General features: G+C 67.1%; 31 protein-coding genes. 14 read left to right on the forward strand and 17 right to left on the reverse strand.

Going from position 1 to position 55,396, the window contains the following annotated elements:
• The first annotated feature begins 173 nt into the window (after positions 1–173).
• Positions 174–1,592 (forward strand): aldehyde dehydrogenase family protein, encoded by a 1,419-nt coding sequence (locus tag ASC87_RS20475; protein ID WP_056666544.1) that lies wholly within the window; start codon positions 174–176, stop codon positions 1,590–1,592.
• Between the two features lie 12 nt (positions 1,593–1,604).
• Here ASC87_RS20475 and ASC87_RS20480 read toward each other — a convergent pair whose 3' ends face one another.
• The 5 genes from ASC87_RS20480 to ASC87_RS20500 form a co-directional block, all read right to left on the reverse strand.
• The gene (locus ASC87_RS20480; protein ID WP_056666547.1) at positions 1,605–2,885 is read right to left on the reverse strand and encodes an RNA polymerase sigma factor; all 1,281 of its coding nucleotides are present in this window, start codon (positions 2,883–2,885) and stop codon (positions 1,605–1,607) included.
• Complete coding sequence (locus ASC87_RS20485) at positions 2,882–3,538, reverse strand: YciI family protein (protein WP_056666550.1); 657 nt, start codon at positions 3,536–3,538, stop codon at positions 2,882–2,884. The genes ASC87_RS20480 and ASC87_RS20485 overlap by 4 nt, the downstream gene beginning before the upstream one ends.
• Before the next feature lie 47 nt (positions 3,539–3,585).
• Positions 3,586–3,996 (reverse strand): DoxX family protein, encoded by a 411-nt coding sequence (locus ASC87_RS20490; RefSeq protein WP_157604163.1) that lies wholly within the window; start codon positions 3,994–3,996, stop codon positions 3,586–3,588.
• Positions 3,997–4,006: 10 nt separating this feature from the next.
• Positions 4,007–4,435 carry a YciI family protein gene (locus ASC87_RS20495; RefSeq protein ID WP_056666553.1) on the reverse strand — a complete coding sequence of 143 codons (429 nt, stop codon included), beginning with the start codon at positions 4,433–4,435 and terminating at the stop codon, positions 4,007–4,009.
• A gap of 122 nt (positions 4,436–4,557) precedes the next feature.
• The gene (locus ASC87_RS20500) at positions 4,558–5,019 is read right to left on the reverse strand and encodes a hypothetical protein (RefSeq protein ID WP_056666557.1); all 462 of its coding nucleotides are present in this window, start codon (positions 5,017–5,019) and stop codon (positions 4,558–4,560) included.
• A gap of 177 nt (positions 5,020–5,196) precedes the next feature.
• On the opposite strand from ASC87_RS20500, the gene ASC87_RS20505 reads away from it, so the two are divergent.
• The 3 genes from ASC87_RS20505 to ASC87_RS20515 all read left to right on the forward strand — a co-directional run bounded on the left by ASC87_RS20505 (position 5,197) and on the right by ASC87_RS20515 (position 24,512).
• Complete coding sequence (locus ASC87_RS20505; protein WP_056666560.1) at positions 5,197–6,441, forward strand: glycosyltransferase; 1,245 nt, start codon at positions 5,197–5,199, stop codon at positions 6,439–6,441.
• Between the two features lie 478 nt (positions 6,442–6,919).
• Positions 6,920–24,178 carry a calcium-binding protein gene (locus ASC87_RS32045; protein ID WP_056666564.1) on the forward strand — a complete coding sequence of 5,753 codons (17,259 nt, stop codon included), beginning with the start codon at positions 6,920–6,922 and terminating at the stop codon, positions 24,176–24,178.
• Between the two features lie 4 nt (positions 24,179–24,182).
• Entirely contained in the window at positions 24,183–24,512 is a 330-nt protein-coding gene (locus ASC87_RS20515; RefSeq protein WP_056666567.1) for a hypothetical protein, read from the forward strand.
• 355 nt (positions 24,513–24,867) lie between these two features.
• Here ASC87_RS20515 and ASC87_RS20520 read toward each other — a convergent pair whose 3' ends face one another.
• The 5 genes from ASC87_RS20520 to ASC87_RS20540 form a co-directional block, all read right to left on the reverse strand.
• Positions 24,868–25,464: a hypothetical protein gene (locus ASC87_RS20520; protein WP_157604165.1), complete on the reverse strand. Its 597-nt coding sequence runs from the start codon at positions 25,462–25,464 to the stop codon at positions 24,868–24,870.
• 156 nt (positions 25,465–25,620) lie between these two features.
• Positions 25,621–25,827, reverse strand: a complete 207-nt coding sequence (locus ASC87_RS20525; RefSeq protein WP_157604166.1) for a hypothetical protein — start codon at positions 25,825–25,827, stop codon at positions 25,621–25,623.
• An 18-nt stretch (positions 25,828–25,845) separates the two neighbouring features.
• The gene (locus tag ASC87_RS20530) at positions 25,846–28,143 is read right to left on the reverse strand and encodes a YcaO-like family protein (protein ID WP_056666575.1); all 2,298 of its coding nucleotides are present in this window, start codon (positions 28,141–28,143) and stop codon (positions 25,846–25,848) included.
• Entirely contained in the window at positions 28,140–29,219 is a 1,080-nt protein-coding gene (locus tag ASC87_RS20535) for a hypothetical protein (RefSeq protein WP_056666577.1), read from the reverse strand. Before ASC87_RS20535 ends, ASC87_RS20530 begins: the two co-directional genes overlap by 4 nt.
• Before the next feature lie 334 nt (positions 29,220–29,553).
• A complete protein-coding gene (locus ASC87_RS20540; protein ID WP_056666580.1) occupies positions 29,554–30,423 on the reverse strand; it encodes a LysR family transcriptional regulator in 870 nt (289 codons plus the stop codon).
• 75 nt (positions 30,424–30,498) lie between these two features.
• Here ASC87_RS20540 and ASC87_RS20545 point away from each other — a divergent pair, with 75 nt between their 5' ends.
• Positions 30,499–31,398 (forward strand): DMT family transporter, encoded by a 900-nt coding sequence (locus ASC87_RS20545; protein ID WP_056666583.1) that lies wholly within the window; start codon positions 30,499–30,501, stop codon positions 31,396–31,398.
• Between the two features lie 51 nt (positions 31,399–31,449).
• Here ASC87_RS20545 and ASC87_RS20550 read toward each other — a convergent pair whose 3' ends face one another.
• From ASC87_RS20550 to ASC87_RS20580, 7 genes are all read right to left on the reverse strand, one after another.
• Positions 31,450–32,244 (reverse strand): helix-turn-helix transcriptional regulator, encoded by a 795-nt coding sequence (locus tag ASC87_RS20550; RefSeq protein ID WP_235582232.1) that lies wholly within the window; start codon positions 32,242–32,244, stop codon positions 31,450–31,452.
• Between the two features lie 21 nt (positions 32,245–32,265).
• A complete protein-coding gene (locus ASC87_RS20555; RefSeq protein ID WP_056666586.1) occupies positions 32,266–32,718 on the reverse strand; it encodes a gamma-glutamylcyclotransferase family protein in 453 nt (150 codons plus the stop codon).
• Between the two features lie 149 nt (positions 32,719–32,867).
• Positions 32,868–36,035 carry a response regulator gene (locus ASC87_RS20560; protein ID WP_056666589.1) on the reverse strand — a complete coding sequence of 1,056 codons (3,168 nt, stop codon included), beginning with the start codon at positions 36,033–36,035 and terminating at the stop codon, positions 32,868–32,870.
• 79 nt (positions 36,036–36,114) lie between these two features.
• A complete protein-coding gene (locus ASC87_RS20565; RefSeq protein WP_056666593.1) occupies positions 36,115–37,104 on the reverse strand; it encodes a substrate-binding domain-containing protein in 990 nt (329 codons plus the stop codon).
• Positions 37,105–37,374: 270 nt separating this feature from the next.
• Positions 37,375–38,130: a GntR family transcriptional regulator gene (locus ASC87_RS20570; protein ID WP_056666595.1), complete on the reverse strand. Its 756-nt coding sequence runs from the start codon at positions 38,128–38,130 to the stop codon at positions 37,375–37,377.
• Positions 38,127–39,890 carry a glycerol-3-phosphate dehydrogenase/oxidase gene (locus ASC87_RS20575; protein ID WP_056666598.1) on the reverse strand — a complete coding sequence of 588 codons (1,764 nt, stop codon included), beginning with the start codon at positions 39,888–39,890 and terminating at the stop codon, positions 38,127–38,129. The genes ASC87_RS20570 and ASC87_RS20575 overlap by 4 nt, the downstream gene beginning before the upstream one ends.
• Complete coding sequence (locus tag ASC87_RS20580; protein WP_056666600.1) at positions 39,887–41,377, reverse strand: FGGY family carbohydrate kinase; 1,491 nt, start codon at positions 41,375–41,377, stop codon at positions 39,887–39,889. Before ASC87_RS20580 ends, ASC87_RS20575 begins: the two co-directional genes overlap by 4 nt.
• A gap of 155 nt (positions 41,378–41,532) precedes the next feature.
• Between ASC87_RS20580 and ASC87_RS20585 the strand changes: the two genes are divergently transcribed.
• From ASC87_RS20585 to ASC87_RS20625, 9 genes are all read left to right on the forward strand, one after another.
• A complete protein-coding gene (locus ASC87_RS20585) occupies positions 41,533–42,564 on the forward strand; it encodes a substrate-binding domain-containing protein (RefSeq protein ID WP_056666603.1) in 1,032 nt (343 codons plus the stop codon).
• The gene (locus ASC87_RS20590) at positions 42,561–44,084 is read left to right on the forward strand and encodes a sugar ABC transporter ATP-binding protein (protein ID WP_056666606.1); all 1,524 of its coding nucleotides are present in this window, start codon (positions 42,561–42,563) and stop codon (positions 44,082–44,084) included. The genes ASC87_RS20585 and ASC87_RS20590 overlap by 4 nt, the downstream gene beginning before the upstream one ends.
• A 92-nt stretch (positions 44,085–44,176) precedes the next feature.
• On the forward strand, positions 44,177–45,106 hold the full coding sequence (locus ASC87_RS20595; protein ID WP_157604167.1) for an ABC transporter permease: 930 nt from the start codon (positions 44,177–44,179) through the stop codon (positions 45,104–45,106).
• Complete coding sequence (locus tag ASC87_RS20600) at positions 45,103–46,083, forward strand: aldo/keto reductase (protein ID WP_056666609.1); 981 nt, start codon at positions 45,103–45,105, stop codon at positions 46,081–46,083. Before ASC87_RS20595 ends, ASC87_RS20600 begins: the two co-directional genes overlap by 4 nt.
• Before the next feature lie 97 nt (positions 46,084–46,180).
• A complete protein-coding gene (locus tag ASC87_RS20605; protein ID WP_056666612.1) occupies positions 46,181–47,050 on the forward strand; it encodes a class I fructose-bisphosphate aldolase in 870 nt (289 codons plus the stop codon).
• Positions 47,051–47,137: 87 nt separating this feature from the next.
• The gene (locus tag ASC87_RS33310; protein WP_056666615.1) at positions 47,138–52,048 is read left to right on the forward strand and encodes a LamG-like jellyroll fold domain-containing protein; all 4,911 of its coding nucleotides are present in this window, start codon (positions 47,138–47,140) and stop codon (positions 52,046–52,048) included.
• 15 nt (positions 52,049–52,063) lie between these two features.
• On the forward strand, positions 52,064–53,692 hold the full coding sequence (locus ASC87_RS20615) for a GMC family oxidoreductase (RefSeq protein ID WP_056666619.1): 1,629 nt from the start codon (positions 52,064–52,066) through the stop codon (positions 53,690–53,692).
• A 243-nt stretch (positions 53,693–53,935) separates the two neighbouring features.
• A complete protein-coding gene (locus tag ASC87_RS20620; RefSeq protein ID WP_056666621.1) occupies positions 53,936–54,319 on the forward strand; it encodes a DUF4398 domain-containing protein in 384 nt (127 codons plus the stop codon).
• Positions 54,320–54,336: 17 nt separating this feature from the next.
• On the forward strand, positions 54,337–55,221 hold the full coding sequence (locus ASC87_RS20625; protein ID WP_056666624.1) for an OmpA family protein: 885 nt from the start codon (positions 54,337–54,339) through the stop codon (positions 55,219–55,221).
• Positions 55,222–55,396: the final 175 nt, after the last annotated feature.

A 55,396-nucleotide genomic window follows, 5' to 3' on the forward strand; every position in this document is an offset into this window, starting at 1 on the left:
GGCCCTATGGGTGGCACCCGAGGTGCCCAAGCGCGGCTGGTACAAGCTCTACGTCGAACACGTTCAACAGGCCCACCTGGGCGCCGACCTGGACTTCCTGGTGGGTGGCAGTGGGGCCGAAGTGCCCAGGGAATCGCACTGAACATGCCGTCAACACGCCCTGGAGACCTCTGATGTCCACGAACCTGAACTTGCAAGCGGTCGATGCGGTAGTCGCACGCGCCGTGCTGGCCTTTGACCGATGGAAGCTCGCCTCCGCGCAGTCCCGGGCCGACTTCCTGAACGAGCTGGCCCACGGTCTCGAATGGTCGAGGGACCCGCTCGTCGACATCGCGATGACCGAGACCTCGCTGGGCAAGGACCGCCTGGGCGGGGAGCTGACGCGCACGGTGTTCCAGCTGAAACACTTCGCGGACAAGGTGCTCGCGGGCCGCCTGTCGGCTGATGTGGAGAACGAGGTTGTCGCGGGGCCGCCCCCGGCCGGTCACCCGCACCTGCTGCGCACGCACGTGCCCGTCGGGGTGGTGGCCGTGTTTGCCGCCAGCAATTTTCCGTTCGCCTTTTCCGTGCTGGGTGGCGACACGGTGTCGGCCCTGGCGGTGGGGTGCCCGGTGGTGGTCAAGGTTCACCCGGGCCACCCGCGGCTGTCTCGTGCGGTGCAGGCCATTGCCCAAGGGGTGATGGACTCGCGGCCGGAATGGGAAGGCCTGGTCGGGCTCGTGGAGGGTGCGGGTTTCGAAAGTGGCGTGCACCTCGTCGAGCACCCGCAGGTCGCGGCGGTGTCGTTCACCGGGTCGCTGGCGGGCGGCCGGGCGTTGTGGAAGATCGCCAATGCACGCGAGGTGCCCATCCCGTTCTACGGCGAGTTGGGTTCCATCAATCCGGTGGTGGTGCTGCCATCTGCGCTGGAACAAGGTGGTGGCGAGCGTGCGGCGGCCCTGGCCGCGTCGATCGCCGGATCGTCCGGCCAGTTCTGCACCAGCCCCGGTGTGCTGATCGGCCTGAAAGGGCCGGCCATGGACACCTTCGTGCAGTCGCTGGCCGCCGGCCTGTCGCAGCAGGCCACCCACCGGATGCTCACGGAAGGCATCGAGCGCAGCTTCGCGGCGGGTGTCGAACGCCTCGGGCGGCTCACCGAACGCGGTGTGTCACCCGTGCCGGTGCTGGACCCGAGCGGTGTTCCCAAGCCCGGTCTGTTCGTGACGGACGCGCAGCGGTTCGTGGACTCGCACGAGTTGCGCGAGGAAGTGTTCGGCCCGTCGTGCGTGGTGGTGCTGGCCGACAGCCCCGCGCAGATCGCCGAGGTGCTGCTCAGCGTCACCGGCAGCCTGACGGTGACGCTGTGGGGGCTGCACGGCGACGACCCGGCTCACCACCGCATCCTCGACGCGGCGCTGCGCATTGGCGGCCGCATCCTGTTCGACGGGGTGCCCACCGGCGTGGCCGTCACCGAAAGCCAGCACCACGGCGGCCCGTGGCCGTCGTCGACCAACGCACTGTTCACCTCGGTGGGCGATGCCTCGTCGGCGAGGTTCCTGCGGCCGGTGGTGCTGCAGTCGTTCCCTGCGTGGGCTCGCGCCCGGGTTCGCTGATCAAGGATCGTGTCAGAGGCGGCCGCTGTCGCACAGCAGCACCCGCACCCGAAGCAACTTGCGCTCGCGCGCGTTGCGGGTGAGTTCCGCCGCCCGGTTGAACTCCTCGCGCGCCTCGGCCTTGCGGCCGAGCTTGAACAGCAGGTCGCCCCGCACGCTGGGCAGCAGGTGGTAGCCCTGCAACTGCGGATCGTCGCGCAGCCTGTCCACGCGTTGCAGGCCCACCGCCGGGCCGAAGGCCATGGCCTCGGCCACGGCACGGTTGAGCTCCACCACCGGGGACGGCGACTGGTCCGACAGCACGGCGTACAGCGCGGCGATGCCGGCCCAGTCGGTGTCCTCGGCGGTGCGCGCGCGCGCGTGGCACGCGGCGATGGCGGCCTGCAGGGTGTAGCGGCCGTGGGCGCCGCCCAGGGCCTCGGCCTTGGCCAGCGCGGCCAGGCCCCGGCGGATCAGCAAGGCATCCCACCGGGCCCGGTTCTGGTCCAGCAGCAGCACGGGGTCGCCTTGCGCATCCACCCGTGCGGCGGCACGTGAGGCCTGGATCTCCATCAGTGCCACCAGCCCGTGCACCTCGGGCTCGCCCGGCAGCAGGCCCGCGAGGATGCGGCCCAGGCGCAGGGCCTCGTCGCACAGGGCCGGGCGCATCCAGTCTTCCCCGGCGGTGGCCGAGTAGCCTTCGTTGAACACCAGGTAGATCACCTCGAGCACCGACGCGAGCCGCGGCGTGAGTTCGTGCGTGCGCGGGGCCTCGAACTGCACGTTCGCGGCCGCCAGCGTTCGCTTGGCCCGCACGATGCGCTGCGCGATGGTGGGCTCGGGCACGAGGAACGACCGGGCGATCTCGTCGGTGGCGAGGCCACCGACCAGCCGCAGCGTCAGTGCCACGCGTGCGTCGGGTGACAGCACCGGGTGGCATGCGATGAACATCAGCCGCAGCAGGTCGTCGCCCACGTCATCGTCGAGGGCGGCGTCCACGGCGTCGGCGAAATCGTCCTGCGCCATGGCGTGCTGCGCGTCGAGTTCGCGGCTGAGTTCACCCTCCTTGCCGGCGTGCACCTTGCGTCGCCGCAGGTGGTCCAGCGCGCGGTGTTTGGCCGTGGTCATCAGCCAGGCGGCGGGGTTGTCCGGGGTGCCGTCGCGCGGCCACTGTTCGAGCGCGGCCACCAGTGCGTCCTGGGCCAGTTCCTCCGCCACGCCCACGTCGCGCGTCATGCGCGCCAGTGCGCCGATGATCTTGGCCGACTCGATGCGCCAGACGGCGTTGATGGTGCGGTGCAGGTCGGCCGTCATGGGAGGACGGGATGGATCTCCACCGCGGGGCGTTGCTGCGCGTACGGGTAGCGGCGCACCCACGCGATGGCGTCGTCGAGCGAGGGCACCTGGATGAGCCAGTAGCCCGCGATCAGTTCCTTGGTTTCGGCGAACGGCCCGTCCATCACCGTGTGCCGTCCGTCGCGGAACGTCACGCGGGTGCCCTTCGCGGTGCCACGCAGGCCGTCCGCGGCGAGCAGCATGCCCGATTGAACGGCCTCGTCGTTGCGCCGGGCCATGGCCTCGAGCCGGGGGGCGGGCGGGGTGGTCTCGGCCTCGGTGTCGGCATCGGCTTTGACGAACACCACGAAACGGGGCAACGTGCTGCCAGCGGTGGGGTCCACCCCGGGCAGGCCACCGGCACAGCCCGCATCGCGGAGTTCGAACTCGCCCTCGTGGACCGGTTGCGCGCGCAACCACGCCAGGGCGGCCTCGCGCGACGGGGCCTCGATGACACTGAGCCCTTGCGGGCCCGCACCGGGAGGCCGGAGCGGGCCGGGGCCATCGGCCGTGAAGCCGATCGCGACGGCCGCGGCGCGTGGCCCCAGCTGCACGTTTTCGTGGAGGGTGATGCCGGCAGCCGGCGGTGTGGCGAGGGCGGTGCCGCCCTGGCGCAGGATCACGAATCTCATCCGTTGCGGTCCTCGGAATGGAAGTCGGACCGCAAGGATATCGCCGATCAGCGCCCCAGCAACAGTACCCGCAACCGCTGGTCACGCAGCACCAGGCCACCCCACGCGATGACCCCCACGTACACGCCGAACAGCAGGTGGCTGAAGACCGGGCTGCCGGCCCGCAGGTGCGTGGCGATGGCGCCACCGAGCAGCGCCGTCAGCAGGATGGCCCCGAGCACCGCGGTGCGCGGCACCGCATACAGCACGGCGATGGCGAGCGTGATCACACCGAGCGTGAGGGTGTGCTGGAGCGGTAGGCCCAGTTGTTCGGAGGTGGTGCGAACCACCTCCAGGTCGAGCACCTTGATGATCCCGTCGAACAGCAGGAACAGCACGACAAGACCGGTGAGCACACGGCCGGTCCAGCGGGCCGGGACGGGAAGGGGCGACGGTTGGGGCAAGGCAAGGGTTTGCATCGCCGTCTCCTCAGCCGCGGGCCTTGAGTTGCCCGAGCTCGGCGCGCTGCCGCTCCTCCTGCTCGCGCAGCTCGGGGGTCATCGCCGCGCCGAAGTCCTCCATCTCGAACACCTGCCGCAGCTCCACCTCTTCGCCGTCCACGAAGGGTGCGCGCTTCAGCCATTCGATGGCCTCTTCCTTCGAGCGCACCTGCCACATCCAGAAGCCTGCGATCAGCTCCTTGGTTTCGCTGAACGGGCCGTCGGTCACCGAACGTGCCTTGCCGTCGAAACGCACACGAACCCCCTTGGCGCTCGGGTGCAGGCCTTCCCCGTCGAGCATCACGCCGGCCTTGACCAGCGCGTCGTTGTAGGCGCCCATCTCCGTCAGCTGCGCCTCGCTCGGCATCACGCCCGCTTCGGAATCCTTGCTGGCTTTCACAATCACCATGAATCGCATGACCATCTCCTTGAGGTTGGCGGGCCAGCAGAAAGTGCTGGTCTCATGGGGACGTCGCGCGACAACACCCCGGATCGACATCGCTGCCGACCGGGGTTGAAACAAGATGTATCAGGAGGCGATCAGGAGCCGCGCACGCCGCCTTGTGCGATGCCCACGCGGACGGCTTCGTCGCGCACTTGCGGCAGTTCGTTCAGCTGCACCGTGCGGCCGATGCGAGACATGCGCTCCTTGTAGTTGGCGATCGCTTCGTCCACGTTGCGCGGAGCGCTGTCGGGTGCGACTGCTGCCGGTGCGGCTTCACCGAACTGCACGGTGCGGCCGGCACGCTCGGCGCGGTCTTCCCAGGCTTGCTGGCGGGCGGCTGCGTTGCTCGGCACAGCGTCGGGGGAGACGGTGGCGGCTTGTTCGTCGTAGCGGGCGGTGCGGCCGATCAACGCCATGCGTTCGGCATGTTCGGCGCGGGCCGTGGCGGTGGCTTGGTCAACCGGTGCGGCCGTGGCGGAGAAGGTGGTGACCAGGGCGCTCACCGAGGCGAGGGCGATGGTGGCGGCGACAAGGCGGGTGCGGAGGAGGGTGTTCATGGGGTGTCCTGTTCAGTTCGTCGTTGGTGTGAATGAACTGTAGGTTTTCAGCCCCAAAGGAAAAAGATGCGCTGAGGGAATAGGTTGTTTCACCTAGCGCAACAGCGGCGCCGTGGCTGTCGAACGGCCGCTGGAGGATCAGGCAACGTGCCGCAATGCCTGCGCTACGATGACCCGATGGCGAAGATCATGTTGGCATGGGAGGCTGGAAGTTTTCTCGGCCATGAAGCTTTGGTGACGGCCTCGGCGGTGATGTTGCATCACGCCGGACACGAGGTTGTCGTCTGCCCACCCGCCGATGTACCGCCGAACGAGGCTGCCCAGCGCGAGGGAATTGCGTGGCAGCCCGTCAGCCGCGCGCCAGGGCACTTTGCTCCGAGCGTGCCTGCGCGATGGCGGTCCCGTGCGACGGCGCTGTGGGCCTTTGGCATGCATTCTTCGGCGCACACGGCAGATCGCTTCCACGCTTGGACCGCCCTGTTGCACCGAGAGCGTCCCGATGTGGCGGTTCTCCAGGCTGCACCGTATGCGCAATTGGCGGTGCGGCATGCCGGCGTGCCGTCCCTGGAGTTCGGCATCGGGTTCGACGTGCCTCCGCGGGTGTCCCCTTTCCCGGCCTTTCGCCATGGCGGAGCCTTCGACCTCAACGTCGCTCTGGCGCTCGAGCGCACGATGGTCGAGAACGTTCGGCGGGTTTGCCCGGTTCCAGAAGGAACGCCTCTCCACGCGCTGGTGTCGGGCGACCGCCGGCTGGTGGTGTCCGCGGCCGAACTGGACCACTACGGGGGGCACGAGGATTCGACACGCCACTTCTGTGGACCGCTGCCTTTGCTCGACTGGGGGAGTTGTGAGGTCGTGTGGAAAGCAACCAGGCCGCGTGTGTTGGCCTACGTTCAGGCGAGCGCGATCGATCCGGCGGAGTTCTTGAAGGCGGCAGGTCAGTTGCAAGGTGACGTCGTGGTGATCTGCGCCGACGCAGACGGCTTGGTCCGCACGCTCGCTGAGGAATATGGTGTCCGACTCTTCGCGCCACCGATCTCGGTGCGCGAGTTGTTGCCCAGCGCCGATTTGGTGATATGCCACGGCGGCGGAATGATCGTCGAGGCCTTGGTGCGGGGCCGACGCTGCCTGGCGCTGCCAATCCACCACGAGCAGGCCATGACGGCGTCCAGGTTGGCCGGCCTTCGGCTTGCTGGGCACCTCGGCCCGAGGCAGGCGACCCATTACGCGGGTGCCATGCGCCGCCTGCTGGCGGACAGGGCACTGGTTGGCCGCCTGGGTGAATTCGAGAAGCGACATCGGCACATGGCGACCCGGTCGGTGGAGTCGTTCGTCGCGGCAGTCGCGTCGTTGGTGGCCGGTGCTCGCCCTGGGCCCGAGGGCGCCCACTGGCAGCGCGGAGGGTCATCCGGAGGCCATTGAAATCAGCAGTCAGTGGCTTTGGCCAGCGCCGGGGGCGCGAGCACGCGTGACTGAACCTCTTCCGCCTCAGGTCTTGGTTCGAAGACGAGCACTGATTCGATGAACACCTGGAAGGCCTCGCGCTTTCGGTCTGGATCGGTTGGGTCCATGAATTGGATGCGGCGAAAACCATGGCCTTTTGAATTCGCTCATCGAAGGACGGGGGCCACGTCATGTGTGACCTCGGCTGACATATGGGGGCACCCATGGGCCGCGTGGACCTCGATGCGGCCCCGCCCGACCACGTGCGCCGCGCTCATGCCCCGTTAACCGCCGTTCCTTCCGAATCGTCGAGTCTTTTCCGACTGCGCCGAGGGGTTTTCCGCTAAACGAATCGCCGATTCTCGGGATGTCTTGGTCGAGGAGGCCGCTTGCAGGCTTCGACGTACAGACAAACCGGCAGCCTCGTGGAGGAGGCTGCAGACAAGGACACAACGACATGGTCGCGATCGTCAGTGGCAACACCCTCGGCGTCAGCCTCACCTCGCTCGCGACTCTGGGCCAGCGGGGGGGGCTCTCCGGGTCGGCAGGACAAGGGCGCAGCGGGGAGCTCGTCTACGTCAACGCCGCCAGCGGGAACCTGGTGTTGCAGAACAGGGACGATCTGCTGGCCGGGCGGGGGCGCGATGCGGTCAGCGTACGCACGTACAACAGCCAGGGGCAATCCACCGACGACAACGGCGACAACTGGTCGCACGGCATCTTCCTGCAGCAGTTGCAACTCAACGGCACCCGCAACGCCGTCGACAGCACGCTGGTGCGCACGGACCGAGACGGTGCGCAGGCGGTGTACACCTTCGACATGGCGTCGGGGCGCTATGTGACCGCTGCGGGCGCGGGGGCCTTCGACACGATCTCGTATGACGAGGCGAGTGGCCAGTACGCGTGGTTGGATGGCAACGCGGGGGACCTCGAGCGATATGAGGCTGCCACGGGTCGGCTATTGCAATTGGTCGACACCAGCGGCAACACCCTCAGCTACGCGTACGACAACGCCGGGCGGCTGGCCAGCGTCACGACAGCGAGCGGGGAGGCCACGTACCTCGACTACTCGGGCAACAACCTCGCACAGCTGCGCACGGTGGTCATGACAGACACTGGCAGCCAGACGTTGACACGGACGCGCTACACCTACGACACGGCCGATCGGCTGTCCAGCGTCATCGTTGACCTGTCACCCGAGGACAACGGGGTGGCCGACGGCAATGTTTACGTCACCACCTACACCTACGACGGCACGAGCAAGCGTGTAGCGACGGTCGGGCAGTCCGACGGCACCAGCCTGTCGATCTGGTATGTCCAGGTGGGCAGCGAATACCGAGTGGCTTCGCTGACCGATGGATCGAACCAGACCACGCTGTTCGACTACGACACGGTCACCCACCGCACCACCGTGACCGATCCGCTGGGCCTGCTCACCGTGTACGGGCATGACGCGAACGGCCAGCTGTCCAGCGTGACGGCACCGTCCGTGGGTGGGGTCTCGCAGGTGACAAGCTTCGGCTATGACACCGACGGCAACCTCGTGACGATCGAGGATCCTGCGGGCCGTGCGGTAGAGATGGGCTACGACGACCGGGGCAACCAGGTGATGCAGCGCGACGGCGTGGGCAACACGGTGTCGCGCGTCTATGACTCCCGCAATCAACTGGTCAGCGAGACCGTCTACCTGGTACCGGACGCTGACGGCGATGGTCCGGCCCGGCCGAGTGCCCCGCAATCGACGCACTACGTGTATGACGCGGCAGGCCGCAATCGGCTGCGGTTCGTGATCACGGCGGAAGGGCGCGTCACGGAGCATCGCTACGATGGCTTTGGCAACCGCATCGAGACGCTGCAGTATTCGGGCGAACGGTACGAGGCCGACGACTTGGCGATCGACGCGGTGCCGGCCGAACTGTCGATGGAATATTGGGCTCGCGTCCAGGATCCCTCGCGCACGGGTCACGTCGTGCGCACGTTCGACTTCCGCGGGCAGGTCGAGCGGGAGCGTGCATTTGGCGTGGCGGACGAGAATGGTGTGGTCGACGTGATCGCGCAGACCACCCGTTACGTCTACGACCAGGCGGGTCGGTTGCTGACGTCGATCGGTGCGAACGGTGGCCTGTCGACCTACACCTACGACGGGTTGGGGCGCGTGCTGACGTTCACCGATGCCGCCGAAGCGGTCACGCTGAATGCCTACGACGATGCAAACCAGCGCACGTCGACGAGGCTCGACAACGGGCTCGTGACCACGTCCACCTTCGATGCCGCCGGTCGACTGACCTCGGTGGTGCAGAGTGGCGACGCTGGGGCGACCCTCGGAGAGACCCGCTACCACTACGATGCGGATGGCCGGTTGGTGATGAGCACCGACGCCACCGGCGTTTCTCGATGGTCGCTCCATGACGATGCCGGTCGCAAGGTGGGCGACGTGGATGCGGACGGCACGCTGACCGAGTACGTCTACCACGCCAACAACCTGCTTGCGGGCACCATCATCTACGCGACCCGCATGCAGACGGCGCTGCTGGTCGATGCGGGGGGAAATCCGGAGGCCGTTTCGCTGGCCGACCTGCGCCCCGCCGGCAGCGCAGCGAACCAGCGTGAATGGCGCATCTACGACGCTGCCAACCGGCTCGTCCAGACGGTCGACGCGGAAGGATACGTCACCCAGACCACGTACGATGGCGCCTCGCGCGTCATCGCGGTGACGCGATACGACACGCCAGTGGCCGTGCCAGCGGCGAGCCTGAGCCCGATTCTGGCGGCATTCACCGTGAGTCAGAACGTGGCGAAGGACCGCACCACCCGCACCTTCCACGACGGTGATGGTCGTGTGGTCGGAGAACTCGACGCGGAGAACTACTACACGCACTACGAGTATGACGGCGCGGGCCGGTTGATCGCCAAGACGAAGTTCGCCTCCCCAATGGTAGGCGCCCTCGTGGATGCCCATACTCCGCCGGCCATTATCGCGGAGGGCACGACACCTCCCGCCACTGCGTACGTGCGGGAGCGCACCCAGCGTGCCAGCCCGCTGCCGCCGACGGCCGGAACCGGTTCCGCCGGCGTGGTCGACGCCAAGACGCTGTTGGCCAAGCTGGAAGCGTTCAAGGCTGTTGACCAGATCGGCGCATTCACCGATCTCGTTCGCCTGGTGCGCGAAGCAGGCCCGACGCTCAAGGCGGCAGGGTTCGATGCAACGGCGTTGCTTCGTCGCTGGGTGCGGGCGTTGCCCGCAGGATCCCCTGTGTTCGAGACCCTCGAGTCGCTTCGTGTGCGAGAGACGGGCGAGGGCGCGGATGCTGGCGACATCTTGTTCGGCAGCACCGAAGGTGACCAGGTGCGGGGATACGAGGGTGATGACGTCATCGCGGGCGGGCTCGGCAGCGACACATTGGGCGGTGGCGCTGGGAACGACACCCTCGACGGTGGGGTTGGCAGCAACGACTTCCTCGAAGGGGGCCTCGGAGCCGACACCTACCTGTATGGGTACGGATACGGCGATGACGTGATCACGATCACGCCAGAGGAAGGGCCCTCTCTTGCGACCAGTGACGTCATCCAGTTGGGCGTGGGTGTGCAGCCTGGCGATGTGGCCTTGTCTCGCAGCTACGGCTACACCGGGATGTATGACCTCACTCTGACACTGCTGGCCACAGGCGAGAGATTGACGATCGAGGGCTACTACGGCAACGCCGAATGGATCAGGGAGAGTCGTGGCATCCGGGCCATTCGGTTCTCTGATGGCACCGAATGGGATGCGCTCGATGTTGACAACCGCGTGGCGCTGGGCACTGACGAAGAGGACACCCTGGACTCGGTGGCCCCAGGCACCCTACAGGGCGGACGGGCGAATGATTCCCTGACGGGCACGTACGACGCCGAGGCGGTCTATGGCGGCCGGGGCAATGACACCCTGCAGGGCTCCGGCGGCAGCGATGTGGTGGTTGGTGGCAGTGGCAACGACACCCTGCATGGCGACATGCGCGACGACTACTACGGCGGCGACGACACGCTCGACGGCGGTAGCGGAGATGACTACCTGTTTGGCGCGTCTGGCCGTGATGTCTACGTCTTTGGCATTGGATCCGGGCGAGACACCATTGGCGTCGATGACCGCGGCTGGAACATGGACCGATACGCCAATGGCGACACCCTTCGCCTGGGTGACGGTATCAAGGAGTCCGACCTGCTGTTCGGCCGCGACAGCCAGGGAGGACTGCTGATCTCGCTGCGAAACAGCAGCGACAGCATCCTGGTGGAGAACTACTTCGTCGATCTCGAAAATCCTCAGGATTGGTACGGAGGCTTTGCCAAAGGCCTGGAGTACATTGAGTTTGCCGATGGCACCGTGTGGAACGCGAGGCAGATCCAGTCGAGGCTGAGGGCCCCCGTGTTGAAGGCAGAGCCCTGGGAAATTGGGCTCGTTGGCGGCGAGGGCGCAGATTCGATCCTGGCCTTCGGTGGCTATGAAACCCTTGATGGGGCGGCTGGCAATGACACTTTGTCGGGGATGTCCGGCGACGACGTCTACGAGTTCGGCCTGGGTTCTGGCCGTGACGTGATCATCGACAGAGCCGAGTGGTCCGGGTATGACACGATCCGGTTCCGTGAACCGATCCTGCCCGCCGACGTGACGTTGCGCCGCGTGGGCGACTCCCTGGAAGTGATCTTCTCCAACCGCGACATGGTCACGGTGGAGAAGCACTTCCTCCCTTGGGCCTACCCATCCAACGACATCGAGGCCATCGAGTTCGCCGACGGCACCGTCTGGGACGCTACAGAGATCGCAAACCGCGCCTCGTACACCACCAACCTGCCTGATGTCGTTCGGGACGGATCGTACGACGGCGGCGAAGGCGCCGATTCGCTGGCAGGCGGCGACGAGGCCAATCTGCTCGTTGGCGGGGCCGGCCGTGATTCGCTCGATGGCGAGAATGGCAATGACACGCTCGACGGCGGCATCGGCAGCGACTGGCTGCACGGAGGCGTCGGCGCAGATGCCTACCGGTTCAACCGCGGGGGCGGCCGCGACACCATCGACAACATCAGTGGGGAGGCCAGCCAGCTGGGGCATCTGACCGGAGACGTCCTGGCCCTTGGCGGCGGTATCGTGGCCTCCGATGTGGTGTTGTCTCGCGTGGGCGACGACCTGGTGCTGTCGCTCATCGGCACGGACGACAGCGTCACGTTCAGCCGGTATTTCGTGGGCGATCTCTCAGGCGAAGACATTCGTGTCGAAACCATCCGCTTCCATGACGGCAGCGAATGGAGCGTCGACGATGTCGAGGCGCGCCTGCTGGTGGATGCCGGCGGCGGCGCTGGCAACGACCTGCTCGATGGCGCCACGGGTTCGAACATGTTCGAGTTCGAACGTGGCTGGGGCAACGACACGATTGCCAACTTCCATGGCGCATCGACTGCGTCCAACCAGATCCGCTTCGCAGCCGATGTCAGCGAAGGTGATGTGCGCGTGAGCCGGGTTGGCGACACGTTGATCATCGTCCGCAAGAACACCAGTGACCGCATCGAGGTCCGGTCCTTCTTCAGCAACCGCGCCGGTGCAGGCAGCGGTGCGTCCGAAATTCTCTTCGGGAACTCGACGGCTTGGGATTACGAGACCGTGGTGGCTCGAGTCACGGCCACGACTGACGGGGATGACCGCATCGAAGGTGACGCCGTGCTGGCTGGGGGCAAGGGCGACGATACCCTGGTCGGGCACGCGGGGAGCGACGCCATCGACGGCGGATCGGGTGACGACTTGCTCGATGGCGCCAGCGGGAACGACACCTACCGGTTCGGCTGGGGCTCTGGCCGCGACACCATCGTGGCCGGTGGCGCGGGGCAGGGCGACTTCGACGTGGTCGAGTTTTCCGAAGGCATCGAGCCTGGCGACCTCCGCATCGATGTGCGACAGGGAGCGGTGATCGTGACCCTGGGCAATGGTGTCGACCGCCTGACCATCGGAACGGTTCGCGATGGCGTCCAGGGGCCGCTGCAGGTCCGGGAATTCCGCTTCTTCGACGGTAGCGTCTGGGACGAGGCGAAGATTCGTGCCGTCGCAACGACTGCGACTGCGGACGATGCGGAAGTCGAAGGGTTGGGACTCGACGACACCCTCACCGGCTCGTTCTGGTCCGATACCCTCGCAGGCCTCGACGGCGACGACGTGTTGCTGGGCGGGCACGGGTTCGACATGTTGCAAGGTGGCGCGGGCGACGACACACTCGACGGCGGAACCGGAGACGATTCCCTCGATGGGGGCACTGGTCGCAACACGTACTACTTGGGTCGCGGCTCCGGCCACGACGAAGCCAACTTCATCCACGCCGACGGTTCGACATTCCATGTGATCCAGTTGGCCGCCGATGTGCGTCCCTCGGAGGTGCTCGTCGAGTACGACGGGTCTGGCGCCCGGTTCACGATCATCGGAACGAACGACTACATCGACGGGTATGACCTGCCCGATGAAGTCCACTTTGCCGACGGAACGATCTGGGATCGCGCGGCCATGGATGAGGCCGCAACCCGATCAACCTGGGGGCTCAGTGACCAGGCTTCGGAAGGTGTTGCGTATGACTACGATGCTGGCAACGACGTCTTTGTAGGTTCTCCGGCTTCAGACACCTTCTTCGCCGGAACGGGCGATGACACCTTCGTGTTCGGGCCTGCGTCGGGCCGCGACTCCATCCAACTTGATCCGTCCGCGTGGGGCAGCGGCGACAGCATCCAGATCGCGGAGGGTGTGCAGCCCGCAGATCTGATCTTCAGTCGGGATCGGTGGTCTGACAGTGGGCTGGTGATCGCGATCCGCAACGCACCGCGGGCAATCTTGCAGATCAATTCGTACCTGTCCACCAACGAGAGCGCCGAGCCGCCCGTGATCCGTTTTGCCGACGGTACCGAGTGGACCCGTGCGGACGTGTTGCAGCGGCTCGTCACCGTCCGGGACGACACCATTGTCTTGAACAACGCGGACGCCCGGGCCTCCGGTCAACTCCTGCTCCGCCAAGTCGGCAATGACCTGGAGATCACGGGCCTCGGCTCGCAGCTGTCCAGCCGCCTCGGCGGTTGGTATGCCGCCAACACGACACACGTCGACCAGTACGCAGGCGGCGGCACGGCCATCCTGGGAACGGCCGGGGATGCTGACCTTGTCGATGCGTCGTTGCAAGGCCGGGACCAGACCACGCGCCTGATCTATGACGCGCTGGGTCAACTGGTGGGCGAAGTGGATGCCGAAAACTACCTGACCGAGCATGTGTACAACGAAGCAGGCCAGCGCACCAAGTCCATCCGATACAGCCGTCCGCTGACGGTGGTGGTGCAGCCGGGCATGAAGCTGTTCGACATGCGGCCGTCTTATGATGCGCAGGCCCGTGTGTCGTCGCTGACGTACGACCTGCTCGGTCGTGTGTACGAGGAGGTCGATGCCGAGGGCACGATCACCCAGTACACGTACGACAACGTGGGCCACCTCGTGTCGACCAAGCGTGGCATCTACACGGAGGAGTCGCGTACCAACACCGCCCACTATGACCAACAGGGCAGGCTCGTGGGTGAACTCTCCGGCGAAGGGAGCCGACGGCTGTACTCGGGCCAGACCCAGGAAGAGATTGACCTGGTGTGGGCCCAGTTCGGACTCAAACATGCCTACGACGCCGCCGGGCGCCGTACGAGCACGACGGATGCGAACGGCCACCGCACTGTCTTCTACTACGACGTGGACGGTCGCATTCGCTTCACGGTCAACGCCCTCGGTGAAGTGGAGGAGCGTCGCTACAACGCGCTGAACCAGCTCGAGGCCACGGTGCAGCTGAACAACCGGGTTCCCGCCGAGACGTTGGCAACGATGACGGGTGGGGTGGCGGACGAGGACGTCGAGCAAGCCATCGCGGGCTTCTACGACCTGGCACGCGACAGTGTCACCGGCTACACCTACACGGTGCGCGGGCAGGTCGAGTCCACCACGGACGCCCTGCATCATTCGACTGCGGTCAAGTACAACGCGTTCGGGCAAGTCGAGCGCACCACATCCGACTCAGACAACCTGGGGGGCGAGCTCGTCCAGGAGTCTTCCTACGATCGCCGCGGCCTGCAAACAGCCAGTGCCACCGACCCCGACGGCATCAACGCCACGGCCAGCACGCGCTACGACGCATTCGGCCGCGCCGTGCGCAGCGTGGACGCAAACGGCAACGTCACGCAGCAATCGTTCGACCGGGTGGGCCGCGTCGTGCAGACCCTCGACGCGACGAACGCTGTCCGATCGAGCACGTGGGACGCCTTCGACCGGGTGCTGTCGACCACCGACGCGCTCGGCCACACCACCACCTACGCATATTCCGACCTGGGGCGCAGCGTCATCGTCACCACCCCGGAGGGGGTGAGCGTCAAGACGGTGCACAACCAGCATGGCCAAACCCAGGACATCACGGATGCCGACGGCAACGTAACGCAGTTCGTCTACGACGGCGACGGTCGCTTGACCCTCACGGTCGATGCAAAGGGCGCTACGGCCCAAAACATGTACGACGTTTCGGGGCGGTTGACCGAGACCAGAGACGCACGTGGGGTGATCACGTCGTACACGTACGACGCCGTCAACCGTGTGCTGACCCGCACGGTGGATCCGCAGCAGCTGAACCTGGCGACCACGTACGCCTACGACGCCAAGGGACGGCAGCACAGCGTGACCGACCCTCGCGGCGTGGTCACGACGGTGTCTTATGACCTGGCCGGCCATGTGCTCAAACAGGTGGTGGACGCTGAAGGCGCTGCCCTGACCACCGAGTACACCTACGATCCGGCAGGTCGCGTGCTGACGGTGACGGACCCGTCGCAGCATGTCACGCAGTACAGCTACGACAAGCTGGGGCGACGCACCGGCAGCGTTGTCGACCTTGGCGGTGAAAACATCGCCACGGGCTACGACTACGACAACAACGGCAATCTGCTGTTCAGCACGGATGCGCTCGGCAAGGTGACCCGGTTCGCGTACGACGCGATGGGTCGTCTCGTGTTCACTGTCGACCCGGTGGGTGGCCTGACCCATGTCGAGTACGACGCCGAGGGGCGCGCCGTGCGCACCACGGTGTACGCAAAGCCCGTTCCCAACGCTGCCAGCTTGCCCACCCAGCTGGCGGCGGACACCATCGCAGCGCTGCTGCCGGCGCTGGCCACGCCGGGCCGCGACGCCATCACGGCGCAGCGGTATGACGGAGATGGCCGCGTGACCTTCACGGTGGACGCAACCGGCGCTGTCGTGGAATTCCGCTACGACGCACGTGGAAACGTCAGTGAACGCATCGCCTACGCGACCGCCATCGATTTCGCCGCGTGGGACGGCGGCAGTGACCCCTCGCCCGTGGCCGGCGCACTCGACCGGCACGTGTTCACCCGCTATGACCAACTGAACCGTGCTGTCCGCGTGATGGATGCCACCGGGGCTGTCACCCGCAGCGAGTACGACGAGGTCGGCAACCTGGTGCGCCAGACGCAGCTCGCCACCCGCGCGGAGAATGGCGCCGATCCGGAAGGGCTGGGGCCCAGTGCGGCGGACCGTGTCTCCGTGTTCCTGTACGACATGGCTGGCCGCCTGGCTGCCACGACGGATCCGACCGGCGCGGTCACGCAGAACACCTATGACGACAACGGTAACCTGGTGAAGCAGACGCGCTTTGCCACACCGATCGGCGCAGGGACCGACCCACGCATGGCCGTCGGCAACGCGGCCGATGACCGCGTGACGCAGTTCGAACACGACGGCGCCAACCGCACCATCAAGACGGTGGATGCGGACGGCTACGTGACGACCACCGCGTACGACGCGATGGGCCGTGTCACGTCCAACACGCGCTACGCAGAGAAACCGGTGCTTGCAGGCGGTGAGCCACCGGTCACGCCGGGCAGGGATCAGACCACGACGTTCGCGTACGACGGCGCAGGCCGCTTGACGAGCACGACCGATGCGCTGAACCAAACGGAGCGCTGGACCTACGACGCCCGCGGCAACAAGCTCACCTTCACGAACAAGAAGCAAAGCGTCTGGCACTACGAGTACGACGCCCGCGGCCGCATGACGAAGGAGACGTCGCCGCCAGTCACCCTCACGGAGGTGACGCAGAACGCCCGCGGTGACCTGGTGGAAAGCACCACCACGACCGACCATGCGCTCGTGACCACCATGGCCTATGACGCCCTTGGCAACCTGCTGAGTCGCACGGAAGCGAAGGACCGGCCGGAGGAGCGGACCACTTCCTACGCGTACGACGCTATGGGCCGCCAGATTCAGGTCACCCACCCGCCTGTGCGGGTCTACAACGAGGCCCTTGGCGCCGTGCTGGCGAATGGGGTGGGCGGCTCGGCCACGCGGGTGGAGGCAGGTGCGCAGGCCCTCACCACGAAGACCACCTACGACGCCTTCGGCGACGCGGTGATCAACGTCGATGTGGCCGGCAGCGTGAGCTTCAAGGTGTACGACAAGGCTGGCCGCGTCCGTTTCGACGTGGATGCGCTGGGACAGGTAACCGAATACGCCCGGAACGCCTTCGGAGATGCGACCGAGATCATCCGGTACGGTCGGGCCCATGACGTGCCCCGGAATGGGGCAGGGGCGGTCATTGCCGACCAGCCGCTGACGGCTGTGGCACTGGAGACGGCCATTGCAGGGCCGCTGGGCAGCGGCGTGGTTCGCCGCATCGAGACCGAGTTCGATGCCTTCGGCCGGGCCCTCGTGGTCCGCGAGCCGGAGGTCTTCACGGTGGATTCGGCCGCGGACACCTCGGCCGAGGATGGCCGCAAGGTCACGCGCAACGAATACGATGCCTTCGGATCGCTGGTGCGCGTGAGTGCATTGCGGTCGGGCAACGAGTCCGCTGGAACCTGGGCGGACACGTACCAGTACTACGACGTGCTGGGCCGCTTGTCCGACAAGGTGGACGCGTTGGGCTACCGCTCGACGAACACCTACGACGCGTTCGGCAATCTGGCATCCACCACCGACTTTGCTACCAAGCAGTTGGGCAGCTGGGACATTCACTCAGCTGGAACGGTCGTGGCGGACGACGATTTCGACCGCCGGGTCGAGTTCGTCTACGACGGGCTGAACCGCAAAGTCAAGGAGACGCGCAAGCTCCTGGAGTCGAGCAGCACGACGCAAGCGCTTGCTGGCGTCAGCACCCGGGGGGACGCAACCACCGAGTACGGCTATGACGCGGTGGGCAACCTTACTCGAACCACCGACCCGTTGGGGCAGAGCACCTACAGCTACTTCGACGCGCTGGGGCGGGTGACGGCCGTCGCCGCGCCTTCCCGCGCGGGTGGCGATGGCACCACGGTGCTCACCCCACTCTCCCTGTTCCGCCGCGACGCGTATGGCAACGTCGTCGTGAAGGTTGACCTGGCCAAGGGCGCGCGCGGCGCGGTCGGGGAGTTCCAGGGTGTCTCCAACAGGACACAGCTCGGGGCGCTGGTTGGTGATTTCGACGAGGCAGCCGATCGGACCACGCTCTCCGCCTACGACCTGCACGGCCACGCCGTTCAGTCGACCGATGCAGCCGGGTACAGCACCTTCAATTCGTACAACGCGCGTGGCCAGTTGGCCAAGACGTGGCAAGGTGTCACGTCGGGCACGCCCACGCTCGATGCCTTTGGCAAGCTCAAGGCCGACAGCACGGTCTTCAAGGTGTACGAGTACGACGCGCTCGGTCAGTTGACCCACACGTACGACCCGGGGCCCGCGACCCAACTGGTCTACACAGGTACCCCGTCGGTGAGTGGTCGACTCACTGCGCGGACGATCGAGTCGTCCGCCACGGTGGAGATTGGCGAGACCCAGAACTATTTCACCCGCGGCAACGCCGTGCGCATCAGTTGGTACGACGTGGTCGACCCGGCGGGCGACAGCATCAGGGTGGAGTTCGACTACCTGACCAGTGGCAGCAATGGCTACCTGGTGGCGGGCGAGGGACGCACCTACACGAAGGAATTCGCCGCCGCGGCATCGGTGAACGGCATCTACACCGACTGGTGGGATGGCGACATGGCCTCGTACGGCGTGTCGGCGATCCAGAGCGTGAGGGTGTGGCAAAAGGTCAACGGCACCTGGACCAAGCTGTGGGACGACGCCACCGCCGGCACCGCGAGTGAGACGCCGACGGGGTACCTCACTACCGCCGCGGCGCCGCAGCTGATTGCCACGGACCTCGGCTACAACGCGTTTGGCGAAATGGTCAGCCGCGGTCTGCAGGGCGGCCAGCAGGAGTACTTCGACTACGATGCCGCCGGCCGCCTGTGGCGCACGAACTCGGGCGACGGCATCGACAAGATCTACTTGTACGACCAACTCGGCAATGTCGTCTCGGAACTCCGCAGCGATGGCAGTTCCGGGCAGAACCGCGATCTGAAGCAGTTCGCTAGCGCCGAACAGGCCGTGGCATCGGGCACGCTGCGGCGAAGCGCCACGGTGTATGACGCGCTGGGGCGTGTGATCGAGACTCGCGGGGTCGATCGGGGGCCTGCGCGTTCCGGCGTGACGGGCCAGCCCCAGGCGCCGTCCGTCAACGTCTCGAGTTCGTCTGCACCAACGGTGGTGTACCTCGACGAGTCGGCATCGGTGGTCTGGTCGGGCAACAACACCGTCGCGCTGGGTTGGGCGGACCTGAGTCACCTCGGTTCAGGCGACCTGAAGGTCGAGATCATTTACCAGACGGCGGTGTACCAATCCTCCCCTGGATCGGTGGATGAGTCGGGCAACTACGTGGGCGGCTACACGCCGGCTGAAACGCGCACGTTCGATGCGGTGTTCACCGCCGAGCAGGCCGCCACCGGCGTCTCGTTGACCTGGGCTGACACCGGCCTGGTGTCGACGGTCAGTGGCACCGATGAAAGTGGGACGCCTGTCATCCATGGTGGTGGGGTGGGCAGCGTCAGCGTCATCAGGATCTCCAAGCGCGACCCTGAAGGCAACTGGCAGGTGTTGCACGACGCGACGCCGGGGACTGCGGTCAAGGTCCTCGACGTGAGCGCACTGTTCGATCCGAACACGGAGCTCACGCTCGAGATCCGCGCTGCGGGCTCGCAGGGCGACTGGATCAAGTTCCCGCAGGATCCGGTTCGCTTTACCCAGGCACTCCGGTTCAACCTGGCAGCATTGACCGAAGGCGACTACGAGTACCGGGTGCAGTCAAGCGTGGGCGACTCGGCGGCGAAGACCATCAACGCGGGTGTCATTCGCCCGGACGGCACGGTCGCTTCGCATTTCAGCGCCAGCAACGCCACACGTCCCACGGTCGAGCAGATTCTCGACCGCTGGGGCAACGTCGTCAGCATTTCGGATCCGCGCATGGCGCAGTGGGTCACCACCTATCGCTACAACGCGAACAACCAGGTGGTCTCGGAGTTGAAGCCCGACGGTGCCGAGACCAAGGTCTACTACGACGCCCTGGGCCATCAGGCGGCCACGCGTGACGGCAACGGAAACCTCAATGGCCAGGTGTTCGACGCCAGTGGCAACCTGGTCGAGGAGCACCATGCCGACGGGGGCGTCGTGCGCCATGCGTACAACGCGTTCGGCGACAAGGTGCGCACCACCAACGCGGAAGGCAACCGGTCCGACCTGCAGGGGGCCGCGGCATCGGACGCCCTGGCGAAGAACACGACCACCTTCGCGTACGACAAGATGGGACGGCTCACCGAGACTCACCATGGGCGGGTGACGGTGGCGCGGGCAACCGATGCGCCGGACCCGAGCCATCCCATGCAGATCGCCCTCACGAGCACCGAGCAGACCGACCTCAACGTGTATGACCAGGCCGGTCGCCGGCTGAGCCAGACCACCGGGAAATACGGCACGGGCACCGGTGAAACGCTGCGCTACCAGTACGACCTGGCCGGCCGTGTGGTGGAGACCATCCAGCCGGGTGGCGAGGCCTTCAAGATCCGCACCGTCTATGACGCGCAGGGCCACAAGATTGGCGAAGTGGACCAGAACGGCAATGCGTCCCAGTGGACGTACGACTACTTCGGCAAGATGACCGCCCGCTCTGACTTGGGCGGGGCCACGTTCGGCTACAGCTACGACAAGGCGGGCCAGCTGGTGGAAACCACCAACAGCCGCTACGGCACCGGGGTGCAACTCACCAATCAGTACAACGCGGCGGGGGAACTGATCAAGGTCACCGACCACGCTTTGAACCAGGTGACGGAGTTCTCATACGACCTGGCCGGTCGCCACGTTCGCGAGAAGACGACGCAGGACGGCGTGGTCTACCAGGACAACACGATGGGCTACGACGAGGTGGGCCGGCTGCGCCACGTCAGTGACGGGCGCATGAGCATCGACCTGGAGTACGACGACGCCGGCAACCGCACGCGGGTGCGCACCCACGTCAACGTGCCTACCCTGGCCGACCCCACCGTTGATGTGCCCAAGGACAGCGATCGGTACTTCACCTACGACGCCATGAACCGCCAGACCGGCGTGGAACTGGAGAAACGGGCCGACGGCACGATCGACTACGTGTACCAGTTCGATGCCAACGGGCACATCGTGGCCGGCACCTCGGGACACAAGGTCAGCTACGACCTCAACGGCAACCGTTCCTTCGACAAGTATCTCGGGACGAAGGTGAAGTACGTTCCGGCCGTGCCGCCCACCTATGAGGATGGGGGCGAGTCGGGCCCCATCATGGTGGATCCGGGGTCACCAGAGACTTACGTGGTGGATCACGACGCGCCGAGCAAGGAGGTCACTGAGGCTTACGCGTACGACGCGTTGAACCGCCTGCTCAGCGTGACGCGCGATGGCATGGAGGTGGACTACCGGCAGTACGACGTCGTGGGGCGTGTGATCACCACGGGGCCGCGCAACCTGCCGCCGGCTTACGCGGCGGCGATGAACAGCGGCCTGGCGTCTGGCGAGACCATCGGCCTCGAGTACCGCATCAACCGCTACGACGCCAACGGACGTCTGGCGCGCCAGCAGGTATTCAACGCCGACCGCAGCAAGTATCTCAACAGCATCGACTACACCGGTTATGACGCAGCCGGCAACCTGAAGTCCTACAGCCTCACGAGCCCCAACAATTACACCAACGTCTATACCTACCAGCAGGCGAAGTTCGACGGCTACAAGGAAGGTTCCGTTCACGGCGAGAGCGAACAGTTCCACGAAGGGACGACGGACAGCCACTACGACGTCAACGGCAACCTGGTCAGCGTTGACGACCACACGAAAAACGAGAACGACCGCAGCTTCGTCAACGACCTTGCAGGGCACGCGCTGTACGTGAAACAAGGCACGGCGGTGCAGCGCCAGGTGGTAGTCAATGGTGAGGTGCTGGGGCGTTACGGCGTGGGCATCAACGAGATGAATCCGCGCAACAGCGAGGGCAACCCGGTCTTCACCGAACTCGCGGACTTCAACTTTGGCTACCAGCCGATCACCGGGAACTACCCGACGGCGTCGGTGGGGTCGTACCAGGTCAAGGCGGGTGACTCGCTGCGCAGCATTGCGCGCCAGTCCTATGGTGACGAAGGGCTGTGGTATCGCATTGCCGAGACCAATGGCCTGAGCGGGGACCGTGACCTGCGTGTTGGCCAGACCATCAACATCCCGAGCGTGGTGGGGACGGTCCGGAACAACTCGGAGACCTACAAGCCGTACGACCCGAGCAAGATCACCGGGGACACGACACCGAACATGCCGGTCCCGAACGGGGGCGGGGCTGGGTGTGGTGGCATTGGCATGCTGCTGGTGATCATCGTGGCGGTGGTGGTGACGGTGTTTACGGCAGGAGCGGCGGCTATGGCGATGGCTGGTGGCGTGAGCGCGTTCTCAACTGCCGCTACCGCTGGGACTTTGATGTCGACGATGGCTGCTGCAGGTACTGCCGCGATGACCGCAGGCACTTTGGTCGGCGCGGTCGCCGCAGGTATCGGCGCAGCGGTCGGCTCCATTGTCAGTCAAGGCGTTGCGATGGCTGTTGGGCTGCAAGAGGAGTTCAGCTGGAAGCAGGTGGGAATGTCTGCTCTTGGTGGGGCAGTGTCAGCCGCCCTACCCGGAGCCGCATTCGCTGGAGTGCCTGGAGGTCCAGCGGCACAGATGGCAGTGCGCGCGGCGGTCAGCAATGCTGTGACGCAGGGCGTCGGTGTCGCGACTGGCTTGCAGGACAAGTTCAACTGGCGCGGGGTTGCTGCTTCTGCGGCGGCTGCCTTCGTGTCCCAAGGTTTGACGGACCTGGTAATGGGCGATCCGGTGTCCTGCCTTCCCGACGGGTCTATCGGTCGCGTCGGCGGGCTCGCTGGGGCATTGGGTGGGGGCGAGTTCGGCAAGATTGCGGGGTCGACCGTGCTGGGGTTGGCGGCGGGTGTGACTGCTGCAGCGGTCCGTGGCGGGAAAGTCGTTGTCCAACAAGTCACGGTCGATGCTTTTGGCAATGCGTTGGGGGATAGCCTCGCGGGGCAGATGAGTGCACCGGGGCAGACGGCTGAGCCGGACACTGTGGGGCCCATCAGTGCGGAGGAGCGTGCGTCCATCCTCGCGATGTTCAGCGATGGGCCGGGGGGCGAGGCAGTTCCTCTGCGCAGTTCTGTGTTCGGCAAGACCTTTGCTGAGGACCGTGCGGTTCGAGAGGTACTGAACAACCCCTACGGGCGTAGCTTTGGCCGCGGGGAGCCGGTAGCAACAGGCCCGGTCGAGTTCAATCCGCTGGATGGCTTCATGAAGTGGGAGCTGACCGGCGAGAAGCCCATTTATGACTTCGGAGACCCGCTGGAGTCGCTCGGGCGTCCTGGCGAATTGACGGCTAGCAAAGGCGGCGGGAGCACAAGTCGAACTGGAGGCGGTGGAAGTACCAGATTGCCTGTCCAGATGGCCGTCAATGCACGGGCAGCGACTTTGGCGGATGCTATGGGTGAAGTCAGCGGCCTCGTGCCAGAGGCAACCCGAGACATCAAGCAAATCGTTGCGATATTGGACGAAGCAAAGAGGCTCGAACTGCTGGAGAAGGTTCAAGGCGCACTGCGCGAGCGGTTGGGCGTACGGGTTATGCCCTCGCCTGGAGCTCTTGGCGTCTCGCCAAGCCTCTCAGCGGACGCTGATGGTGCGGGGCGTACTCGATATGACACGAGCGAGTTGATTGACCATTACACTGACGCGTTGCGAAAGGTCGGATTGGCCCAACAAGGGGCCATTGAGCTTGATTACCGGACCTTCGAAATCAAGACCATCGGCAATCAGAGACTCACGCCTTCTCAGTACCAGGCAGAGAACGAAGTCCGATACCAGAAGGCGTTCGAGTCGGCGGTGGAGCTTGGTGAGGCGAGGTATGAGTCCGGCAAGCTTCCGTATCCGAAAGACATGCCCAAGCAACTGCAGGTGGGACTTTTTGCTGACGGTGTTGCGAGAAATGTGCTGGTTGATTACAACAAAACGCTCGGTGTTCCTGAAGGACCAGGGCAAGTTATCAGCCTCAATCGCTGGGCGTACGATATGCAAGGCAGTGGCAATTACGTCCGGCCTGACGTTCTGTTTGATTTCGGTCCTAAGCAGCGGTCATGGTTGGATGGAAAGACGTCGCTAACTGGGTCGCAAACGACTACTCAGTTCGAAAACTTTTACAAGTACACAGGGGCTACGTCGGGCAAGGTGATAACACGCAATGGCCCGGTACCCATTGCGCACCCCAATACGTGGACTCGGAGATAGAGCGATGAAAAACGCAAAGGCGGTCAAGCAGTTCTTCCACACGCTGGTGGGGCTACAAGGAGGCATTGCACTGTTCCCTGCAGGCATCAACGAGTTCCTCTTTACAGCAGGCTACCCCCGCATCTATGAAGAGCTGGAGCACATCCGGAGCGACCTGGCTGAACTCGGACTTTATGATTTGCTCAACGAAGCTGTCACACAGTCTGAAGTGCTGGCTCGTGAAGGAAAATATGACGATGCGGAGATGCTGATTCTGGAGGCTGGTCGAAAACTATCGACCGCCTCTGGGGTGGAGGACGACCTTCAACGGATGTACAAGTCAGCGAATGATTAGAGCCTCGGAGGCCGATGCGAAAATCCAGCCGGTGCCGCAGGCTGACGGTCAGCCCCGGCCGGCGCCGGGCTGACCCTTCGGTGCACTCCGCCCCAGCGGGGTCACCGAAGGGCCGGGGGAACATCGCGTGGCGATCGTCGGCCGTTGCTGCTTGATCAATGGATGGCGGGCGGCCTCTCGAGAGATGAGGCCTTGCTCCGAGCGCATCGTGACGGGGGCGCCAGCATGACGGCCTTGGCAAAGTCCATGAACCTGTCGGTCGCGAGAATCAGCCAGCTGATTCGCCGAGCAGCCGGGCACTGAAGTCCAGGGCTGTTGCTGAAAGCCGCAAGCCTCTGCAGCTTTCATCCGTGAATCAATCCACCGGCAACGCCCAGAACTTGAATACCAGCACCCGCCGATCGGACGGGCACGTGCGCGACACCGACCGGCCCACATGCAGCGGGTCGCCCGCGATCTTCATGACACGGCCCGGCTTGGGCCTGACGGCGGCGATGACCTCGTGGTCGTCGTCAAACACGAGGGTTTCGCCCGCCCAGGCGATGTCCCACCGGGCATTGCAGTAGACGAGCACGGTGTGGTGCCGGGGCCGTGCCGCCGCCGCACCGATGTCGCGGTGCACCCCGCCCTCGGTGCCGAAGGCGTTGGCGCTGAGCAGGCAGTCGTAGAGCCGCAGCGGGTGCGGGTAGCTGGCCTTGATCAGGTTCCAGCAGCGGGTGATGCACTGCAGGTTGTCGTCCAGCTCGGCCAGCTGCGGTTCCACGTCAGCCCGGTCGCCGTCGTCGGAGACGGCGATGGGGTAGTACCAGTGCACGTCCAGGTCGTGAGAGCCGTAGCGTTCCTTGCGGTTGAGGAAGTACATGGGCATCCATGACATCGTCTCGATCAGCTCGTCCCGCAGTGCGTCGTCGAGCAGGTCGTCGAGCACCTGGACACTTGGCCCGGTCAACATGGCAGTCTCACCCTTGGAAAACGTGAATCACCGGGGCCTTGTGCCCGGGCACGCCGGCAGGCCGGTTGGCGATCCGGGAACAACGGCACGAGCCGGCCGGGGCAATCCGGGCGGCTCGCGCCATGTCGGAGTCTCGGTGACCCCGGAAGGGCCCGCTCACTCGCTGTCGCGCTCGCGGCCGACGCCGCCGCCGTCATTGATCAGGTCACCGCCGCTGCTGGAGCTGAGCGGCAGGCCGGGGCGGTGCGGCAGCCGCACGCGCTTGACGGCCGACCACCGGTTATCCGGCGACGGGGATGCCTTGGCGGTGGTGGCACTGGCGTTCGGGCCGATGCCGGTCATGGAGACTTGGTTGGCTTTCATGGTCACCTTTCAGGTGGGTTAAGGAAACGGGTGAGGGAACAGGGCGTCGGGGTGTACCGCGCCCAACGTGGCGAGCGGCTCCCGGCCGAGGCCGAACGAAATGGGGATGAGGCCTGGCACAAGGACCCGGGCGACCCGAAGTGGGGTGCGGCCCTGGTCCACGTGATGCTTGTCCGGCGTGATGTCGACGGCGAACGATGCCAGGCCGGACTGTCCGAAGCGCCGCACCATGTCGTCGAGCGAGCGATTTGCCAGCGGGCGCGGCCAGCGCGTGGTCCATCTGGGTTCTTCAGGAAAAAGGACGGCATCGGCTCGCCGGAAGTGCGGCGCCAGGCCGTAGATCGAGAAGTGGTCTTCAGGGGTGACGGCGGCATCCGGGGTCGCGACCGTGGGTGCGTGGCCGTGCAGCCACGCGTAGACACGGGACTCGGTTTCATCCAGCGCACCATCCACCGCCTGCGTGAAGTCGGTGCCAGCCGCAGCGCCCAGCGTGGTGAAGTGCCGGGTCTCGTGCTGCACCGACACCAGCGCGACGTGCAACCATGGGCTGTGCAGCCGCTGCAGCAACACCCGGCAACCGGTGTCCTCGATGGCTTGCACGCGCTCCCTCAGCGCCCGAGGCCATTGCTTCACCGGCACCGCATCGCCCGGCGTCTGCGCCAGCCAATGCCGCATGAAGGCGTCCCGTTCGATCACCTCGCGCATCGCCCGGGTGGTTGCGTCCTTGAGGTCGACGCCTGCGGCGCAACCTGAACTGGTTTCCTGCGTGAACGGGCGATCGGCGGCAACACCGGCCTGGCGCAGGGCCGACCGGGCGAAGACCAGCTCGGCCAGCACGTGCACCTTCTTGCCTGTGGCCAGGTTGCGCGCCTGCACCCAGGCGTGCGGGCGGGCCGGGTCGAACCGCTCAAACGGGAAACCGGGCCGGTCGTACTGCTCGGCGGTGTAGATGGGGTGGGTGGTCGGGTCGATGGCCTTGGGGATGTCGGCCAAGGCACCTTCGACGATATTCCGGGGCTGGCAGTAGCCTTCGCGCTCGATGGCCTCGGCGAGTGCCTTGCGCATCGCGAGCATCGGGTCGGCATCGCGGCCCCAGGTGTGATGCCGTTCGTCGTGGCCGTCCATGATCTTCGCGCGAGCCAGGTGGAAGCTCATCTTGAAGTACGGGGACGCAGACTCCACCCAGGCGAAATCGAAGGTGGGTGAATCTGGCACCCGATCCAGCTGGCGCGCCGTGGCGCGGGCACCGAAAAGTGCGGTGCCCAGCATCACGTGGCGCTCGTCCAGGGCGCACAGCGCCAAGGACGGGCGTTCGTAGTAGCCGCCGAGCGTGGCTTGGCCGATGCCGAGGGCGTTCGCACTCAGCGCCACGTTGTGCAGGGCGGCGCCAGCTTCCATGAAAAGGTATTGCAACGAGCGGTTGCGGTATCGCATGGCGCCCACCACCGGGTCCGCCGCGACGAAGATCACACCGGTGGCATACGTGAGTTGCCAGGGCTTCGTGTTCGTGAGCGGCAGGGTGTCGAGGCACTCGTTGACACAAGTCAGTGCCACGAGCCGCTCGCCCGGGTAACTGACGCGGTAGACGCCGGGCGTGTACCGGCCCACCGTGCGGCGGAGGGCCACGTAGATCTGCAGCAGGTGCATGGCACCGGCCGAGGCCAACGTGCGCTGCGGAATCAGCGTACCTGAACGCGGGTGGGTTGCGCTCACCACGCCGGCAGCGGACCACAGCAGTCGATGCAGTGCCTTCTCGGAGACGGGTTTGTCGTCGTAGGTGTAGAGGCTGGTGCGATCCGCGAAGAACGGGTCCAGCGGCGCGTTCGTGACGCGCACGCTGTGGCGCGGCAACGCCGACGGGGCGTTCTCGTCGTTCCACAGGAAGCGCGGCGCGATCCGGTCTGTCACCGGCACGGGGGCGGCCAGGCCGAACGGCGAGAACTGGAAGCCGTAACGCACCGCGTGGGCACAGGCGAGGCTCCCGTCGATCAATGCCCCTTGCTCGAACAGGAAGCCCATGAATGCCGCGAACTCTTCCCGCTGGTCCGTGGGCGTGATGCGGCCCAGGACCTCGTCGACCGTGAGCGTGCCGTCGCACAAGGAAAACAGCAGGTCCAGCAGCGCGGTGGGCGCCGCCACCTCGACGTCGGCGCCGGGTGTCCTGACCACCAGGATGCCATCGTCGCCGTTCTGGCGGATGCAGGTGGCTCCGGCCAGCATCGGGGTGAGCCGGTCGGTGGCGCCTATCGTGTCCAGCACGGATTGTGGTACCGAGTCGTTGAAGACGGCCAGCGGCAACCGGGTGACCTGCTTCATGTGGACTCCGCGGGCGAGGACTCCGTCGGCGCTGCGGCGCGTGCCGCGCGCACCACCTCCGCGAACGCACCTGGCGGGGTGTTCGCCGGGGTGCCGAACAGCGAAGACAGCATCTCGAAGTAGGCCGTGGGCGGGCAGACCGGGTTCGAGTTCAACTCGAGCCACCAGACCTTGCCGCTTGCGTCGAGCACACCGTCCATCGCACACAGCACGGGCGCGTTCAGTTCCGCCCGTAGTGCGGCGGCGAGCCAGGCGCCCGCCTGGAGCAACTGCTCACGCTGCGCGTCAGGCATGCGAGGCCAGACGTTGTCCTGCGACTCGGTGTTGCCTTGCTGTGTGAAGCGCCGACCGTACCGGTAGTCGATCCAGACCGGGTGCCCCTCGGCAGGAACGGCACCCGGATCCTCGCCTTGGTACGCCAGGCATCCGCTGATCTGGTCCCGCTCGCCATAGCTTTCCCAGGTTTCCCCGATCTCTGCCAGGCGGCGTGTCACGAGCGTGTGCAGATCGGTGCGACCGTCGCCGACCACCTCTGCGTAGGATTGGCTCTGGACATGGACGGGCTGAGCGCCCCAGAACCACGCCTTGATGATCTGCCCGGGCGTGAACGCCTCTGCGAACAAGGTACCCCGTGCCCGCCCATCGGACAACGCAGCAGGTATCTCAGGCAACTGTCCTTGCCGGAACGGCCCCGCCAGCTGGTAGCCGAAGGATCCGACCGAGCGTTTCAGGATGAAGTCCGTCGTGGCATCGCCACCCGAGGGCCAGTGGGCCGGCGTGGGCAGGCCGGCCGCCGCGATGGCCTGCTTGAACACGAGTTTGTCCGTGGACATCGCCAGGCGCAACGCCTGGTATGGACGCCAGCCGATGAACGAGGTGGATTTGGGCAGCAGCGTGTTCACATGCAGCATCCGCCCATCCGATTCGTGGAGGAATTGGGGTAGGAGCCGGTAGTAGCGGTTGCGCGCCTTGACCTCCATCTCGAAGCTCGCGATGTCGAGGCGAGCCTCTCCTCCATGGGCGTCCGCCCAGGCTTTGATGGCCCGGAAGTGGTTCATGGTGATGAGGCTGAACATGGTGAATTCGTGTACGAGTTGGATGGGGATCCGCCTGGGCGGACATCACGGCTCGGCAGGGTGAGCCGTGCGGCGTGAGCTCGCTGCACGGTCTTCTCCCGACCATCGCCTCAACCAGTACATCCCAAGGTTCTGCTGGCGGTTAAGCAAATCCCAGTGAGGTAGAGGGTCTTTCCGAACGCACGGAGTCTAGTGCGCCCTTGAAACGTCTTGTATGTGGGCCGGGATGATTTCTCGACTGGGCATTCGCGGGCTGCGACAAACTGCACGAATTACGCGTCCAGGCCTTTGCATGACGATCGGCTGCGTTTGAATGCCTTCGTGCTTTGATGGCTCACTTCGCCGCTTCCCGCGCGGCCAGGTCCCAGAACGCGCGGGCCACCGGCGACAGCTTGGCGATGTCCAGGCAGGCGAGGCCCACGGCGCGGGGCTGCCGAGGCGACAGCGGGCGATACACCACCCCGGCGGGCGGATCGGGCAGGGCCAGGCGTGCGGCCATCGACACGGCCAGGCCGTGTCGCACGAACGCGAGGATCGACAGGATCTGGGTGAACCGGTACAGCACCTCGGGCCGCGCACCATGGCGCGACAGGATCGGTTCGATGACCGGGCCTCCGCCGGCTTCCGACAACACGAAGTCCAGGCCGCTGAATGCAGCGATGGGCACGCTCGCCTTGCGCGCGAGCGGGTGCCGCGCCGGCAGGATCGCCACGAACTCGTCGTGCACGAGCGGCAGCACGTCGAACCGCTCGTCGGGTGCGATCACGAACCCGAGCTCGACGCGCTTCTGGACGAGCCATTCGTCCACGACCTCGTCGCTTTCCTCGTCGATGCGCACCTGCACGCCGGGGTGGCTGCGGCGGAACGCCGCGAGCCACGGGGGCAGCAGGTTCATCGACGACGTGGGCCCGAACGATCCGATGCGCAAGGTGCCGGTCTTCAGCGCCGAGGCGTCCTGCAGCTCCTGCGTGACGGTGGCGGCGAGCGCGGTCATTTCGCGGGCGCGCAGCAACAGGCGTTCACCCGCATCGGTCATCGACACGCCGGCCGCATCGCGGTGCACCAGCCGCACGCCGAACCCGGACTCCAGTGCCCGCAGTGCATGGCTCACCGCGGACTGCGTGGTGCCCAGGCGCATCGCTGCACGCGAGAAGCTGCGCGCTTCCGCCAAGGCAATCAGCACCTCCAGCTGCGACAACGTCATGATGAGTATTTGCTCATTGGCATGTGAGCATCGTAGCAACGATCCTCATGGCTTTACCACCGCCTGCCTCTGCCCATGACCACTGCATTGCCATCACTCGCTGCGCTCTATGTGCGCCTGGCCTGTGTGCCGCTGATCTGGGGCGGCACGTTCATCGCGGCCCGGGTGGTGTCCGCCCACCTGCCCCCCGCCACGGCGGCGGCGCTCCGCTTCGTGTTCGCGGCGTTGGCGCTGCTGGCGGCCGTGCGGCTGTCACGCGGTTGGCGCGCGATGGGGCAGCTCGGCTGGCGCCAGCTGGCGGCCACCGCCGCGCTCGGCGCCACCGGGGTGCTGGCCTACAACCTGCTGTTCTTTCGGGCGCTCGCGGTGTTGCCCGCTGGCCGTGCGTCGGTGATCGTGGCGTTGACGCCGGTGGTCACGCTGGTGCTCGCGGCCGTGGTGCTCGGCGATCGCCTGTCGCCCAGGCGGTGGGGCGGGGTGGTGATGGCGTTGGCCGGCGTGTGGGCCGTGGTGACCCGGGGCGACCTGTCGCAGCTCGCCGTGGCCGCCGGGCGCGGTGAACTCGCGATGTTCGGCGCCGTGTGTGCGTGGGCGGTGTACACCCTCGTGGGGCGCACGATGCTGCGCGAGGTGCCGCCGCTGGTGGCCACGGCATGGGCAGCGGTGTGGGGGGTGATCTTCCTGGTGCCAGTGGCCTGGTTCGAGCGCGCGCAGGTGCGCATGGCCGACGTCACCATCGGGACGTTCGCCGGACTCGTGTTCCTCGGGGTGCTGGGCACCGCGGTGGGGTTCGTCTGGTACAGCGAGGGGGTGCAACGGCTCGGCTCTGACCGTGCGGTTGTCTTCAACAACCTGGTGCCGGTGTTCGGCGTGGCCCTCGGGTGGATGCTGCTGGGCGAGCCGGTGGGGTCGAGTGCGCTGCTCGGCGGGGCGTTGGCCGTGGCGGGGGTGTTCGTGGTGAACCGGGCTGCATGACTCGCCGGTGGCGATGCGGCTTCACACGCTGCCGTCGACCCTGCGATGGGTTCAGGCGGCCGCGTGGACACCGTCGAGTTGCCGGAACGCATGCGGCGGGCAGCCGAACAGCACACTGAATGCCGTGGCATAGGCCGCCGCGCTGTCGAACTTCATGCGGTGGGCGACGGCCTTGATGGAATGGTTCGACGCCAGCAGGTCGAGCGATGCGATGAGCCGTGCCCGCTGCCGCCATGTCCGGAAGTTCATCCCCGTCTCGGCGGTGAAGCGGCGCGTGAAGGTGCGTTCGGACAGCGCTATGGTGGCCGCGAGGTCGGCCATCGGCCGTGACCACAAGCCTTGGTCGATGACCCGTTTGGCGGCAAGGCGCAGGGGTTCCGTGGTGGGCCAGGGCAGTTGGGTGGGCAGGCACGCCGACTCGCGCAGCGCATGCAGCAGCAAGGCGGCCATCAGGCCTTGCATTGGCACGGTGCGCCCCACCTCGAACAGGCCCAGCACCAGTTCCCTGACCAGCGGCGAGGCCACCGTGGCATGCACCTCGCCGCGGCGTTCGAAACCGGCGCAGCCGGCCACGAACGAGGGGTCGAAGTACACCGTGCGCATCGCGGTGTCGGACAGCATGAGGATGGTGTGGGGGTGGTCCGGCGGCAACCACAGCGCCCGCTGGGGTGGCACGGTCCAACGTCCGCGGTCCGTCTCGACCGACATCACCCCCGACAGCGCAAAGACGAGCTGGGCCGTGCGGTGCTGGTGCTGCGGCAAGACGACCCCTTGGCGGTGCTGCCTTGCCAGCACTCGCCAGGCGGCGGGCAGCGGGGCGGGGAGGATGTGCACGTCGGCGGACATGCCGCATGGTAGCCCGCGGGTTCAGTCGGCCGCGACAGGTGTCCCCAGGGCCACCAGCCGGTCGAGGTACCACGCTGGAAACCCGTGCTCGCGGCCGGCAGCCACGAGACGGGCCAGGTAATCGAGGTCGGGCGGTTGACCTCCGTGGGCGGGCGAGATGTAGCACAGCACCGGCAGCAGCCGATGGTCCGCGGTGCTCACCACGACGGCTTCCGGGAGGAACACGCCCACACCGCCTTGTGCATACAAGCGGCCCAATTCGTCGTGGGAGGCTTGGACCACGATGCCGCAGATGGCGTGTGACGGGCTCCGGCTGATGCTGGCGTGGGGGTCGATGCGGATGTCGAACCCGTCGAGCCGCGCCACCTCGACCCGGTCGGGGTGGAGACCGCCACGGGCCATCACGTCGGGGCGGATGAAGCTGCCGTAGAAGAATACCGGGATGCGGCGGGCGGGGGCGGCGGATGCGGTCATCGGGTCAAGCGCGGAGTGAAGGGCCGCCCGATGGTGCGGCCGCAGGCCGCGCGCGAGGCGCCAGCGGCTTTCGCCGTGACGCCAATCCGGCTCGGGTGGTGGGCCGCACGTGCCACCGGCTGGCGGCGCGCTGCTCGATCTGCTCCCTGCTAGTGAAAGCTCGTCTGGCTCGCGGCCGGTGGATGGGCGGGTTCGGCTTCCAGCACCCGCAGGCCGGCAATGACCGGCTCGAGCAACTGGGCTACGTTTCCCAGCAGCGCGTCGACGTCCGGGTCTTCGGAGCCATGGTTGCAGGCTTGCTCGAGCGCCGCGGCGGCTTCCTGGACGGCGCGCATCCCGAGCGTCCCGGCTACGCTCTTGAGGTCGTGCGCCAGACGCGCCGCGGCCGCGGCATCTCCCGCCGCCCGCGCAGCCCTGAAGCGGGCGGCGAAGTCGCCCTCCCGGTCACGGAACATGCGCAGCAGGTGGCGGTACAACGTGTCGTTGCCCATCATGCCTGCCAGGCCGACCCGGCTGTCGACACCGGGCAGTTCGCCGAGCGACCCCGGGTCGGCACCTCTGTTCGCGTTTTCGAGCGCCGCCCCCTCATCGGCCACGGCAGGGTGCACCCAGCGCGCCAGCGTGGAAAACAACTCGTCGAGCTTGATCGGCTTGGCGATGTGGTCGTTCATGCCCGCGGCGAGCACCTTGTCGCGGTCGCCGACCATCGCGTTGGCCGTCATCGCGATGACCGGCAGATCCTGCCACTGCGCGTTCTGGCGCAGCGCCCGGGTGGCGGCGTAGCCGTCCATCACCGGCATCTGGCAGTCCATCAGCACCCCGTCGAAGCGCTGGCGCGCCAGCATCTCGAGGGCCTCCTGGCCATTGCCCGCGACGCTGACAACGATGCCGGCACGGCTCAGCACATCCAGCGCCAGTTCCTGGTTGATGGGGTTGTCTTCGACCAGCATGATGTGTGCACCGTTCAGCTGGGCCTGATGCACGAGCAGGGCCTCTTCGCGTCGCGCCGTGCGCGTCGGATGGCGTATCGTCAGCCCCAGCGCTGCGCCGCAGGCATCGAACAGGGTCGACGGTGTGATCGGCTTGGCCAGCAATGCGCCCACAGCCACCTGCTGTTCGGACAGGCGCTGCTGCACCTCGCCGCGGCTGAAGGCCGTCAGCATCAGCACGGGCGGTGCCGGGTGGCGCTGGCGCCCCTGCTGCGACAGCATGCGCGCGCATTCAACGCCGTCCATGCCAGGCATCTTCCAGTCGAGCAGCACCAGGTCATAAGGCTCGTCGCGCGCGTCGGCGAGCGCCACCAGGCGCAGCGCATCCTCGCCGTCGCCGGCCGTGTCGACCTCCAGCCCGAGCGCGCCGGTCATGTGGGCGAGTACCTCGCGGGCGCAGGCGTTGTCGTCCACGATCAACGCACGCGTGCCGCGCAGGCCCTGCTGCTGCGGCGGCTGCGGCCGCTCGGCGGCCTCGGGCTGCAGTCCGAAGGGCACGGTGAAGTGAAAGCTGCTGCCCTGGCCCGGCGCGCTTTCGACCCCGATCTCGCCGCCCATCAGGCGCACCAGGTGGCGGCTGATCGCCAGCCCCAGGCCGGTGCCACCATAGCGCCGGCTGGTCGAGGCGTCCGCCTGCGAGAACGGCTCGAACAGGCGATGCTGCTGCTCGACACTCATGCCGACGCCGGTGTCGCGCACCTCGAAGCGCAGCCGCACCGACGCACCGTCGCGCTCGACGACCTCGATGGCGACGACAACTTCGCCGTGCTCGGTGAACTTGGCGGCGTTGTTGCCCAGATTGAGCAACACCTGGCCCAGCCGGGAAGGATCGCCCACCAGCGCGGTGGGCAGATCCGGCGGCTCGTCGAACAGCAACTCCAATCCCTTCTCCTCGGTCTTCATGCCGATCACGCTGCCCAGGGTGTCCATCACGTCGGTGAGGCTGAACGGGATGGATTCCATGTCGAGCTTGCCGGCCTCGATCTTGGAGAAGTCGAGGATGTCGTTGATGATGCCCAACAGCGATTCGGCCGAGCCGTGCACCTTCTGGATGTAGTTGTGCTGTTGCGGGTTGAGACCGCTTTGCAGGGCCAGGTAGGACATGCCGAGGATCGCGTTCATCGGCGTGCGGATCTCATGGCTCATGTTGGCCAGGAATTCACTCTTGGCCGTGCTGGCCGCCTCGGCCTCGCGTCGCGCCTGCCGGTCGGCCTCGGCCTGCTTTCTCTCGGTGAGATCGACGATGAAGGCCACGCCCTGGTCTTTTGAATCGCTCAACAGCGCGCCGCCGATGAGCACCGGTACCAGGCTCCCATCCTTGCGGATGTAGTGCTTCTCGTAGGATGGGCTGCGCCCGGTGTCCAGCAGCTGCTGGATGGCATGGCGGTCTGCGTCGGCATCTTCCGGCGGCGTGAGCCGGGCCCAGTCCAGGCGCCCCGCGCGCAAGTCGTCGCGGTCATGGCCGATCATCTCCAGGAACGCGTCGTTCGCCTCCGTCACCGCACCCGACACGTCCCAGAAGAACACGCCGATCATGCTGGACTCGATCACCCTGCGCAGGCGCGCTTCGCTGGAACGCAGTGCCTCCTGCGCCTCGCGCTGCTCCCGGGTCCGCTCCTCGATGCGCTTGCCCATGGCATTGACGCCGCGCTGCAATGCGCCAACCTCGTCATCGGCCTCGGCGTTCGGTACGCGGGCTGACAGTTCGCCCTGCTCGATCTGCCTGACACAGTCCAGCGTCACACCAATTCGGCGCATCAACCAGCGCCCGAACAGGCTGAGGGCGATCCCGCTCAGGCACAAGGCGACGAAGGTGATGCCCCCGATGGCACGCATGAACGCGAACATGGCCGCGTAGGCCTCGTCGCGCGACACGGCCACGCCCACCAGCCAGTCGATCGGCTGCAGCATGTGGAACACGGCCATGCGCGGGTCGCCTTTGTAGTCGTACTGCAGCGAGCCCGCCTCGCGTTGCAGCATCTCCTCGACGAAGGGATAGTTCGCGCGTTCGCCCATCTTCGCGTTGGGGTGGTAGACGACCCGGTGGTCGTTCCTCTCGACGATGAACAGCGTGGCCGACGCGAAGCCTTCCTTGCCGCGCAGCCGCTGCAGCTGCGCCTCGGCCTCCCTGCTGGCGGCCACCACGCCGGAGCGGCTGAGTTGCTGTCGGATGGACTGCGTGGCGCTCTGCAACTCCAGTTGCATCAGCCGTTCGCGGGAATGCCGCAGGTCCGATTTGATGAAAAGTACCGCGGCCACGAGAACCGCCGCCGTCATCACCAGGATGGTGACCAGCGAGAGCAGGTTGAGTCGTGTGGAAATCTTCACAACCCGCTCCTGAATTCGAGGAATGCGGTACCGCCGATCGGTGTGCGCACGGCGTGTTCCTCCGCCCGGGGGGCTGCGGTCAGAACTTGAACTGGTCCACGTTGTCCTTCGTGAAAACCAGGACGGGCAGCGCCACCTGCATGTTGATCGCGTCCTTGCGCGGCGTGAAGTTCCCCAACCTGCCGGCCCGGAACGGTTGCCCCAGCTTCAGTCCCCCGGCCAGCAGCTGGCGTGCGGTGTAGACGGTCAGGTATCCGTGGTCGGGCGCATTCCAGAGCAGCACGGTCTTGACCGTGCCGTCTTTCAGGAACTCGCGCATCAGGTTCGGAGTCGAGTTGCCCACCACGGCCACCTTGCCCACCAGGCCGGCGTCCCGGACCGCCCGGGCAACGCCCGGGGGGTTGGGTGCCCCGAGCGCGACGATGCCCTTGAGGTTGGGAATCGACTTCAGGTAGTCCTGGGCGATTCGGTACGCCTCTTCGGTGCTTTCGCCAGCAGGGCGAATGTCGACGATGCGCAAGCCTGGGTACTTGGCATAGATCGTCCGCTTCATCGCGTCGATCCAGCTCGTCTGGTTCGGCGCCGTGAAGCTCGTCGTGACGATGGCGATGTCGCCCTTCGGGCCGATCTCCCCGCTCATCGACTGCACGAGCTGGGCGCCGAATTCCTCGAAGTCCACCAGGTTCACGAAGAACTCGCGCTGCTTGCTGTCGCCGTCCCAACTCATGACGTGAATGCCGGCCTGCTGTGCCTTCATCAACACCGGCACGATGCCCACCGGATCGTTGGCCGCCACGGCGATCAGGTCCGGTTTGGTGGGAATGAGGCGCTCGATCATTTCGATCTGCTTTTCCACCTGGTCTTGCGTGGGCCCCATCCAGGTCACCGCCACATCGGGCAGCTCCTTGGCGGCCGCGTCGATGCCCGTCTTGACCGCGTCGTAGTACGTGATTCCGACCAGCTTGGGGATGATGACGACGCGGTACTTGGGCTGCGCCTGCGCCAGCGACACCGCCGCTGCGAGCATCAACGCTGCGCACCAGACGAAAGCCCGGGGGAACTTGATCATTGTTCGCTTCCATGTGGGCGGCAATGGCCGTTCGCATGCCCACAAGCGTTCATCGACTGCTGCGCACACACGACTGACGCAAGGTCTCGCACGCTCGGGAAGCTTGGCCCTGCCATGCCGTTCGAATACCGTCCACCCATGATGTGCCAATGCACCTGATTGTCAAGGGCCCTGGTCCGGTGGATGCAGGCCACGCCTGGGCTCGCCCGGGCTGCAGCACCGGGTTGTCTCCGACTCCAGTGGCATTGAACACCCCGTCATTCGACCGGCTCAGGTGGTGGTCTGCACGTGCAACCGGCTGGCGGTGCAGCGGTGCAGCGCGCGGTAGTGTTCGATGGGCCGCCCATTGGCACCGTAGGCGATGGACTCGATGCGCAGCAGCGCCTCGGGTGTGGCCATCTCCAGCAGGTGCGAGGTGTCCGCGTCGGGCAGCACCGCGTCGATCCAGCGTTCGGCGCGCACGATGCGCAGGCCGTACTGGCGGCGCAACACGTCGTAGAGCGATCGGTTCTCGAGCCGCACGCGGTGCAGGCCCGGCGCCAGGTCGGCGGGCACCACGGTTTCCACGAGCAGCTGCAGCTCCCCGTCGACGCTGCGCAGGCGCTTCAGGGACACCACGGCGTCACCCTCGGCGATGCCGAGCGACCGGGCTTCCAGTTCGGTGGGTGCGCGCAGTTCCTGCGTGAGCACCTGCGTGCGCACGGTGCGGCCCTTGCGCTCCATCTCGTCGGAGAACCCGAGCACGGTGGAGACGAAGTCCTCGTCGCGTTCGCGGGCCGACACGAAGGCGCCGCGGCCCTTGATCTTGTAGATCAGGTTGCTGCGCACGAGGTCGGCCAGCGCCTCGCGCACCACGATGCGCGAGATGCCGAATTGTTCGCCCAGTTCCGCTTCGGTGGGCAGCTTGTCGCCGATGGCGATCTCGCCCTGCAGGATCTGGCTTCGCAGCGCATCCCGGAACTGGGTCCACAACGGCGACTCCGAGTTCCGGTCCAGGGGTGGGGGGAGGGTCTGGGTGCTTGTCACGTCGGGATTGAACTGTAGATTGGTGCCGCCGGCAATGATGCCTCGGATGGTGAAGGTGGATCCTCCGGCACGGCGGCCAGCCCCACGCTGTGCTGGTTCCGCAGCACCTCGGCACAGGCCTGCAGCTCCTGCATGCGCCGGGTGGCATTCCAGCCGAGGGCGTCGCCGGCGATGGCGGCGAGTTCGGCGAGCGACGCATCGGTCACCTCGCCCCGGATGGCGAGCAGCGTGCGCCGGATCACGAGGTCGGTCAGGTGGACCACCCCGGTCTCGCGGCACAGATGGCGGATCTCGGCGATGGAGTGGCTGGGCGCGTGCCGCAACGGCACGTCGCCGTAGGTCGCGAACCGGCCGGCGAGGGCCATGGCCGCGGCCCCGTAGCGTGCCACCAGGTCGGCGGCCCGGTGGCGGTTCACGCCCGACGCCGCCATGATGCGTTGCACGAAGCGGGTCATCGACGGGGTGTCGGCCGGCAGGTCCGCACCACCACCGATGGGCAGCAGTTCGGTGGACTTGATGCGCGGGCGGCCCAGCTGGGCGAGCACCTCGTCGGTGGCCTGTTCGGCAAGCGACCGGAACGTCGTCCACTTGCCTCCCACGAGGCAGGTGAGTGGCACGGTGCGGGTGCCGTTCGGCGGCTCCACCACCACCGAGTGGTCGCGCGAGATGCGCCCGGGCTTGTCCGCGTCGGACCGGGCCAGCGGCCTCACGCCCACGTACGTGTACACCACGTCGTTGCGGCCGAAGGTGAGTTGCGGGAACACCTCGCGCAACACGTCGAGCAGGTAGTCGATCTCGGCGGGCTCGGTGGCCACGTGGTCCGGGTCGTCGACGGGGATGTCGGTGGAGCCCACCAGCACCCGGTCCAGGAACGGGTACACGATGCACACACGGCCGTCGGACGCCTCGAAGTACGCCATGCGTTCGTCGAGTGACGCGCGCAGCACCGGATGGTCGAGCACGAGGTGCGAGCCCTTCGTGCCCATCACGCGGGCACCCGCGCCCCCCAGCGTGGCGGCCGACTGGTCGAGCCACGCGCCCGTGGCGTTCACCACCGTGTCGGCGGTGACCTGCACCACGTCGCCGGTGACCTCGTCGCGCAAGGTGACGGTGTTGCCGGTGCAGCCGAGCACGCGGCAATGGTTGGATGCGGCGGAGGCGGGCTGGTCGCGGCAGGCGTCGGCGATCAGCTCCAGGATGAGCCACTCGGGGTGGCTGATCCAGGCGTCGAAGAAGGTGGCGGTCCAGCGCACCGACGGGCGGAACAGCGCGCCATCGGCGGACGGCACCCGTGCAATGCGGTGGCCCGGCATGACCCGCTGCCGGCGGCCCAGCAGGTCGTAGAGCCGCAGGCCCAGGGCCACGACGAACAGGCCGCGGGCGCCGGGAGACATGGTGATGCCGGTGAACCGCAGCATGCTGCTCAAGAGCCCGCCGAAGCGGCTGGACAGCGGCACCACCGTCTTGAGCGGGCGCACGAGGTGCGGGGCGTTGCGCAACAGCAGGTTGCGCTCGCGCGTGGCTTCGGCCACCAGTGAGAACGCGCCGTTTTCCAGGTACCGCAGGCCGCCGTGGATCATGCGCGATGGCGCGCTGCTGGCGCCGGCCGCGAAGTCGCCCTTGTCGACGATGAGACAGTCCACATGTTGCAGCGACAGGTCGCGGAACACGCCCACGCCATTGATGCCGGCACCCACGATCACGGTCGAGAAGTGCCGGCCGGCCAGTGCCGCCGGGCGCACGAAGGGTGGCGTGCTCATGCGGTCTCCTTGGCCTGCACGGCAAACGCGGGCGACAGGCTTTCCACCAGGTCGTTGAACCCCGCGTAGAAATCGGCATGGGCCCGCGCTTCATGGGCGGCGGGGACCACCACGTCGCACGGCGCGGGCAACGCGGCATCATCGGCCGGCGCCTGTGACCGCGCTGCGTACTGCGCCGCCCCCCGTGCACCGGTCTCGTCGTCACCACACCGTTCCACCGGGTGCCCGAGGAACGACGCCAGCAGACGGACGAGGCGCACGTCGCGCGCGCCGCCACCCAAGGCGGCCACCAGGCCCGGCACCCCGAGTCCGAACGAGGCGAGCCGCAAGAGGTGCCGCGCATGCAACGCAGCCACCGCGTCGACCACGGCACGGGCCATGTGCGAGCGGTCGTGGTGGCCTTTCAGCCCGATGAAACCCGCGGACGCACCGGGCGGCGACCCGCCGCCATTGATGAATGGGAGGAACCGCAGGCCGTCGGCACCCAGCGGCACCGTCATCGCGCAGTCCACCACCGCCGCGGCACTCGGGAACTGGAGCGCGCGCGCGAGCCACGCCACGTTGGCCATCGACGACGGGCTGTTCTCCAGGTACAGGCGCCGGCCGGGTTCGCCAAAGTTGACGATGGCGCCCACCGGGGGTTTCGGCTCGGCCACAGGCCCGATCACGGCGTTCACGCACCACGTGCCGAGCACGGCCACGGCCTGGCCGCGGTGTTCCGCGCCCACGGCGTTCAGCGACGCGAGCAGGTCGATGGCGCCGACAGTGACGGGCAACCCGGCGGGCAGGCCGCACTCGCGCGCCTGCGTGGGGGTCAACGTCCCGATCACGGTGCCGGTGGGCACGATGGGGGGCAGGGTGCCGGCGGCGAGGTCGGGCAGGCCCGCGGCGTCGAACGCCAGGCGCGACCACGTGCCCGAGGCCAGCGACAGCAGGCCCGCGGTGCTGGCGTCGCTGGCATCGGTGGCGAACTCGCCGGTGAGCAGCCAGGTGAGGTAGTCCTTGGCGAACAGCAGGCGGTGGATGTCGCCGCGCTGCACGGCGTCCGCGCCGAACAACTCCGCGGCGATCAACGTGGGTTGGCCGGACCAGGGTTGGCAACCCACCTCCTCGAAGAGTGCCGGGCCATGCAAGGCGGCCAGTGCCCGTGCCCGTGCGCCAGCCCGCTGGTCGGTGGACGCGACGGCGCAGCCACCGATCAACTGGTGCCGGGCGTCGAGTGCATACAGGCCGGCGCCGTGCCCCGTGCAGCCGATGGCCCGCACGTCCGCGGTGCGCGGCCCGAGTTGCGCCGCCACGTTGCGCAGGGCATGCACGAGCGCCGACCGGATGGCCTGGCCACTGAGCTCGCACCCGCCGCCCGGCAACCGGAAGAAGGGCAGTGCACCCCCCGACGCCGCGAGCGGAGAGCCGCTCCCTCCCTCGAAGGCAACCGCCTTGAGGCCCGTGGATCCCATGTCGATCCCGATGAAAATGTCTGTTCGCATGTTATGACATCCTCCGCTTAATCCGGGCGCACTGTACCAGCGTTTCCCCTAATCGAACTGGATTGTCGCTGCTCTATATTTCGTTCGCTGTCATGACAACTGAAGGCGTCACGACAGCATCACCCGTGGGATCAACCCGAGGACAGGAGAGCACGATGAGGCGAGATTTTCTGAAGACCGCAGCCGTGGCCGGTGCAGGTTTGGCCGGCAGCACCGCGTGGGCGCAAGGCGCCGCGGCAACCGGGCTGCGCGGCAACGCCAGCGACGTGTACGTGATGAACGTGATGGTGTCGGGGGTGGAATACTGGTTCCCCGTCTACGAGATGATGAAGCAGCTCGGCCGCACGCTGGGCGTGCGCACGCGTTACACGGGCACCCCCGAATACGACGTCAACAAGCAGCTGGCCTCGTTCGAACAGGAGTTGGCCCGCAAGCCAGCCGGCATCCTGCTGCACCCGATGAACCCGGACCCGTTCATCGAACCCATCAACCGGGCCGCCGGGATGGGCATCCCCGTCGTCACGTTCGCGGCCGATTCGCCGAACTCGAAACGCGTGTCCTTCGTCACGTCCGACAACGACCGCGAAGGGGCCCAGGCGGCCGACGCGATCGCCGCGTCGCTGAACGGCAAGGGCGAGTACGCCGTGCTCGAGAACCCCGGGCAGGACAACCACGATCGCCGCATCAACGCCTTCATCAACCGCATGAAGACCAAGCACCCGGGCATGAAACTCGTGGGGCGCGCGGCCAGCAACCAGGACCCGAACAAGGCCTACCAGGCCACGCTCAGCCTGGCGCAGGCCAACCCGAACCTCGGGGCGCTGTTCATGCCGGAGGCCAATTCGGCCCTCGGCGCGGCGCAGGCCAAGGTCGAGACGAAGAAGAACATCAAGGTGCTGTGCTGCGACGTGAACGCCAAGATCCTCGACATGATCAAGTCGGGCGAGGTGTTCGGTTCGGTGAACCCGAACCAGGGTGTGCAGGGGTACATGGGCATGATGATGCTGTTCCTCGCCAAGAACGCCCAGCTCATCGACCCGATGAACGACGCCAAGCGCAACGGCGCCAACCCGATGGCGGTGCCATTCCTCGACAACGGCCTGTCCGTCGTCAGCAAGGCGAACGCCGACGACTTCTACTGGGACAAGTACCTCGCGCGCCGCGGCACCAAGGGCATCAACGAATGACCCACGCCACCACGCCGCTGCTCGAGCTGCGGGGCATCCGCAAGCACTTCGGTGCATCGCGGGCGCTCGCTGGCGTGGATTTTTCGCTGCACGGCGGCGAGATCCACGCGCTGTGTGGCGAAAACGGGGCCGGCAAGTCCACGTTGATGAACATCATCGACGGCATCCACCAACCCGACGCGGGGGAGATCTTCCTGCGCGGCGAGAAGGTGGTGATCGGCGGCCCGAGCCATGCGATGCAGCTCGGCATCGGCCTGGTGCACCAGGAGATCGCGCTGTGCGGCGACGCCACGGTGGCCGAGAACATCTTCATGCCGGAGGTCAACGCGAGCCGGCGAACCTGGATGGACTACGGCCGCCTGAACGCACGCGCGGCGACGGTGCTTGCGCGGCTCGGGCAGGACATCGCCCCCGACCGCCGCGTCGAGGAACTCAGCATCTCGAACCAGCAGCTCGTGGAGATCGCCAAGGCCCTGTCGCTCGACTGCAAGGTGCTGATCCTCGACGAACCCACTGCGGCGCTGACCGAGGTGGAGTCGGCCGCGCTCTTTCGGGTGCTGCACGAGTTGAAGGCGCAGGGCATCGGCATCATCTACATCAGCCACCGCATGGCCGAGATCTTTGCGCACAGCGACCGGGCCACCGTGTTGCGCGACGGCCGTGACGTGTTCGCCGGCGCCATCGCCGACACCACCCCCGACGGGCTGGTGCGCTGCATGGTGGGCCGCGACCTGGGCTGCTACTACCCGCCCAAGCAGGCGGAGGGCACGGTGCCCGAACCACTGCTCGAGGTGGACGACCTCGCCGACGGCGACCGCGTGAACGGCATCTCGTTCACGTTGCGGCGCGGTGAGATCCTCGGCATCTCGGGCCTCGTGGGGGCGGGCCGCAGTGAACTCGCCGAAACCGTGTGCGGCCTGCGGCGCGCGCGGCGCGGGTCGGTTCGCCTGCGAGGCAAGCCGCTGGCCATCCGCCGCTACGGCGATGCGCTGCGGCACGGCATCGCCTACCTGAGCGAGGACCGCAAGGGCGCGGGTGTGTTCCTCGACCTGCCCATCGCGCAGAACGTGTCGTCGATGGCGTTGCGCTGTGTCAGCTCCCGGTGGGGGCTGCTGGAGCGGGGCAAGGAGCGCAAGCTGGCGTCCGACCTCGGCACGAAGCTCAAGCTCAAGTCAGACGGCGTGGCCATCGCCGCGTCGAGCCTGTCGGGCGGCAACCAGCAGAAGGTGGCCATCGCCAAGCTGCTGGCCACCAACCCCGCGGTGCTGTTGATGGACGAACCCACGCGCGGCGTGGACGTGGGGGCCAAGTCCGAGATCCACCACATCCTGCGCGAACTGGCGAACCAGGGCGTGGGCGTGGTGGTGATCTCGTCCGAATTGCCCGAGATCATCGGCCTGTGCGACCGCGCGCTGGTGATCCACGAGGGCCGGTTGGCGGGGGAACTCGCCGGCCACCAGATGACCGAGGAAAGCCTGCTTCGGCTGGCCTCGGGCTTCAGTGCACAGGAGAAGTCGTGATGTCGAAGATCGAATCCATGGGAACACTGCCGGCGGGCGGTGCGTTTGCCGTGCCCCGCGCCGCGGGCGCCCCCCGGGTGCGGCTGGCCAGCATGCGCGAGGCCGGCCTGCTGCTCATCATCGCGGTGATGTGCGTGGCGATGAGTTTTGCGTCGCCGTACTTCCTCACGTGGGACAACGTGCGCGCGATGCTGCTGTCGTTTTCCATCGAGGGCATCGTCGTGGTGGGCATGACCATCCTGCTGATCGTGGGCGGCATCGACCTGTCGGTGGGCTCGGTGGTGTGTTTTGCGATGGTGGTCACCGGCAAGCTGTTCCTGATGGGGGTGGACCCGTGGACGGCCAGCCTCGTGGCCATCGCGGCCAGCGCGGGCGTGGGGGCGCTGATCGGCGGGTGTGTCACCCGCATCGGCCTGAACCACTTCATCGCGTCGCTCGCGTTCATGGTGATCGTGCGCGGGCTGTGCCTGGCCCTCACGCAGGGCACGCCGCAGTCGCTCTTCTCGCTGCCACCCGAGTTCAAGTTCATCGGGCAGGGGGCGGTGGCGGGCATCCCGGCCGTCATCCTGATCTTCGCGGCCATCGTCGCGGTGAGCGACTTCGCGCTGCGCCGTTCCACGCTGCTGCGCAAGGTGTTCTACACCGGCAGCAACGAAAAAGCCGCCCTGTACTCCGGCATCCGCACCGGCCGCGTGAAGTTCTGGGTCACCGTGTTGTGCTCGGCCCTCGCCGGCGTGGCCGGCGTGGTCTACACCGCGCGTTTTGGCGCCGCCACCCCGACCTTCGGTGTCGGGATGGAACTCAATGTCATCGCGGCCGTCGTGATCGGCGGGGCGAGCCTGAAGGGAGGCTCCGGCACCGTCCTCGGTGCGGTGCTCGGGCTCGCCCTGCTGTCCGTCGTCACGAGTTCGCTGATCCTGCTCGACGTCTCGCCGTACTGGCAGGACGTCATCAAGGGCCTGATCCTGCTCGTTGCCGTCACCATCGACCACCTCATGAACGTCAGGAAGACCACCCGATGAAAACCACCACACTCGGCCCCTCGGGCATCGGCTGCGAGGCCGTGGGCCTCGGCACGTGGGCAATGGGCGGCTGGATGTGGGGCGGTGGCGACGACACCGCCGCCATCGCCGCCATCCGCGCCTCGCTCGATGCCGGCGTGCGCCTGATCGACACGGCGCCCGCCTACGGCCTGGGCCACGCCGAAACGCTGGTGGGCACGGCGCTCAAGGGGCGCCGCCAGGACGCCATCATCGCCACCAAGTGCGGCCTCGTGTGGCACACGCAGCAGGGCACGCACTTCTTCGACGAAGAGGGCCAGGCGGTGTATCGCCACCTGGGCCGTGCGTCGATCCTGCACGAGGTGGACGAGAGCCTGAAGCGCCTGCAGACCGACTACATCGACCTCTACATCACGCACTGGCAGGACAGCACCACGCCGGTGGCCGAGACGATGGGCACGCTGCTCGACCTGAAGGCGCAGGGCAAGATCCGGGCGATCGGTGTCAGCAACGTCAGTGCCGAGACCCTCGCCGAGTACCTGCGGCACGGCCCGGTGGATGCGATCCAGGAGCGCTACAGCCTCATCGACCGCGAGATCGAGTCCGACCTGGTGCCCCTGTGCCGGGCCCACGACGTGGCGGTGCTCGGGTACTCGTCGCTGGCGATGGGGCTGCTGGCCGGCCCCATGGACCCCGATCGCCAGTTCACCGGCGACGACCAGCGGGCCACGAACCCGCGTTTCAGCGCGGCCAACCGGGCCCGCCTGAAGGCGTTCTTCCACGACATCGAACCGCTGCGCAAGCGCATCGGCTGCCCGTTCTCGCAGCTGATGGTGGCGTGGACCATTGCCCACGGTTCGGTGTCGGTGGCGCTGTGTGGTGCCCGCACCGCGGTGCAGGCCATTGAAAACGCCGGTGCCGCGTCCATCGAGCTGGGCCCCGACGAAGTGGCTGCCATCGACGCCGCCGCGTTGCGGCACCTGACCGCACTGGGCTGACTGCCCGCCCGCCACCCATTCCATCCACGGACCGTTTCCGCGGGGCCTCGGGCCTCCGGAGGGGGAACCGTTGTCTTCGTTTCACAAGGAGCTGTGCATGTTGGAGAGAAAAGAGGCCAGGCTGAACCGCCTGCTGACCGCGGGCCGTTGCCTGGACATCGCGGTGGACCACGGGGTCTGCAACGAACCGACCTTCCTGTCGGGGCTGGAAGACATGCCGCATGTGATGGACCAGCTGGTGGCCGCAGCGCCCGATGCCATCCAGCTGAACTACGGCCAGGCCGACCTGCTGCAGGGCCGGCCGGGCCGCAACAAGCCCGCGCTGGTGATGCGGCTCGACATGGGCAACCCGTACAACGCCACGGCCCACCGGGTGATGTGGGCCGTGTTGCAGAACGCCGAGGACCCGGTGCTGCCGGCCGTGCAGATGGATGCCGCCTGCGTGGTGGTCAACCTCTTCATGCTGCCCGGTGAGCCCGACCTCTTCCGGCAGTGCGTGGCCAACATCGCGCGCGTGCGCGCCGAATGCGACCGCTACGGCATGCCCCTGATGATCGAGCCGCTCGTGATGGCGCCGCACACCGAACGTGGCGGCTACATGGTGGACGGTGACGCCGAGAAGATCGTCACGCTGGTGCGCCTGGCGCGCGAGATGGGTGCTGACATCGTCAAGGCCGATCCCACCACGAACGCGGCCGATTTCCACCGCGTGGTGCAGGCAGCGCGCTGCCCTGTGCTCGTGCGCGGCGGCGGCAAGGAGGACCTGCGCCAGGTGTTCGCGCGGTCCCGCGAGCTGCTGGACCAGGGCGCCGTGGGGCTCGTCTACGGCCGCAACGTGTACCAGCACCGCGACCCTTCGGCCGTGGTGCGGGCCCTGATGGCGATGATCCACCGCGATGCCAGCGCGGAACTCGCCTGGCAGGTCTACGAGTCCGGCGACACCGAGCGGGTGCTCGCGGACCGCTGATTCACACCGGCACACCCCAAGGCACGCGGCCTCCGATTCGGCCGCACTCATGAACCGGATCGGATGAACGGCAAAGAGAGGCGACGAATGAAAATCAAGCGCGTACTGATGGCGATGGCGTTCCTGTGTGCAGCATTCCTGACACACGCAGCCGTCACAGGGGTGAGCCCCCTCACCACGCTCAACAACGCTGCGTCCGCGTTCGCGGCGCTGGTGGACCCGGCGCCCACCACGGGCCCGGGCCTCGGCAACCTGTCGTACACCGAGGCCGAGCTGTTCAAGCCCGTGTCGTGGATCAGGAATGAAACGTCGGCCGGGGCCGGCGATGGCGACATCCCGTTCCGGTACCCGAACCGCAAGGACTACGGCACCAACGTGGCCCTGATGCTCAACGGCTACTTCCTGACGATGTTCGCGCCCGACAGCGGGCAGTCCACCGGCGGGTTCCTGCTGTACGACGTGTCCGACCCGCGGAACATCCGGCTCGTGAAGAAGCTCTACGAGCCGGACGGCCGCACGGCCGAGTTCCGCGAGCCCCACGCCATGGGCGCGGCCGTCATCAACGGGCGGCAGTACGTGGTGATCCCGAGCACCAAGGGCGTGGAGTTCTGGGACTTCACCGACATCAACGACATCCAGCAGGTGAAGAAGCTCGTGCTGCCCACCGTCAACGCCGGTGACTACTCGAAGGTGAGCTGGCAGCTGTGGTGGCAGGCACCGTACTTGTACGTGGCGTCTGCCGACGACGGCATGTACATCGTGGACGCCCGCGACCCGGCCAACGCCTTCATCGCCAACCGCGGCGAGGGCCGACCGAATCCCGTGCCCACCGGTGAACTGGGCAGCTTCCGCGTGGGCCCCATCTTCACGATGGGCAACCACCTGGTGCTCACGTCCATGGAGACGAACTCCGGCCTCGCAAGCCTCGACCTGTCGGACCCGCTCAACCCGCGCATGCTCGACGGCGTGGGCAGCCTGCCCTTCTATTACGCCACCTGTTTCGACGGCAAGAAGCTGTACGGCTCGGTGCGCAACACGGGCGCGAAGATGTTCGCGTACGACCTGAGCGACGCCACGCACTTCGTGGCCGAGGACAACCGCCTGGTGATGGACGACCAGCTCTACTGCGCCACGCAGGACCAGTTCGTGTTCCAGGGCGCGCAGGAGATGATCCACAAGGTCAACGTCAGCAACCCGCTGAACCACGTGCACGTGGGCAAGGGCGGCCTGTTCCCGGAAGGGTCCGAGGCAGCGCACCATTCGGACCATGGCCAGGTGATGCCGATGGGCAACCTGATCTACGTGGGCAACGACCACGGCACCGGGAGCGGCTTCATCGTGCACGACCGCAATCCCGACACCACACCGCCGGCGGTCAAGGAGGTGTCGCCACGCAACGCGGCGGTCAAGCAGGCGGTCACGTCGCGCATCGGCGTGGCGTTCACCGACAACATCCTCTCCGGCACGGTGAACGCGAGCACCTTCATCGTGCGGCCGGTGGGCGGCAGTGCGCTCGCGGGCACCTACAGCGCGCAGCTGGGCATCGTGAACTTCGCGCCGGCCCAGCCGTTGCAGCCCGACACCTCCTACGAGGTGGTGGTGCCGTCGGGCGGGATGCGGGACTACGCCGGCAACGCCGTCGCCACGGCCTTCACGTCCACCTTCAAGACGGCGGCACGTGACGCGCTGGGCTCCACGCTCCACAGCTGGCCCCTCGCGTCCAACGTGAACGACGTGGTGGGCACGAACCACGGCACGGCGTCGGCCGCCGATGCCTTTGCGGACGGCGCGATGAACTTCGCGCAGCGCACCGGCGGGGTCACCCTCGCCCGTGACGACATCGCCACGGTGCTGGGCGGATCAGCCACCGTGAGCTTCCACATGAAAACCACCCAGGCCGGCAACGCGAACGCATGGCTCGCACCGGGCATCTTCGGCCGCGACCAGAACGGCGGCACGGACGACGTCTTCTGGGGCTGGATCGACAACACCGGCACGCTGCGGTTCACCACGGGCAACCCGTCTGCCAGCAACGTGGGCGCGCGGTCTGCCAAGGCGGTCAACGACGGGGCGTGGCACCACGTGGTGATGACCCGGGACGCCACCACCGGCGTGCAGGCGATGTACATCGACGGGGTCAAGACGTCGGGCCCCGGCGCGGTGGGGGTCAAGGGGCTCAACAACAAGTTCCAGCTGCTCGGGCAGATCCAGGGCAGTGCGGACTTCTTCAAGGGCAGCCTGTCGAACGTGCGGGTCTATGGCCGCGCATTGACCGACGACGAGGTGGCGTCGCTGTCGCACGTGGTGCACAGCTGGCCGCTCGTCAGCACCGTCAACGACGTGGTGGGGGGCAACAACGGCGCCTCGTCGCCCAGCGACCTCTTCAGCGACGGCGGCCTGAACTTCGGCGCCCGCACGGCCGGCGTCACGCTCGAGCGGGTGGACACGGCGGTGGTGCTGGCCGCGTCCGCGTCGATGAGCTTCCACATGAAGACCACGCAGGCCGGCAACGCCAACGCGTGGCAGGCGCCCGGCATCTTCGGGCGCGACCAGCCGAGCGGGGTGGATGACATCTTCTGGGGCTGGCTCGACAACAACGGCCTGCTGCGCCTGTCCGTGGGCGACCCGTCGGCCACCAACGTGGGCGTGCGGTCGACGAAGGCAGTGAACGACGGGCAGTGGCACTACGTGGTCCTGACCCGCGACTCGGTCACCGGCGCCCAGGTCATGTACGTGGACGGTGTGAAGAGCAGCGGCGCCGGCAGCGCCGGCATCAAGGGCCTGACCAACAAGTCGCAGATGCTCGGGCAGATCCAGGGCAACCCGGACTTCTTCAAGGGCACGCTCGCGAACGTGCGTGTTTACGACCGCACGCTGTCCGACAGCGAGGCGGCCACGCTGTACAGCCAGGCGGTCGTGCGCATCGTGGGCCAGCCGGGCGACGAGACGGTGAACGTCAACGCGTCGGCCACGTTCAACCCCACCGCGGTCGCCCGGCCGGGCGCGCAGTACAGCTGGAACTTCGGCGACGGCACGCCACGCACCGCGTTTTCGGGCACGCTCTCGGCGTCGCACACGTTCACCACCACCGGGCACTTCACCGTGATCCTGACGGTGCGCAACGCGGACGGCTCCGAGTCGTACTACGCGTTCGCCCGCACGGCGATCAACCCGCGCACCGCGAAGGCGCCCACCCACAGCAGCAACATCGCCGGCAACACCACCCGTGTCTACAGCGTCAATCCGGACAGCGGTACGGTGACGGCCATCGACGCGGACACCCTCGTGAAGCTGTGGGAGACCCGCGTGGGCAACGAGCCCCGCACGCTGGCCATTGCTCCCGACAACCGGGTTTGGGTCACGGTGCAGGCCGAGGACAAGCTCGTGGTGCTGAACACCGACGGCACGGTGTCGGCCACCGTCACCCTGCCGTACGGCAGCGGTCCGCACGGGGTGGTGTTCTCGCCCGACAAGCTCAACGGGGTGCTGACCCTCGAGAGCAAGTCGCAGCTCGTGACGTTCGACCCGGCATCGGGCGCCACCCGTGGCACCATCACGCTCCCGGGCGACGTGCGCGGCATCGCCGTCAGCGCGGACTCCACCGAGGCGTACGTCACCCGATTCCGCTCGCTGATGACGGGCGGCGAGGTGCACCGCGTGAACCTGGCCACCATGACGCGCACCGAGACCATCGGGCTGCGGGTGGACACCACCACGGTGGATGAGGAGAACCGGGCGCGCGGCGTGCCGAACTACCTGCACCAGGTGGTGATTTCGCCAGACGGGACCCGGGCGGTGCTGCCGTCGAAGAAGGACAACATCGTGCGCGGCCAGTTCCGCGACGGGCGGCCGCTCGAACACGACAAGACGGTGCGGTCCATCGTGTCCCAGCTCGACCTGAAGGCCCACGCCACCGAACTGTTCGCCGAACAGCTCGACTTCAACGACCGGGCGCCGGCCCGTGCGGCCACGTACTCGCCGAACGGCGACTACCTCTTCGTGGCGCAGATGGAAGGCAACCGCGTGGCCATCGTGGATGCGTACAACCGGTCCATCCGCGGCGAGATCGATGCGGGCCGCGCGCCACACGGGCTGTACCTCGACGAGCAGCGCAAGCGGCTGTATACCAACAACTTCCTCGGGCGGTCGGTGTCGGTGCACGACGTGGCGTCGGTGCTGTCGTCGGAGTCGTTCGCTGCGCGGCTGCTCAAGACGATCGCCACGGTCACCACCGAACCCCTGGCTCCGGCCGTGTTGCGTGGCAAGCAGGTGTTCTACAACGCGGCCGATGTGCGCATGAGCAAGGACAGCTACATCTCGTGCGCGAGTTGCCACGTGGACGGCGGTGACGACGGCATGGTGTGGGACTTCACCGACCGCCGCGAGGGCTTGCGCAACACGGTGAGCCTGCGCGGGCGTGCCGGGCTCGGCCATGGCCGCGTGCACTGGACCGCCAACTTCGACGAGATCCAGGACTTCGAGAACGACATCCGCTCGGGCTTCGGTGGCACCGGGTTCCTGTCGGACGCGGACTTCGCGGCCACGTCGAACCCGCTCGGTGCGACCAAGGCTGGCCGCAGCGCGGCGCTGGACGACCTGGCGGCCTTCGTGACGTCGCTGCAGTCGTACCCGCGCAGTCCGGCACGGGCCGCCGATGGCGCGTTGAGCTCGGCCGCGGCCGCGGGCAAGGTGCTGTTCGACCAGCAGCAGTGCGCCACGTGCCACACCGGCACCACGTTCCGCGACGGCGTGCGCCACGACGTGGGCACCATCCAGCCGTCGTCGGGCCTGGGCATCGGCGTGAGCCTCGTGGGCGTGGGTTTCGACACCCCCACGCTGCGCGGGATCTGGGACACGGGCCCGTACTTCCACAACGGCCAGGCCGCCACGCTCGCGGACGTCTTCAACGGCGGCCACGGCAACACCGGCTCGCTGACCGCGGCGCAGAAGGATGCGCTCGTGCAGTACCTCCGATCGATCGACGCCACCACCCCCTGACAGGAGACGGTTCCCTTGGACGAAACGACATTCGACTACATCGTCATCGGCGGCGGCACCGCCGGTGCACTGATGTGCAACCGCCTCACGGCGGATGCAGGCAAGCGCACGCTGCTGATCGAGGCGGGGCCGAGGGACAACTACCATTGGATCCACATCCCGGTCGGCTACCTGTACTGCATCGGCAACCCCCGCACGGACTGGCTTTACCAGACCGAGCCCGACGCGGGCCTGAACGGCCGCTCGCTGCGCTACCCGCGTGGCAAGACCCTCGGGGGGTGTTCGAGCATCAACGGCATGATCTACATGCGCGGCCAGTCGCGGGACTACGACACGTGGGCCCGCCTCACCGGCGACGACGCGTGGCGGTGGGACCAGGTGCTGCCCGCGTTCATGCAGCACGAAGACCACTACCTCGGCGCCGACGCGCTGCACGGTGCCGGGGGCGAGTGGCGCGTGGAGAAGCAGCGCCTGCGCTGGGACATCCTCGACGCGTTCGCCGACGCGGCGGTGCAGGCGGGGGTTCCCCACAGCACCGACTTCAACCGGGGCAGCAACGAGGGCGTGGGCTACTTCCAGGTCAACCAGCGCAACGGCTGGCGCTGGAACACGGCCAAGGCATTCCTGCGGCCCACCTGCGACGGCCGCGCCAACTTCACGTCATGGGTGAAGACCCGCGTGACGAAGCTGATCGTCGAGCCGGGCCAGGACGGCACGTTGCGTTGCACCGGCGTGCGCGCGTGGGACGGCCGGCAGATGGTGACGGCACGTGCGCGCCACGAGGTGATCCTGTGTGGTGGCAGCATCGGGTCGCCGCAGATGCTGCAGCTGTCGGGCATCGGGCCGGCGGACCTGCTGCAGCGCCATGGCATCCCGGTGGTGGCCCACCTGCCCGGCGTGGGCGAGAACCTGCAGGACCACCTGCAGATCCGGGCCGTGTTCAAGATCCAGGGGGCGCCCACGCTGAACGTGTTGGCGTCGTCGCTGGTGGGCAAGGCCCGGATCGGGCTCGAATACCTCGTGAAGCGCAGCGGGCCGATGAGCATGGCCCCGTCGCAGCTGGGTGCGTTCACGCGCAGTTCGCCGGCCTACCCGTGGCCCAACCTGCAGTACCACGTGCAGCCGCTGTCGCTGGACGCCTTCGGTGAACCGCTGCACAAATTCCCGGCCTTCACCGCGAGCGTGTGCAACCTGAATCCCACGAGCCGCGGTACGGTGCACATCCGCAGCCCACGCTACGAAGACGCACCGGCCATCGCGCCCAACTACCTCAGCACCGGCGAGGACCGCCAGGTGGCGGCGGATTCGCTGCGCGTCACGCGCCGGATCGCGTCGCAGCCCGCGCTGGCGAAGTACCGGCCGGAGGAATGGAAACCGGGTCCGCAGTACGAGACCGACGAGGAACTCGCCCGGCTGGCGGGTGACATCGCCACCACCATCTTCCACCCGGTGGGCACCACGAAGATGGGCGCGGCCGACGACCCGATGGCCGTGCTGGACTCGCGCCTGCGTGTGCGGGGCGTGCGCGGCCTGCGCGTGGTGGACGCCGGCGCCATGCCCACCATCACCAGCGGCAACACCAACAGCCCCACGCTGATGATGGCCGAGATGGCGGCGGGCTGGATCCGGGCGGACGCGAGGTAGGGCTCGCATGCGCCGATGTCCAAGGTGCGCCTCGCGCATCAGCCCATCTCGGCTGTCCGTGCAGCGTCGCGCTCCCGCCCTGCACGCGTGAACTGACGCCGCGGCAGGCCAGTTCGTCCCCGCAGTGACTGTTGCCTGCGGCCCACTCGGTGCGCTGGCACACAGACGCCGGGCAGGAAGGCGGCCAGGCTCCGGCGACAGGAGTGGCGATTCCGCCGCTCGACGCAATGCAAGGGAACGAACATGTACACCACAAGGTTGATCCACCTCCCGGCGGCCCTGCTGGCGGTGAGCGCCGTCGCCTGGCTCGGCGGCTGCGCCAGCACGCCCGTGCCCACGACGGAAATGGCGGTGGCCGAAGCGGCCGTCAAACGCGCCAGCACCAGCAGCACCAGCGAGAACGCTCCGGCGGAGCTGCAACTGGCGACCGACAAGCTCGCGAGTGCCAGGCAGGCCATCGCGAGCAAGGACTACGAGCGGGCCCGGCAACTGGCCGACGAAGCGCAGGTCGATGCGCAGGTGGCCGAATTGCGGGCGCAATCCAGCCGTTCCCGCAAGGCCGCGAAGGAGTCGCAAGACGCGGCTCGTGCGTTGGGCGAGGAACTCACGCGCCAGCCGGCGCGATGAACACGAGGAGCACCTTGATGAACAACCAATTCCTGATTTCAGCCACGTTGGTGGCCACACTGGCCGCGTGCAGCGCCACGCCCGAGCAAAACAGCGCCCTCGATCAAGCGCGCAGCCACCTCGGCGCGGCCAGCGGCGACCCGCAGGTCACGACCCTGGCGCCCGAAGAATTGAAGCGTGCGACCGAATCGCTGGATGTGGCCGAGCGCAGCTGGCGTGACGGCGGTTCCAAGACCCGCGTCGATCACCTCGCCTACATGACGGCGCAGCGCGTGACCATCGCGCAGGACACGGCCTCCAGCCGGGCCTCGCAGGCCGTCGTTGCCAGCGCGGCCGCCGAGCGCGACAAGATGCGCCTGGGCCAGCGCACCCAGCAGGCGGACAAGGCCGAACAGCAACTGGCCGCTTCCGAACAGCGCAACGCGCTGCAGTCGGCCGACGCCCTGCGCGACAAAGCGCGCGTCGAACGCCGCGATGCCCGCGTGCGCGAACTGGAAACGCAACTGAAGGGGCTCGACGCCAGGAAGACCGATCGCGGCATGGTGCTGACGCTTGGCGACGTGCTGTTCGACAGCGGCCAGGCCCGCCTCCTGGACGATGGCTCGCGCAACATGATCAAGGTGGCTGACTTCTTCAAGCGCAACCCCGGGAACACGGCCAGCATCGAGGGGTACACCGACAGCGTGGGTGGCGCCAGCGCCAACCTCGGCCTGTCCGACCGGCGGGCCCAGGCGGTCATGGCGGCGCTTGTCGGCCTGGGTGTCCAGGCCGATCACCTGAGCACCAGGGCGCATGGCGAGTCGATGCCCACCGCGAGCAACGACACGGCGGCCGGCCGGCAGATGAACCGCCGGGTGGAGATCGTGTTCGCGCCTCAGGCAGAGGCGGTGACGCTGAAGTGATCGGATGCCCGGGGCGCCTCGGGGCGTCCCTCTTTTGTCATCCCGGCGAAGGCCCATTGCTGTCCGGGGAAAATCTCGGTCATCCCGGCGAACGCCCACTACTGTCCGGAATAATTTCCCCCTCAGTTGAACAGGGGCGGTTGGGCTGCGGCGAAGGCTTGCGCGGCTTGCCTTC

Source organism: Rhizobacter sp. Root1221, from assembly GCF_001425785.1.
Taxonomy (GTDB): Bacteria; Pseudomonadota; Gammaproteobacteria; order Burkholderiales; family Burkholderiaceae_C; genus Rhizobacter.

Bases quoted from the DNA above. Each gene is read 5' to 3' on its own strand.
- ASC87_RS20475 (WP_056666544.1), top strand. From the start codon at position 174: ATGTCCACGAACCTGAACTTGCAAGCGGTCGATGCGGTAGTCGCACGC.
- ASC87_RS20480 (WP_056666547.1), bottom strand. From the start codon at position 2,885: ATGACGGCCGACCTGCACCGCACCATCAACGCCGTCTGGCGCATCGAG.
- ASC87_RS20485 (WP_056666550.1), bottom strand. From the start codon at position 3,538: ATGAGATTCGTGATCCTGCGCCAGGGCGGCACCGCCCTCGCCACACCG.
- ASC87_RS20490 (WP_157604163.1), bottom strand. From the start codon at position 3,996: ATGCAAACCCTTGCCTTGCCCCAACCGTCGCCCCTTCCCGTCCCGGCC.
- ASC87_RS20495 (WP_056666553.1), bottom strand. From the start codon at position 4,435: ATGCGATTCATGGTGATTGTGAAAGCCAGCAAGGATTCCGAAGCGGGC.
- ASC87_RS20500 (WP_056666557.1), bottom strand. From the start codon at position 5,019: ATGAACACCCTCCTCCGCACCCGCCTTGTCGCCGCCACCATCGCCCTC.
- ASC87_RS20505 (WP_056666560.1), top strand. From the start codon at position 5,197: ATGGCGAAGATCATGTTGGCATGGGAGGCTGGAAGTTTTCTCGGCCAT.
- ASC87_RS32045 (WP_056666564.1), top strand. From the start codon at position 6,920: ATGGTCGCGATCGTCAGTGGCAACACCCTCGGCGTCAGCCTCACCTCG.
- ASC87_RS20515 (WP_056666567.1), top strand. From the start codon at position 24,183: ATGAAAAACGCAAAGGCGGTCAAGCAGTTCTTCCACACGCTGGTGGGG.
- ASC87_RS20520 (WP_157604165.1), bottom strand. From the start codon at position 25,464: ATGTTGACCGGGCCAAGTGTCCAGGTGCTCGACGACCTGCTCGACGAC.
- ASC87_RS20525 (WP_157604166.1), bottom strand. From the start codon at position 25,827: ATGAAAGCCAACCAAGTCTCCATGACCGGCATCGGCCCGAACGCCAGT.
- ASC87_RS20530 (WP_056666575.1), bottom strand. From the start codon at position 28,143: ATGAAGCAGGTCACCCGGTTGCCGCTGGCCGTCTTCAACGACTCGGTA.
- ASC87_RS20535 (WP_056666577.1), bottom strand. From the start codon at position 29,219: ATGTTCAGCCTCATCACCATGAACCACTTCCGGGCCATCAAAGCCTGG.
- ASC87_RS20540 (WP_056666580.1), bottom strand. From the start codon at position 30,423: ATGACGTTGTCGCAGCTGGAGGTGCTGATTGCCTTGGCGGAAGCGCGC.
- ASC87_RS20545 (WP_056666583.1), top strand. From the start codon at position 30,499: ATGACCACTGCATTGCCATCACTCGCTGCGCTCTATGTGCGCCTGGCC.
- ASC87_RS20550 (WP_235582232.1), bottom strand. From the start codon at position 32,244: ATGTCCGCCGACGTGCACATCCTCCCCGCCCCGCTGCCCGCCGCCTGG.
- ASC87_RS20555 (WP_056666586.1), bottom strand. From the start codon at position 32,718: ATGACCGCATCCGCCGCCCCCGCCCGCCGCATCCCGGTATTCTTCTAC.
- ASC87_RS20565 (WP_056666593.1), bottom strand. From the start codon at position 37,104: ATGATCAAGTTCCCCCGGGCTTTCGTCTGGTGCGCAGCGTTGATGCTC.
- ASC87_RS20575 (WP_056666598.1), bottom strand. From the start codon at position 39,890: ATGAGCACGCCACCCTTCGTGCGCCCGGCGGCACTGGCCGGCCGGCAC.
- ASC87_RS20580 (WP_056666600.1), bottom strand. From the start codon at position 41,377: ATGCGAACAGACATTTTCATCGGGATCGACATGGGATCCACGGGCCTC.
- ASC87_RS20585 (WP_056666603.1), top strand. From the start codon at position 41,533: ATGAGGCGAGATTTTCTGAAGACCGCAGCCGTGGCCGGTGCAGGTTTG.
- ASC87_RS20590 (WP_056666606.1), top strand. From the start codon at position 42,561: ATGACCCACGCCACCACGCCGCTGCTCGAGCTGCGGGGCATCCGCAAG.
- ASC87_RS20595 (WP_157604167.1), top strand. From the start codon at position 44,177: ATGCGCGAGGCCGGCCTGCTGCTCATCATCGCGGTGATGTGCGTGGCG.
- ASC87_RS20600 (WP_056666609.1), top strand. From the start codon at position 45,103: ATGAAAACCACCACACTCGGCCCCTCGGGCATCGGCTGCGAGGCCGTG.
- ASC87_RS20605 (WP_056666612.1), top strand. From the start codon at position 46,181: ATGTTGGAGAGAAAAGAGGCCAGGCTGAACCGCCTGCTGACCGCGGGC.
- ASC87_RS33310 (WP_056666615.1), top strand. From the start codon at position 47,138: ATGAAAATCAAGCGCGTACTGATGGCGATGGCGTTCCTGTGTGCAGCA.
- ASC87_RS20620 (WP_056666621.1), top strand. From the start codon at position 53,936: ATGTACACCACAAGGTTGATCCACCTCCCGGCGGCCCTGCTGGCGGTG.
- ASC87_RS20625 (WP_056666624.1), top strand. From the start codon at position 54,337: ATGAACAACCAATTCCTGATTTCAGCCACGTTGGTGGCCACACTGGCC.